A 56,291-nucleotide genomic window follows, 5' to 3' on the forward strand; every position below is an offset into this window, starting at 1 on the left:
AGCATGGCCGAGGGCATGGTCCTGGCCGGGCTGATCAAGAACCCCGAGGGCAGCGGCAAGGGCAGTCCGTTCGACCCGAACATCGACAAGAAGCAGGCAACGGGCCGGTTCGACTACATCAAGGATCAGATGCTGAAGCTCAACTTCTGCTCTGAGGCCGACGCGCCGGTCAAGATGAAGTACCCGGACAAGGTCATCACGCCGGCCGAGGCGCGGGCCAACGCCGTCGGGTCGCAGAACCTCAAGAGGCCCGAGGGTCTGATCATCCACCACGTGCTGGGTGAGGTCGCGGCGCTGACCGACCCGAAGACCGGCGCGCTGCTGTACGAGGACACCGACGCGGACGGCAAGAAGAACTTCGACAAGATCCGCAACGGCGGCCTGAAGATCGTCACCACGATCGACAAGGACATCCAGCCGATCGCGGTGCGCGAGGCCAGCCGCAACAAGGACTCGCTGATGAACCCCATGCCGCCGAACCTGCAGGCCGCGCTGGTCGCGGTCGAGCCGGGCACGGGCGGTGTGAAGGCCTACTACGGCGGCGACGACGGCAGCGGCGGCGACTACGCCGGGTACTACAAGGACCCGGTGCTGGGCGACGGCAAGGAGAGCTGCTGCGGCGGCCACCCGCCGGGCTCGACGTTCAAGGTCTATACCCTCGCCACCGCGCTCATGGCCGGTTACCGCACCGACTCCTACTGGGACGGCATGCCGCAGGACTTCCCGGGCCGGACCAAGGCACTGGGAAACCAGGTCAAGAACGCGACCGAGGGCCTGGAGCCCAAGTGCGATTCCGGCTCGGGCAAGTGGTGCAGGCTCGACGAAATCACCGTCCAGTCGCTCAACGTGCCGTTCTACGCGATCACCATGGAGGTGACTCCGGCGCGCGTCATCAACACCGCGCGGGCGGCCGGGATCACCGACATGTGGGCCACAATCCAGGGCCAGCAGCTGCCGCAGCGCATCGACCTGGTCAAGAACGATGGGGCCGCGGTCTCGAAGTACTTCGGCAACGAGGTGGGCTTCGGGCAGTACCCCATCACGGTCCTCGAGCACGCCGGCGGACTGGCCACCTTCGCCGCCCGGGGCGCGGCGGTCCAGACGCACTTCCTCAAGGAGGTGTGGCAGGACGGCAAGAAGACCTACGCCGAGGTGATCAACCCGAAGCGCATCCCGGGCTTCACCGAGGAGATGGCCGACGACATGACCAACGTGCTGCGGGGCGTGCCGGACCACTACAAACTGAACTCCCCGCACGGCTACCAACTGGCGGGCAAGACCGGCACGTGGCAGCTGGGCAACACCACCTCGCAGGGCAACGCGCACGCCTGGATGGGTGGCTACGTCCCGTACGACCCGAGCAAGAACGCGCGGGGCCTGGCCGCCGCGGTGTGGATCGGCAACAAGGGCGACGAGAAGGCGATCAAGGACAGCAAGGGCGTCAACATGATCGGCGGTAAGGGGCCCGGCCCGATCTGGGCCCGGTTCCTGGACTCGGCGCTGGCCAAGGTGAACCAGCCGAAGATCTCGTTCCGGCCGGCACGGCACACCGGCAGCAAGGACGTCGGCACTGGCGTCTCGCCGATGCCGAGCACCCCGGTCGTGCCCACGGATCCGGGACAGAACCCGGGCCCGTCGAACCCGCCGCCGTCCGCCCCGGGCCCCAACCCGAGCCCGAGCCGCGGACGCCGCTGAGGTCGCAGCGACGCGGGCCGGCCCGCCCCTGAGGAGACATCCCAGGGGCGGGCTGCCTGCTCCAGGTTGGCTCCATGGCAGATGGCCTACTCCGGCCGGGGATCGACCGCGGCACGCTGAACCCCGCGACGTTCGTGGCCGGGGCGTGCTCCGGCAGGCCGTCGCGCAGGCTTAGCCGGGGTGAAGGCGGGTAGGGCAGGCGGCATGGACGACAACGAGCCGATCATCTCCGGAACGCCGGCCGCGGCCCGTACTGTGGACGCGGCCGGCCGGCACGACGCACGCACCGGGGCAGACCAGGCGTGGACCGCGGAGGACCTCGCCAAGGCGAAGGGCCGCGACCCGACGCCGAAGAACATCAAGCGGGCTCAGGCCGAACTCGACGAGCTCGGGCCGGCCGCGATCGAGAGAACCGTACCGTAGCGCGCCAGCTCACATCGCCGCCCGACGCGTTGCCGGGCGGCTCCCAGCAGGGGCCTCGCCCACGAGGATCTCCCCGGATCGTCGAACTGGTTCGACAATCCGGGAGGGGTGGTTCAGCGAACCTTGAGGACGGGGCCCAGCATCGTGGCGGAGGGCTGGACCTCGTTGTTGAGCAGCCCGGCGAGGCGCCGCACCGCGGTGCGGGCGAGTTCCTCGACGGGTAGCGACACCGAGGTGACCGGCGTCGCGAGCCGGTCGACGGCATCGTCGGGGCAGATGGCGACGATGTCGACGTCGGACCGGCCCAGCCCCGCGAGCCGGTCGGCGACCAGCGGCAGCGCCCACTCGTTGTAGACGACCATGCCGCTGATGTCCGGGTCGTGGTCGAGCAGCTCGCGCAGCGCATCGACCACCTCGCCGGCCGAGGGCAGGCAGGACGTCCAGGTGGCCACGGCGCCCTGCTCGCGCAGCGCCTCGAGCGCCCCGTCGCGGGCGTGCACGGCGTAGGCCGCGCCGCGGCGGTAGGTCTCCGGGTGCTGGCCGAGGAACCCGACGTGCCGGTGCCCCCGCTCCAGCAGGTACTCGGCGGACGCGCGCCCGCAGGCGGCGAAGTCGAAGTCCACGTACGGCAGGCCGTACGGGTTGTCCGGCGTGCCGACCAGCACGGCGGGGCACTTGAGCGAGCGCAGCAGCTTGGCCCGGGGATCCTTTTGCTGTACCTCCATGAGGATCACGCCGTCGACCAGCGAGGTGCCCACGGCGTCACGGATCGCCGACATGCCGTCGTCGTCGGTCAGCATGAGCAGCTTGAGGCCGGCGTCCTGGGCGGCGGTGAGGGTCGCCCACACGTACGGCATCTGGACCTGGTTGTGCGGACCGTGCACCAGCGGCAGCGCCATGGCGATGACGCCCGTGCGCTTGGTCCGGATCGAGCGGGCGCCGGCGTGCGGGCGGAACTGCAGCGCCGCGATGCTCGCCTCGACCCGGGCGATCGTCCCGGCGGAAATGGACCGGTTGCCGCTGAGCACATAGGAGACCGTGCTGCGCGACACCCCGGCGTGCTTGGCCACGTCCGCGATGGTCACTGCCATTGCACGAGTCTCCTCCTCCCACCTGAGAACATCCCGGTGCGGGTGCCGGCGGCCGAGGCGTCGAATCAGTTCGGCACACGGACCATGGCGCCCGGCCGCACGCCGCGGCAAGGGGTGCGTCACGGCGCCACGGCCGCACGTCGCGGCAAGGGGTGCGTCACGGGCGTCGCGGCTGGACCGGAACCAGGCAGTACAGGGCCTCGCCCTTGATGACGAACGGCTGGTTCATGTCCGGGCAGCCGTCCGCGCGAGGCACCTGCTTGGTGATCTCGAACGCGCCGCGGGCGCCGCAGTCGACCACCTTCGCGCGGTCGGCCGTCTGCGCCACGCACTCCCCCACCTCGAACTCCCGCTCGGGAAGCGACCCGGACAGCTTGAGCGCGACCAGCGTGCCGCCGCCGAGCGTGACCAGCGCGACGAACAGCGTGATCGCCGCGCCGGCCGCCGGGCTCATGCGGGCGCGCCGGTGCGGCCGCGGCGCGTTGGGCTCCGGCTTGGTACGGGTCCTGGCCCGCCGCCACCGCGACCCGCGCTGCTGCCGCTCCCGGACGGCGGACTGATGGGAGCGGTCGGCGAGGGTCAGCTTGGGCGCGGGGAACTTCGGGGCGGGCGAGACCGCCACGTCGGACAGCGGCGGCTCGGCACCCGGGTCGCCGTACGGGTCGTCCTCGTCGCCGTAGAGCTCGCGCTCGGCCACGGAGCCGCGGCGGGCGGACTGCATGTAGCGGCGCACGACCCGTACGAGCGCGCCGAAGTCCTCGACGTCCTCCGGCTCGGCCCGCCTGGGCTCTTCGCGCTGCGGCGGCTCCGCTTCGGCCTCGCCCTTCCGGGTCCGGGCCTCCTGGGATTGGCCGGTGTCCTGCTCGGACTCGATCGGGTCCTCCTCCTGCGCCGGGTCCTCCGTGATCACCCGGAGGCGGGCGAGGACGTCGGGCTCCTCCACCGCCTCGTGCTCGAACACGGCCGTCCACGGCACGAACCCGGCGCTCTCGGTCTCGGCCGACCGCGAAGGCTGTGGTTGCGGCTCGGGCTCGGGCTCGACCCCGGATTCCGGCTCAGGCTCAGGCTCGAACGCGAGCTCCGGCTCCGGCTCGGGCTCAGGCTCTGGTTCCGAAGTGGGCTGCGGCTTCGCGGCGGGTTCCGGCTCGGAAACCGTCTCCGGCTCATCCGCGACTTCCGGTTCCGCGGCAAGTTTCGGCTCCGGCACGGGTTCCGGCTGCGGGGCGGGTTCCGGCTGCGGGGCGGGTTTCGGCTGCGGGGCGGGTTCCGGCTGCGGGGCGGGTTCCGAGGCCGGTGCCGGCATCGGGGGTGCCGCCAGGACGGGCTCGGGGGCGGGCGGCGGTTCCGGGAGCGGGAGCAGGGTGCGGAACTTGGTCACCATCAGGTCGAGCTCGGCCTCGAACTCGTCCAGCTCCGCGCCCGACACCCGCAGGCCCGTCTCGGCCGCGGTCAGGTCGGTCGAGGCCAGGTCCATCTCGCTGCGCAGCTCGACGATCGCGCGCGCGGTGGCGAAGAGGTCGGCCTTCATCACGCGGTACTCGGCCTCGGCCGCCCGGCACTCCATCCGGATGGCGTTGAGCTCCTTCTCGAACCTCCACGGCTTGTCCTGCTCCAGCGTCCAGAGCTCGGCCCGTACCTCCCAGGCCTCCAGCTGTACCTGCCGGGGCTGCGCGGTCGCGACCGCGGGCGGGGGGGCCACGGGCGGCGGCGCGACCGGCGGCGGCGCCACGGGAGCCGACCCGGTGCGAACCGGCCCGCCCGGCGCCACGACCTTGGGAGCGACCGGCGCGGCGGGGGCGTTGGTCGTCCGAGGGCGGGCCGGCGACGCGGGCGAGGGCTCCGCCACCTGACGGCGCAGCGCCTCCCACGGGTCCTCCGGCTCCGGCCGTGGCTGCGCCTGGAACAGCGGCCGCCCCCGGGAGGCGGTGGGGGCCGGGCGCTCGGTCGCGGGCGGGGCCTGCAGCGCGGCCCAGAAGTCCTTCTCGGGCGCGGAGGCCGCGGGCGACGGCTCGGGGGCGTACCGGGGGCGCTTCGGCACCGGCGACGGCTCGGCCAGCAGGGCGCCCTCGGCGACGATCAGCCCGTCCAGGTGCACCGGCAGCAGGCCGAGCGTCTCGACCAGCAGCTCGATGACGAGCGGGGTGTGCGCGAGGCCGCCGGTGAGCAGCACGCCGGCCAGGTCGGACACGCCCGCGGCGGCCAGCATCGAGGCGGTGGCCTGCATGGCCCGCTGCAGCGGCGGGCGGGCGAGCTCCTCGAACTGGGTGCGGGTGAGCGCCATGCCGGAGGCCGACCAGGGCACGGGGATGACCGCCGACTTGGCGACCGTCAGCTCCTCGCGGCCCTCGCGGGCGCCCTCCAGCAGGTCCCGGTCGGGGCTCCAGCGGGAGACCTTGCGGCGGGCGAAGGTCGAGCCGAGGTGGGCCAGGATGGCCGAGTCGAGGGCCAGGCCGCCGGCGTCGGAGACGGTGGTGGTGGACAGCACGCCGCAGGTGCGGCCGGACCGCAGCACGACGGCGGCGTCGACCGAACCGGAGCCGAGGTCGACGACCACGACCGAGGCGCCGTCGCGCAGCGGCAGGGCGCCGGTCTCGTCGGCGTGCAGCGCGGCGGCGACGGGCTCCGGCACCAGGCGCAGCGGGCGGAGGCCGACGAATGCGGCCGCCTTCTCCAGCACGGCGGTCTGCGGCCGGTGCCAGCCGGCGGGGTGAGCGAGCGCGACGCTGGCGAGCGGGCCGCCGGCGACCCGCCGCGCGGCCGCCGCGACGTGCGCGAGCACCGCGGCGAACAGGCTGCGCACCGGGCACTCGACCCCGCCGAGCACGACCGCGCCCCGGTCGATGGTGCGGCGCGGGTAGGGCTCGAAGCGGTCCGGGTTGGCCGCGCCGGCCTCGACGGCGTCGAAGCCGGCGACGAAATGCGGGGCGTTGTCCAGGCACACCGCGGACGGCTCGAGCAGCAGCTGCTCGCGCCGCCCGTCGGGCCGGGCCAGCACCGCGGCGGTGCGCGCCGTGCCGAAGTCGATGCCGAGGTGGTATCCGCCCACGCGTTCAGGCTAATACGACAAAACCGACCCAAAGGCCACAGAATGGCGATGACACAGGGTTCTCGCCACGATGGCGCCGGCGACAATCGTGCCTACGGGCAGGATTTGGTACAAACACCCCAGAACCCCGCCGTCGTACTTTGGTCGGATCCGGTGCGGCGGGGCGGACCATACGATGGAGCGGATGCCCGGTCTGCTGCGCTCCGTGTGGGACGAGCCGAGCCCGGCCGACCCGCCCCGCAGGGTGTGGCGCGACTGGGTCCTCTTCGGTGGTTTCGCGGTGGCCGTCGTCTGCGAGGTGCTGACCCGGCCGGATCTGCCGTGGCGCTGGTTCGCCGGCGCCGCCGCCCTCGCCGTGGTGCCGACGCTGCTGTGGCGGCGGACCCATCCCCTCGCCGCGGTCGGGGCCGCGTTCGCGGTGTGCGGCCTCGGCCCCCTGGTCACCGGGCACGACCTGGGCCTCAACGCGTTCGTGTTCGTGGTGTTCCTCGCCTACGCGATGACGCGCTGGGGCGGTGGCCGCCAGATCGTCATCGGCAGCGCGATCATCGTCGCGAAACTGGGCTTCTCGCTGCTCATGGGCCACACCGGGTGGACCGACACGATCGGCGGGTTCGGGATCCTGTTCGCGGTCACCGCGCTCGGCCTCGCCGTGCGGTACCGGTTCAGGGCCCGGCAGCGGGAGCTGGACCAGGTGAAGCTGCTGGAGCGCGAGCGGCTCGCCCGCGACCTGCACGACACCGTCGCCCACCACGTATCGGCGATGATCATCCGGGCCCAGGCCGGCCTGGCCACCGCGCCGGTGAACCCGGACGCGGCGACCGACGCGCTGCGCCTCATCGAGGCCGAGGCGTCGCGGGCCCTGGCCGAGATGCGCGGCATCGTGCGGGTCCTGCGGGCCGACGAGCCGGCCGGGCTGACCCCGACGCCGCGCGTCACCGACCTGCACGACCTGGCCGGGCGGCAGCGGCTCGGACCGGTGGTCGACGTGGTGGTCGAGGGCGACGTCGACGACCTGCCGGCGCCCATCGGCACAGCGATCTACCGCCTGGCCCAGGAGTCGGTGACCAACGCCCGCCGGCACGCCCGCAACGCGAGCCGGATCGAGGTCAGCGTCGAGGCGGACGAGTCGTCGGTGCGGCTGCGGGTGACCGACGACGGCGAGGCCACGCCGGCCCGGGCCGCGGGCTCGGGCGGCTTCGGGCTGGTCGGCATGATCGAGCGGGCCGGGCTGGTCGGCGGCACCTGCGAGGCCGGCCCCGGCCCGGTGCGAGGCTGGACGGTCACGGCGGTCCTCCCCCGGGCCTGAAGGGCTCCCGGGACCGGCTCGGACTTTCGGCCGCCGAAGGTGCGCAATGGCTCCGGTCCTTCGGCGGAGGTTTCGCCGCCCGGGCCCGCCCACCATCGATGGCATGAAGGCGATCGTTCAGGAACGGTACGGCTCATCGGAGACGCTCCGGCTGCGTGACATCGACCGGCCCTCGCCCGCCGCGGGCGAGGTGCTGGTGCGGGTCCGCGCCGCCGCCGTCAACGCCCGCGACTGGCACATCATGCGCGGCGACCCCATGCTGGCCCGGCTCGCGATGCCGTCCGACTTCGGGTGGACCGGGCCGAAACGAACCGTCCGCGGCAGCGACTTCGCGGGGGTGGTCGAGGCCGTCGGGCCCGGCGTCACCACGTACGCGCCCGGAGACGAGGTCTACGGCGACCTCCGCGAGGACGACGGGGCGTTCGCGGAGTACGCCCGCGTGCCCCTCGGCAACCTTGCTCGCAAGCCCGCCGGGCTCACCTTCGCCCAGGCCGCCGCCGTCCCGCTCGCCGGGACCACGGCGCTGGCCGCGCTGCGCGACGCCGGAAAGGTGCGGCCGGGGCAGCACGTGCTCGTCAACGGCGCCTCCGGCGGGGTCGGCACGTTCGCGGTCCAGCTGGCAAAGGTGTTCGGCGCGACCGTGACCGGCGTGTGCAGCACCCGCAACGCCGAACTGGTCGCCGAGCTCGGCGCCGACCACGTCGTGGACTACACGCGGGAGGACTTCACCCGCTCCGGCCACCGCTACGACGTGCTGCTCGACCTCGTCGGCAACCGCTCCCTGCGGGCGTGCCGGCGGGCGCTGGCCGCGGACGGCCGCCTGGTGATCGCCGGCGGCGGGGTGTCCGGCGGCGGCCGGCCCAGCCTCGTCGGCCCGATGTCGCTCGTCATCCGGGCGAACGCGGCCCGGCTGCGCGACAAGCGCATCGTGCCGCTGTCGAACGTGCCGCCGAGCCCGCAGAGCCTGGCCACGCTGCGGGAGCACCTGGAGGCGGGCGAGATCACGCCGGCCGTCGACCGGACCTTCCCGCTGGACCGGGCGGCGGAGGCGGTGCGGTACCTCGAAATCGACCACGCCCGCGCAAAGGTTGTCATCACCCTCTGACAGCGCCGCGAGCTGATCCGGGACCGGTGGGACGGCCGAGCCGGGCCGGGTTCGGGACGCCCAGGCGGACGAACAGTGCGGCCGCGCGGCGGCGCAGCAGCGGGTCCCCGGCCACGGCGGACTGGCCATGCAGCGCGCAGGCCTGCTCGTAGCGGTCGCCGACCCGCTCGGCCAGGGCCAGCGCAGCGGCGTACGACCGCCAGGCCGCGTCGGGGCGGCCCAACGCGTGCAGCGCGTCGCCGAGCGCGTTGCGGGCCTCGACCTCCAGGGCCAGCTCGGCGGTGTCGCGGCCGATGTACAGGGCCTGGCGCAGGTACGGGATCGACTGGGCCGCCCGGCCCGACCGGCGCAGCGCCGCCCCCAGGGCGCAGCGAGCGCTGCCCTCGCCGCCCCGGTCGCCGGCGGCCAGGCAATGCTCGAGGGACCGCCGCAGATGGGCCACGGCCCGCTCGTGCCGGCCGGCCAGGCTCTCCACCGCGCCGAGGTTGCCCAAGGCGTACCCGTGCAGCCGCGCGTCGCCGAGCCCCTCGAAGAGTGCCGCCGCGCGCCGGTGGTGGGCGGCCGCGCGGGCCAGCCGGCCGCGGCGGCGCTGGACGATGCCGAGGTTGAGCAGTTGAGCGCCCTCGCCGTGCCGGTCGCCGAGCGCACGGTACAGCGCCAGGGCCGCCCGCAGCGCGGCCGCCGACGAGGGGTAATCGCCCAGCCGCTCGTGCACCAGGGCGAGCCGGGCCCGGGCGCGGGCCTCGCCACGCGGGTCGCCGGCCAGCCGGTAGCCGGCGAGGGAGCGGTCGAACCAGGCCCGGGCCTCGTCGGGGCGGCCCAGCCACCAGTGGGCGGCGCCGAGGTGGCTCAGCACCTCGGGGTCGTCGCCGTCGGCCGCGGCGGCCGCATGCACGGCGAGGGCGTCGCGGTAGTGGGCGCCGACCTCGAGGTACCGCCACAGGATGCGGGACAGGTCCACGGAGCGCAGCCCGCCGGTGGCGACGGCGACGAGCGCGGGCCTCTCCCGGTCCAGCCAGGCCAGCGCCGCGTCCGGGCCGGGCGGCGGCGGGCCCGACCCGGCCGCCGAGCCATAGGAACAAGCCGGACCGCTGGCCAAAGCCGGACCACCGGGCAACGCCGGACCACCGGCCAACGCCGGACCGTGAGGGGCAACGGGGCCGCGGGGCAGGGCCGAGTCGTGCGGGTACATGGTCCGCACCGCGGCCGACGCGGTGCGCACGTAATGGTCGGCGAGACGGGCCAATGGCGCCGCGGCCGCATCGGCACGGCTCGCGGCGTAGGCGCGGACGAGGTCGTGCATGCCGTACCAGTCGTCGTCCAGCGGCTCGACGAGGTGGGCCCGGGCGAGCTCGCGCAGCGCAGCGCGGGCGGTAGCGGCCGGGGTGCCGGCCAGCGCGGCGAGCGCGCCCGCGTCGAAGGAGCGGCCCGGGTGCCGGCCCAGCAGGCCGAACGCCCGGGCGGCCGCCGGGCCGAGGCGGCGCACCGACCAGGAGAACAGGTCGCCGGCCGACTCCTCCCACGCGCCCGGCCCGCACTCCACGGCGATCCGCAGCGCCAGCGGCAGCCCGCCGCAGCGCCCGGCCAGCGCGTCGGCGTCCGGCACGGGCCGGCCAGCGGCGACCCGGCGGACCAGGGCGACCGAGTCGGCACGGTCCAGCGGCGCGAGGCGCACCCGCCGGGCGCCCTCGCGGGCGACCAGTCCGTCGAGTGCGTCGCGGCTGGTGACCAGGGCGGCGCAGGAACGGGTGCCGGGCAGCAGCGGGCGGACCTGGTCGGCGGTGGCGGCGTTGTCCAGCACGATGAGCACGGGCCGGTCGGCGACGCGGCTGCGGAACTGGGCGGACCGTTCGGCCAGTCCGGCGCCGATCGCCGCGACCGGCTCGCCGAGGGCGCGCAGGAACGCGGCCAGCACGTCGGCCGGGTCGACCGGCGGGCCGGGGGCGAACCCGCACAGGTCGGCGTAGAGCTGCCCGGCCGGGAATTGGGCCGCCGCCCGGTGGCCCCAGTGCACCGCGAGCGCCGTCTTGCCCACGCCGGGCGGGCCGGTGACGAGCGCGAATCGCGGCGCCGTGCGGTCGCCGGCCGGGACCAGCAGCGCATCCAGGGCGGCCAGCTGGGCGGTGCGGCCGGTGAACCAGCCGACGTCCAGCGGGAGCTGCCGCGGTGCGGGCGCACGGCGCTGCTCCCGGGCGCCGGACGCCCCGGGCGGCGCGGGCCGGCGGCGCTGCTCCTCGACCCGGTCCCGGGCGGTGGCCAGCGCACCCTGCTCGGCGGGGGACGCACCGAGCATGCGCACGAGGTCGTCGAAGCGGCCGGTCGGGGGCAGCACCCGGCCGCCGAGGTACTCCCCCACGATCCCGTGCGACCACCCGGCCGCGGCGGCGATCTCGCGATAGGTCAGCTCGGTGCCGGCCCGCCGCCGGGCCTCCCGGCGCCGCAGGCCGCGCAGCAGGCGCGCCAGGTCGGCCTCGGTGCGCACCGCGGCGATCGCGTCCGGTCCCAGGCCGCCGTCGATGCGGGCACGGTAGACCCTGGCGCCAGGCCGCGGCAGCGGGCGAGACCGGCGCCGGGGAACAGGACCTGGCCGGGCGCTACTGGACGGGGCAGGGCAGGCCGTTGAGCGTGAAACTCTCAGGCGGGGCGAACGGGGTGACCGAGCCGCCGAGGCCGACGAACATCTGGTGGCCGGGCAGGATCACCGCGGACCAAGCGAGCGGGGTCAGCGTGCCGTGGTCGCCGGCGCGGGTGAGAGCGCCGTTGAACACCGTGGTGACGGTGGCCGCGGCCGGCAGCGTGAAGCCGATCGTCCAGCCGCTGGTCGGCGTGCTGGTCGTGTTGTCGATGGTCACCACGGCGGTGAAGCCGGGGCTGAACGGGATGACCTGGGCCCGGCAGGCGGGGGCGTCGGGCACGTCGGCCCGGGCGGGCAGGGCGGGCGCGACCAGCAGGGCCGGCAGCGCCAGCGCGGCGACAGCGAAGCGTCTCATGGGGTCATGGTCCGGCCGCGGGCGGCGGCGCGCGGCCGATCCTGGACACCGTTGGACGGTACGGTGTCGGCATGGTCGAGTTCGAGAACGCGGACCTGCGCGGGTCGCGCTTCAGCAATGTGCACCTCGGCGGGGCCCGGTTCCAGCACGTCGACCTCAGCGAGGCCGAGGTCAGCGGCGCGCTGATGCGCGGGGTACGCCTGCGCGGGTGCGAGCTGATCGGGGTGGAGATCACCGGCGACGTCAACGGCCTGACCGTCAACGGCGTCGAGGTCGGGGCGTACGTCGAGGCCGAGCTCGACCGGCGCCACCCCGAGCGGCGGCTGATGCGCCCGGCCGACGCGGAGGGGTTCCGCACGGCGTGGGAGACGCTGGAGCGGCTGTGGGACGGCACGCTCGAGCGGGCCCGCCGGCTGCCGCCGGAGCGGCTGCACGAGTCGGTCGGCGGCGAGTGGTCGTTCATCGAGACGCTGCGGCACCTGCTCTTCGCCACCGACGCCTGGGTGCGGCGGGCGGTGCTCGGCGATCCGGCGCCGTGGCACCCGCTGGACCTGCCGTGGGACCAGATGCCGGACGCGCCGGGCGTGCCGCGCGACCGGGAGGTCCGGCCGTCGCTGGACGAGGTGCTCGCGGTGCGGCGGGACCGCGCGGCCGGGGTGCGCGAGCTGATCTGGGCGCAGACCGACGAGTCGCTGGGCCGGCGGACCGAGCCGGTGAAGGGGCCGGGCTGGCCGGAGCCGCACGCCTTCGAGGTCCGCGAGTGCCTGTCGGTGGTCGTCAACGAGGAGTGGGAGCACCGGTTGTACGCCGAGCGCGACCTCGCCGCGCTCGAGGGCGCGGCCCCGTCCACGTAGGACAGAGCCGCGCCTTCGCACCCCGCGACGGGTGGGTTCGCGTGCCTCAGTTCACGTACACCAGCGGGCCGCCCACGACGGTGGTGTCCGCCACCGGGCCGTAGGAGGCGCTGAAGTAGCCGTTCGGGAAGCACGCCGACGGGCCGGAGAAGCGGTTGAACTTCTGGTTCGTGAACGTGATGGACTGCCCGACGTTGTTCGCCACGCCCAGCACCTGGTTGAGATCGGCGCGGTAGACGCAGGTGATGGTGCCCAGGCCCGACGTGAGCTTCATGGTCGTCTGGATCGGTAGTGCCGTGGTGCCGGTCACCGTGACCTGGTTGCTCGGCGGCGAGGTCACGGTGGTGGCGTACGGCAGGTTGTTCACCACGATGCTCTGCACCGCGGTGACGGTCGGGATGCCCGTCGGCGTACACGACGAGAAGTTCTGCAGGGTCAGCGACTCGCCGGCGGTGCCCGGCGCGGCCACGTTGTTCGTCACGGTGGCGCCGAAGTTCGACACCGTGCACGTGATGAAGCTGGTGCTGCCCGGCGTGCTGTAGAACGTGGCCGTGGCGCCGGTCTTCAGCGGCGCGGCGACCGCGTCGCCGTTGGCCACGTTGGGGCCGCCGACGCTGCCGCGGGTCAGCACGTTGACGGTCGCGGCGTGCGCCGCGGCGGGGAAGAGCCCGGCCGCCAGGACCGCGGTGAGCGCGGCGGCGGACAGGGTCCAGAACTTGCGCATGGCGGGGCCTTTCTCGTGCGGTGTTCCGCGGCCGTTCAGTGTGCGGACGCGGCGATGGCCTTCTTGAGGTCGTCGAGGCTCGAGTCGACGGCCAGCGACGTGTCCGTCTGGCTGAACACGACGGCGTTGTGTCCGGCCGCGGCGGGCAGGCCGAACACGGTGTTGATGACCCAGTCCAGCGAGCCGCCGATGCCGCAGCCGTCGGCCACCGGCACCCTGAGGCTGTTGTCCACCAGGGACGCGCCGGAGAACGACACGACGAAGGCGCCGAAGCCGTTCGGGTCCGAGGCGAGGTCGATGACGCCGGAGTCGCCGGTGATCGGGACGTTGGGCGGCGGCGGGCTGGTCGTGCCGGTGGTCGGGCCGAGCACGATCGGGCTGCTGTTCGAGCCGATGTAGCAGTGCAGCCCGAAGAGCGCGTTGAACAGGTGGAGCTTGATCGGCAGGCGGAACACCGGGGCGGGCTCGCCGGTGGCGAGCGGGACGAACTCGGTGATCGGCCCGGCCAGCTCGACCTGGGCGAACACGCTGGTGACGCCGGGCAGGAAGTTGGCCAGCCCGGGGATGGGGACCTGCAGCGGCGACGAGGTCAGCGTCTTGCCGTCGGCGGACGGCACGGTGCTGAACACGTTGGCCACGGTGCCGTCCGGGAACTCCACCGTCGGCCCGCTCGCCGGCCAGTACACGCCGAACTGCAGCGTGATCGGCTGGGTGAGCGCGACCGTGGTGGAGCCGATGGTGACGCTGCCGCCGCGGGTCACCGAGACGACGCAGCCGACCTGCTGGTTGCCCGGGTCGGCGAGGACCGGGCTGGACAGCGGGCAGTTGCCCATCCCGGCGTAGAGGCCGGTCGGCTTCGCGGCCGCCACCGGATGGGCACTTGCGGGGGTGCCGAAGACCGCGAGGACGCCGGCGGCCATCACCGCGGCCGCGGCGGACACACGTCTGGAGCGCATGGAACCTCCTGCTGGATTTCGGCGGGTTGTGACGAGTTGTAAACCCGTCGAGTATCTAACGTCAAGAAAACATTCTCGGCGATCTATTGAGATAGATCGGAAACCGCCGGAGTTTTCAATTGGTGAAATACGGGCGGCCGGGGTTGACCTGATCAATACCCGCGAGTAACTTCCGGGGGGCCGCCGTCCGTAGAGCGCGTGGAGGTCTCGCCATGACCCAGGCCGAAGATCAGGAAGAACAGCCGCAGGGAAAGACCCGCTGGCGCCGATTCGCATTGACGATGGGCATTTCCACGGCGGTCACCGCCGGCCTCGTGGCGCTCACCGCGCAGGGCGTCATCGCCGCCTCCTTCTCGGTGTCCGGGCTGCCGTTCGTGGTGACCGCGGACGAGCTGCAGGGCACGGGCTTCGAGCAGTACGCGGTGCTCGACCAGATGGAGCCCGGCAGCCCCAACGAGGGCGACACCGGGGGCCAGCTGATCCTCATCGTCTCGGCGATCGACAATGCCAAGCTGAGCAACCTGTGCCAGAGCATCAGCCTCGGCGGGACGAACCTGAAGCTGACCGCGGGCGACGCCGATCACCCCGTCACCGCCACCAAGCTGATCGTCGACTCCGACCTCATCACCGGCGACGCCAGCTTCACCTCGATCGACATCGGCCAGGACGCCAGCACGCTCACCCGGGTGCCCGGCGCCACCGGCGGGATCGGCATCTTCGGCCAGCAGGCCGAGACCGTGAACATCAAGCACCTGCGGCAGAACAACTACGCCACCACGGCCGCCACCTTCAACCTGCCCGGCCTGCACATGAGCTTCAGCGACGAGGGCTGCTGAGTTGCGCCGCTCCTTCCGACGCTGGCGGCGCAGCCGGCCCTTCTGGGGCGGGCTGTTCATCGTCGTCGCGGCCGTGGAGATCTTCCTGACGGTCAAGGCCCCGCTGCCGGTGGTGGTGCACGTCGGCATGCAGGGCCTGGCCGGCTTCCTCGTGCCCATCATCATGCTGCTGTGCGGGGTCCTGCTGTGGTTCAGCCCGGAGAACCGCACGTTCTACTCGATCCTGGCCCTGCTCATGGCCTTTGCCTCCTGGGTCACGTCCAACCTCGGCGGCTTCCTGATCGGGCTGCTCCTCGGCATGCTCGGCGGCTCCCTGGCCTTCTCCTGGCAGCCGGCACCGCCACGAAAGCCCGCCGCCGCCCCGCCGCCCGACGCGGACACCGCCGCACTGACCGAGCCCGCCGAGTGGTAGCCCGCGAGCTGTCCGGACACACCGCGTCCGGACAGCGCCTATGCCGTCGGTACCGCGAAAGGCTACGCAATCGGCGTGTCGCGGTGGGTGAACCCGTCCGGGGCGGCCAGCTCGAAGCGGGCCAGGTTCTCCGGCGTGCGCGGCAGCCACTCGTAGTCGACGGTGAGCGCCCCCGTCTGGCGGACGGGCAGGTAGGTCGCACCGTCCACCCAGAGGTCCGTTGATCCGTCGGTGGCGCTGAGGTGGAGCGTCTCGTGCCCGCCCACCGCCTCCGGCCCGACGAGCCGCAGCCTCTTGGCGTCCAGCAGCACAAGGATGTGCCGCGGGTCCTCGTACGGGTTGGGCCACATCAGCTGCCGCACGACGCCCGCGTCGGCGGACCGGCCGGTCGGCGGGGTCGCCGTGTCCCACCAGGCCCGGTGCTGGTAGTCCACCACGAGGAGGTACGCGCCGGTGGCGAGCGTCCCCCTCGCCAGCATCGAGCGCATCGGCCCGGCCGCGCCGCTGACGTCCTTGCGCTCGCGGTGGGTCCCGCCGTCGACGCTGCTGCGCCACGTCTCCCCGGCACCGGCCTTCCAGGTGACGACCCTGACGTAGTCGTCGGCGCGGGCCAGCGCCGCCCCGGTCTGGGCGGTCACGAAGGCGACGTCGCGCAGGGCGCCGCCCTGCGGGGCGCCGGAGCCGGCCCCGGCGGCGGGCGGGGCATGGTCGCCGCCCGTCGTGGCCAGCGCGCCGGCGGTGGCGACGACCGCGGCGAGCGGCAGGGCGATCGCCGCGCGCAGGGCAAGGGTCTGGCGGGCGTGCCGGCGGCGGACCGCGCCGGCCAGGGCCGGACCGGCCTCGACCCCGGCGGTGGCGGCGCGCATCCGGCCGCGCAGCCGGTCGGCGAACTCCTCATCGGTGTACACAGGAAACCTCCTCGGACTCGTCGGCTGCGAGCAGTTCGCGCAGCCGGGACAGCGCGCGGGACGCGTGCGACTTGACGGTCCCGGGGGTGCACCGCAGCAACTCGGCGGTCTGGTCGACGGAGAGATCCTCGAAGTACCGCAGGACGATCACCTGCCGCTGGCGCACGGGCAGCGCGGCGAGGGCCGCGACCACGCTGTCGCGCTCGGCGACCCGCTCCAGCCCGGCGTCGGCCCCGCGGACGAGGTCGGGATCGGGCGGCAGCGGGGCCTCGCGGGGCCGGCGGAACAGCAGCCGCCGCCGGTCGTGCGAAAGGTTGACGAGGATCCGCCGCACGTACGCCTCGGGCGCGTCCTGCACCGAGCGCCACCGCCGGGCCGCGCGCAGCAGGGCCGTCTGCAGCAGGTCCTCGGCGTGCCCGCGGTCGCCGGTCAGCAGGTAGGCGGTCCGCAGCAGCGCCGTCGACCTCGCGGTGACGAAGTCGGTGAAGCTGGCATCAACTCTCACGCTCTTCAGGACTCCGGCCGGGGCCGCCGGGATGACACGGCGGCCAGTTCAACGTCCGTTTCCCCGCCGTTGGCCGCACGGCAATGTCCGGTGGGACCACATGGGGGCACGCGACGCGAAAGGACGGTGCCAGCATGACCGGTCACGATGGGGTCGCCCACCTCGGCGACATCGACACGGCGCTGCGGCGGGAGACGCAGATCCTGTGCGAGCGGTTCCCGGGCGCCCCGGCGGCCGAGGTCGACGAGCTGGTCCGGGAGACCTACGCGCAGCTGCTGCGCGACGCCGAGATCGAGACGCACGTGCTCTCGCTGACCCGGCCAAGGGTGATCGAGCGGCTCCGGGAGCGCGGCCACGAGCCGCACGAGCCCGACGCCGAGTAGGCGAATGCCCGGATGCCGGCGCATCCGGGCATTCCCACGGGACCGATGATCAGATGCGGAACCGCCCCACCGCCTGCTGCAGATCCGAGGCCAGCCGGCTCAGCTCGCCCACCGTCTGGTCCACCTCGACCAGCGTCGACGTGGTGCTCTGCGCCGCCTCCGCCACCCCGGCGATGTTCCCCGCGATGTTGGTCGCCCCGTGGGCCGCGTCGCTCACGCTGCGGGTCATCTCGCTCGTCGTGGCCGTCTGCTCCTCCACCGCCGAGGCGATGGTGAGCTGGTAGTCGTTGATGCGGGCGATGATCCGGGAGATCTCGCCGATGGCGTCCACCGCGTTGGCCGTGTCCGACTGGATGGCCTCGACGCGGCGGGAGATGTCCTCGGTAGCCCGGGCCGTCTCCTGGGCCAGGTCCTTCACCTCGCTCGCCACGACCGCGAAGCCCTTGCCCGCGGCGCCGGCCCGGGCGGCCTCGATGGTGGCGTTGAGGGCCAGGAGGTTGGTCTGCTCGGCGATCGAGGTGATCACCTTGACGACGTTGCCGATCTCGGTGGAGGAGTCGCCGAGCTTGGAGACGGTCTGGTTGGTGTTCTCGGCCACGCCGACCGCCTCCGAGGCCACCTGGGCGGCGGCGTTGGCGTTCTGGGCGATCTCGCGGATCGACGCGCCCATCTCCTCGGCGCCGGCGGCGACCGTCTGGACGTTGTGCGAGACCGTGCCCGCGTCGCCGGCGACGACGTTGGCGCGGGCGGCGGCCGTCTGGGCGCTGTCGCCGATGCGGGACGTCACGCCGGTCAGGCGGCCGGTGCTCTGGCCGAGGGTGCTCGCGGCGGAGGCCAGGGTTTCGACGGTACGTCCAATGCCCTCGTTGGCCCGGTTCACCGCCACCGCCATGGCGCCCAGCTCGTCGCGGGCCAGCACCTCGGCCCGGCGGGTGAGGTCACCGGAGGCGGCGGCGTCCAGCGTGTCCACGACGACGCGCAGCTGGCGGCCCATCCGCCGGGACATGGCCCAGCCCAGGCCGAGCGCCAGGAACAGGCCCACGGCCAGCGAGCCGATCGTCCAGTTGCGGGCGGTGCGGTACGCGCCGAGCGAGTCGGCCGCCATCGTCGCCGCCTCCGCGGACTCCAGCGTCTGCAGGGTGGCCAGCTGGGTGTTCATCTGGGCCTCGAGCTTCTGCCAGGCCGCGGACGTGTCGGACGGGATGGTGGTGCCCGCCTTCGGCTGCTCCCGCCACACGACGACGTTGCGCAGGTTGGCGTACGCGTCCCAGCTGTCGGAGAACGCCCGGATGGCGCTCTCCCGGGCCGACGAGCCGGTGGCGCGCTGGCGGTACTCGGTGATCCCCTGCGCGACGAGCTGGTCGCCGCCGTTGCGGGCCTGCAGCGCGCGAGGGCCGAGGGTCGGGTCGTAGCTCGACCACGCCGACAGCGACTGGGCGCGGTAGTTCTCGCTGACGCCCTGCCGGATGATCACCAGCTGCGCGACGCTCTCGAGGTGCTGCTTCTGCAGTTCCTCGAGGCGGTCGTTGATGCGCGACATGCTGACGATCGACAGGATCGCCACCCCGATCGCGACCAGCGCCACCAGCGCGACGCCGATGAGGTTCTTCACGCCCACGGGGCGGTCGGCGACCCAGCCGATGATCGGGGGCCGCCGCACGGTCACGTCGAAGGTATGCACATCGGCCCATCGGCGCCGGCGGGCCGGCGGTTTAGGAAAACCGGCGCGGACGGCCGCCGCCGCGCGGACGCCGCTGCGGTCGGCCGTTCGGCGCCCACGGGTGGCCGTGTCGCGCATGACATGCATTGACGGGCGCCTTTAGCCTGAATGCGTGGCGTGGATCCTGCGGTGGCGGTGGGTAGCGGCGGGCGTCGGGCTCGGGCTCGTGGCGGGCGCCGGCCTCGGGCTGGCGGTGTGGACGGCCTGGCTGTTGCCGGGGCCGTGGCTGTTCGCGATGGCCGGCGGGCTCGCCGGGGCGGCCGTCGCGGGCGTGTACTTCGCGTTGCGCGACACCGCCCGGCTCGACGGGGTCAAGATCTCGGTGCCGAACTTCACCGAGCTGAGCTTCACCATCACCGGCGACCGGCGGCGCATCGCCTGGACCCTCTTCGTCGAGGTGGCCACCCGCACCTCCACGCAGCCGCTGGCCGACGGCACCGGGTCGCTGCGCGAGGCCCTGACGTCGCTCTACGGGCTCTTCGGCTGTGTGCGCGACACGCTGGAGGAGGCGCCGCCGACCCGCGTCGACACGGCCGGGCCGACGGTGGAGTACCTCGCCATCGCCCTGCTCAACGACGTGCTGCGGCCCTTCCTGTCGCGCTGGCACCCGGAGCTGCTGGCGTGGGAGCGGGCGAACCCGGCGGCCGCGGAGCGGGACTGGCCGCTCAACCAGCCGTGCCGCGCCGAGCTGGCCGCGGTGCAGCAACGGGTGGCGCAGTACGCCATGGGCTTCGCCGAACTGGCCGAGTTCACCAAGGACTACGGGCTGAAGCTGCTGCACGCGGGTGCGGCCCTCGGCCCGGCGCCGGACCCGGCGCGCGGCATCCCGGCCCAGCAGGGGCCGGACGACCTGGCCTGACCGAGAGCCGACCGACATGCTTCCTCCCGTCCTGGAGATCTACGTGGTGTGGCACCCGCGCGACGCCGCGGGCGCCGAGATCGTCGCCCAGCTCGACGCGCACTTCCATGGGGACCTGTTCACCGGGCTCATCGGCGGCGCGGTCGAGGTGTACGCGCGCTCCGACGGCTGGCTGCGGCCCGGCGGGGCGCCCCGGCGGATCCCGGTGCCCGGCGACCCGCCGCCGAACGGGGTGGCCCAGGCGCAGTACGTCGTCATCGTGCCGGTGCTGGACTTCCGGCTGGCCCAGGCAGCCGCCGACCGCGATGGCGAGTGGTACGAGTACCTGGCCGGCATCCGCGGCGCCCAGTGCGACGCCCCGGACCGGGTCACCGTCTTCCCCGTGCTGGCCGACCTGCGCGCCGACGAGGGGGCGCTCGGCGAGCTCTTCGGCGAGCTGGTGTACATCGTGGTCAACGGGGTGACCGGCGAGACCCCGCAGGACCGGCGGCGCCGGGACCTGGTGCAGAGCATCGCCCAGTTCGTCGGCGGCGATGCCGGGCGGCGGCTGACCGTCTTCATCAGCCACACCCGGCGCACCGCCGAGGGCGACGGCGGCCGGCCGCAGGCCATCACCGAGCGGGTCCGGGCGGTCATCGCCCAGACCCGGCTGGCCGACTTCTTCGACGCGCAGGCGCTGGGACCCGGTCGCGACTACTCCGAGGAGATCGCGAGTGCCGCGTCGAGCAGCGCCCTGCTGGCCCTGCGCAGCGACCACTACGCCAGCCGCGACTGGTGCCAGCGCGAGGTGGTCACCGCCAAGACGGCCGGCATGCCGGTGGTCATCCTCGACGCGCTGGTTCGCGGCGACCCGCGCGGCTCGTTCCTCATGGACCACGCGCCCCGGGTGCCGGTCACGGGCGACGACGGCGGGATCTGGGCCGGGCTCAACCTGCTCGTCGACGAGTGGCTCAAGCGCCTGCTGTGGCGGCGCCAGCACGAGCTCGCCGAGCGCGCCGCCCCCGACCTCGGCGTGGGGTGGTGGGCGCCGCACGCGCCCGAGCCGACCACCCTGGCCGCCTGGCTGGCCGGCGCCCACGCGGCCGGCGAGCGGCCCACCAGCCTGCGCATCCTGCACCCCGACCCGCCGCTGGGCGGGCCGGAGCGGGAGGTGCTGGCGCGGGTCGCCGCCCTCGGCGGGATCGCGACGCTGGAGATCCTGACCCCCCGCCAACTCGCCGCCCGTGGAGGCTGACATGACGAACGTGCGCGAGCTCCTGCCCCACGACGCCCTGCGGGGCCGGCGCATCGGGGTGTCCATCTCGGACAGCCCGGACCTCGGGCGGCTGGGGCTGCTCACCTCGCACCTGCGCCTCGCGTTGGGCGAGATCGCGCGGGCCGTGCTCGTCGCCGGCGGCTCGCTGGCCTACGGCGGGCACCTGGAGCCGACCGGGTTCACGCCCTTCCTGGCGCAGGAGCTGGAGCGGTACGGCGCCTCGGAGGGCCGCCTGCTGGTGTGCCTGGGCTGGCCGGTGCACCGCGAGGTCGCCCTGTCCGAGCTCGACCGCCGCGAGGAGGCCCTGGGCCTGGTGGCCCGGGTGGTGTACCTCGACCCGCACGGCGAGGAGATCCCGAAGGAGACCGACCGCGGGGAGGCGCCCGAGCCGACGACCGACCCGGTGGCGATGGCCGACGGGCTCACGGCGATGCGGCGGTACCTCACCGCCCACGTCGACGCCCGGGTGCTGCTCGGCGGCCGCCGCTCCGGCGCGGCCGGACGCTACCCGGGGCTGCTCGAGGAGGCGCTGCTCGCGCTGGAGTCCGGCCAGCCGCTGTACCTGGCCGGCGGCTTCGGCGGCGTGACCGCCGACATCGCCGACGCGCTCGGCGTCGGCCTGGAGTGGCTGCCGCCCGTGGACGGCGCGCCGCCGGCCGACGGGCTGCCGCTCATCCGGGAGTTCCGCGACGCCGAGGAGCCGTGGCGGGCGCTGGCCAACGGCCTGGACGGGGCGGAGAACGCCCGGCTGGCCGCGTCGCACCGGCCGAGCGACGTCGCCTCCCTGGTCACGCTCGGCCTGGGCCGCGTGGCGGCGCTGGACGGCGACGGCGGCATCTGAACACGGTGGTGCCGGGCGCACCAAGGCGCCCGGCACCGAAGGGGTTACTCAGACGTTCTCGACGTTGACGATCACTCGGCCGGTGTCGGCCGCGCTGTAGCTGTACCCGTAGACCTCCAGGTGCCCGGTGGCGTACGCGACACCGGGGATGAACGGAGCCGGGCTGGCCGGCACCGTGACCTTGACCTTCTGGGCGGTGCCGGTGCAGGCCTGGTTGTAGAGGGAGCCGGACCCGTGCGTGGTCGCGCTGGGGCTGATCGTCTGGCTGACGTCCGCGTACACGGAGAAGTGGCTGCCCAGCGGGCAGGTGACGTTCAGGGTCACGATGGTCACCGCGCCCTTCGCCTTGAGCTGGGCGTTCTTGGCGATCTTGACGGTCGCGGTGCCGTTGGACTCGGACTGCAGGTTGACGGCCGCGCCCGCCGGGACGGCGAACGCGAGCACCGCGCCGAGCGCGACCGCGCCAACGCCCAGGTGCTTCTTCTGGAGCTTCATGCTGGTACCTCCCCGTTGATGGATGGTGCGGATGGTTCTTCGCCGTGGGAGCGGGCGGCCAGGCCGATCAGCACGCCGATCAGCAGTGGCACGACCGCCAGCTCCCACAGGAAGTCGAAGGCGCTGTGCACCGCGAGGGCGGCCAGTGCCGCCACCGCGCCGGTCCACAGCAGTGGTGTCGCCCCGCCGGCGCGGCCGCGCCGCAGCAGCACGACGATGGCCACGGCGAGGGCGGCCAGCGGCACGAGGCCGACGGCGCCCAGGTCGACGAGCCATTGCAGGTACTCGTTGTGCGCCCACCGGCTCGCCACGAGCTGGCCGCTGTAGTCCTGCCAGAAGTAGCGCGCCTGCCCGGGCCCGGAGCCCAGCAGCGGATGGGCGGCGGCCTGGTCCAGCGCCGAACGCAGCGCCCCGCTGCGGCCGCGCGAGTCGAGGGTGAACCGCCGCCGCGACACCGCCTCGAGCCGGGCCGGCAACGGCCGCGTGAGCAGGAACGCCAGCCCGCCGACGGCCGCGGCGAGCACCAGCCCCCACGCCGCCGCGAGCCATCTGCCGTGCAGCCGCGGCAGGTGTACGGCCACCAGCCCGCCGACCGCGAGCCCCGCCAGGGCCAGGAGCGGATCGGGCTCGGCCGCGACCGGGAACGAGGGCACGAGGGCGGCCACGGCGATCCCGGCGCCCAGCAGGGCCGGGGCGAGATGGCGGAGCACCTGCCGTACCGGAGCGAAGATGAGGAACAGCAGGACTCCCGCGGCGAAGGCCAGCCCGCCGGCCCGGCTCAGCGTCGCCCCGAGCCCGGCCAGGATCAGGTACAGCACCCAGGCCCGCCCGAGCGATCGCGGCTCGGCCAGCAGCAGCGCGAGCGCCAGCAGCCCCGCCACGGCGAGAACCGCGGCCGCCGCGTTCGGATAGGTGAGCGTCGAGGCGGCCCGCCAGATCGTCGACTCGACGAGCACCGACCAGCGCTCGATCCGCCAGGCCACCCCGGCCCACCCGGTGACCGCGACCAGCGCCCCGATCCCGGTCAGCCCGGTGGCCAGGTCCGCCGCCGACGCCCGGCGGGCCACGACCACGCCCGCCAGCAGCACCAGCAGCGACAGCGCGATCCCGCCGGCCGTGCCCCACCCGCCGGTCATCGCGGCCCGGACCCCGGCCCACAGCACGATCGCCGCCCCCGTGACGGCGATCCACCGCAGGCCCCGGTCGAACCGGGCTCCCTCGCGCACGGCCAGCCCGAGACTCACGAGCGCCAATACGCTGGCCACGATCCGGCCCGGCAGATAGAACCCGCCCTGCGCGACCACACCGGCCGTGACCGCCGCGAGAAGCGCGAGCGTCGACGCCGAAAACCGTTGTTGAACAAGCGGATCCACCAGACTCACCCTCCCCGTTAGAGCGTCTGTCCTCGATGACTATAGCGATCAGAGGCGATGCCAGGGGGTTGGCAATTCGACACGAACCTTTGCGCGGCCTGAAGCGTTACGCATCGGCCGGGCCCACTCCGGCGCACGACAACGAAAGGGCCGCGCCCCGGCGATGGTGCTGCCAATGACGCGGCCCTGCGCTGATTTGCTATTTGTGTCGACGGCGCCTCGCGCCCTGATTCAGTGGTAGTAACGCTCCCCCGCGTAGGTCTCCAGCGCCTGGCGCACCAGCTGCTCGCCGAAGCCGCTCGTGCTGGTCAGAAAGAACACGCTGTGCGGCCGGGACCAGAAGCGGGCCGTGCCATGGTCGCTGCCGAGCGGGGTGTTGCTGCCCGGCGTGCAGACCAGCCAGGTGCTGAAGCGGTGCCGGTGGAGGTACACCGTGGCCATCTGCGCCCACGGGAACGTCGTGTCCTGCCCGCCCAGCGTCACCGTGATCCCGTTGCCGTCGATGCGGGTCGGGCGGGTGTCGCGCGAGCACAGGCCCCACTGGAACAGCTTGTAGCCGACCAGTCCCAGCCCGGCCAGGATGAGCAGCCAGCTCAGCGCGGTCCACAGCGCACCGTCGAACGCGCCCAGGATGAGGCCGGCCACCAGGATCAGCGTGAAGCGGAAGGTGGCCCCGCCGTGCTGGCTGAACGGGTTGGAGATGAGCTTGTACTTGTCCTGCGACCGCGACACCACCGGCGGAGACATGACCGGCGGCGGGCCGGCCGGGACCGATGTCGGGCGCGGCAGCGCCACCGGCGGGGGCATGACGACGGTGACGGACTCCTTGATCGTGTTGCCGTCCCGGGAGACGGGCGGCGGCGCCATGGCCGGCTCGGACAGGGGCGTGGTCGTGGAACCCGAGGCGGGAAGGGGCCCGGTGACGGGCATCGGCACGGTGCGGGGGCGCGGCGTGGGCTCGTTGCCGGCCATCGCGAGGTAGTGCAGCGCGCCCTCGGCCACGACCAGCTCCGGGTGGCGCACCCGCCGCGGCGAGCGGCCGGTGGCCTGGGTGAGCAGGGTGGCCACGAGCGGGGTGCGGGTCGCCCCGCCGACCATGAACAGCTCGGCCCGTCCGTCGCGGCCGATGCGGGCCCGGCGCAGCACCTCGTCGGTCATCATCACGGTGCGCTGGACCAGGTCGCGGGCGTCGCGCTCGAAGTCGCCGCGGGTCACCGAGACGTCCTCGTTGATGAGCGGCACCGGCACCCGGGCCAGGCGCTCGGTGCTCAGCTGCTCCTTCGCGCCGCGGCAGTCCTCCCACAGCATGCGGGCGTAGCGGCGGTCCGGCCCCTCGGGCTCGATGAGCCGGGCCCACTCGTCGGGGTGGCGGTCGCTGACCGAGCGGCCGACCCGGCGCAGCACCACCTCGTCGAGGTCGAGGCCGCCGACGTCGTCGAGGCCGGCCCTGGCCCGCAGGTCGAAGCCCGGGCCGTTGCGCTGCACGGCGGTCACGTCGCAGGTGCCGGCGCCGAGGTCGTAGACGACCAGCGGCTCCCCGCCGGCCCCGGCCGCCCCGGTGGCCAGCAGGTAGGCGGCGGCCGCCTCGGGCTCGCTGAGCAGGGTCGGCTCGGGCAGGCCGGCGCGCTCGGCGGCGGCGCGCAGCACGGCCTGCCGCTCGGCGTTCCAGGCGGCCGGGTGGGTGAGCACGACCCGCAGCCGGTCGGTGCGGGCCAGCCGCTGCGCCTCGGCGTAGACCTGGGCCAGGGTGGCGCCGATGACCTCGGCGATGGCGTACTCGGCGCCGCCCAGCAGCAGCCGTCCCTCGGCGATGCGCCGCTTCGGGTTGGGCTCGTAGGCGCCCGGGTCGCGGCCGGCCGAGTGCACGGCGGCGTTGCCGGTGATGAGGTTGCGGTGCTCGTCGGCCCACACGGCGGAGGGCAGCAGGGGGCGGCCGCCCTCGAACTGCAGCGGGAACGGCGCCTCCTTGGGCGGCTGCAGGTACGCCACCGTGTTCGTGGTGCCGTAGTCGATGCTCAGCCGGTACTCGCTCACTGGGAACCTCCCTGCAGGCTGAAGATGACGACGGCGACGAGGGCGACGACCACGAGCGCGATCGCGCCGACGGCGACGAGGGTGCGCGGCTGGAAGCGGCGCACCGCGGCGCCCGGGAGCCGCGACACCGGGGCCGATCCCGAGGCCGCCACCGCGGGACCCGGGTCGGGCGGCAGCGCGCGGGTCTTGGTCCGGCGCTCGGCGAGCACGAGCTGGCCCCGCTCCGGCCAGATGTCGGCCAGCCCGGCGGCCAGGTAGCGGTCCCGGGCGGCCAGCTGGTCGACGCGGGCCTTGCCGGCGAGGGTCGGCTGGAAGCGCCGCAGGGCGAAGAGCAGCGCCGGCGGTACCTCGGAGATGGCATCGCGGGCGAGGAACTGCAGCACCTCCTGGAGGGTCCGCCCGTTCTCGGCCCGCAGGTGCGGCCCGAACACGGCGTCGAGCACCCGGAACCAGCGGTCCTGGGCCAGCTTCGCGTCGCCGGGCAGGAACGGGATGCAGTGCACCAGGAACTCGGCCCGGTCCAGGGCGGTGTGGTTGATCTGCAGCTGCTCGGGGTCGAAGGAGCGGTCCTCGGCGGCGCTGAGCAGCAGCTCGGTGATGTGCACGTCGGAGCCGGTGTGCCGGTTGGCCAGCTCGATGAGGTCGGCCAGGCTCAAGCGGTCCATGAGGGCGCGCATGCCGGGGCGGCCCAGCGCCGGCGGCACCCCGAAGGTGACCGCCCGCTGGGCCAGCTCCACGACCGCGGCCGGGGTGGCGGTGGCGTTGCGCCCGTGCGCCGCCCAGCCACGCAGGTAGTCCTCGACGAGCGCCGGGTCGAAGGCGGAGCCGCGCAGGGCCTCGCGCAGCGCGTTGCTGGCGCTGGAGCGCATGCAGCGCTGCACGGTGCAGCGGGCCACGAGCTTGGCCGCGGCCGGGTGCCGGGCGGCCAGGGCCCCGCTGGGCTGCCAGGCGAGGTACACGGTGCGCAGGTTGCTGTCGTTGAGCTTGCTCAGCTCGGACTCGATCTGGCGCAGCCCGTCCTCGGTGCGCACCAGCTCGAGGTGCTCGGGGGCGGCCTGGCCGGAGGTGACCGCGTCGATGAGCGTGGTCTGCAGGATGCGCCCGCCGACGAGCACCTCGTCCTGCCACTGCCGCACCTCGGCCGCCCCGCCCAGGCGGCGGGCGCCGCGAAGGGGGGCGACGGCGGCCGCCCCGCCGCGCCGCCAGACGTCGGCCAGCTGGACGGCGAAGTCGGCCGGCCGGGCCCCGGCCGAGCCCGGATAGAGCCGCAGCCGGGTGGCGGCGTAGCCGGTGCCGGAGCCGACCGTGTCCAGGAAGACCAGGCGGGGCAGGTCCGGGCCGGTGTCGTCGTCCTCGTTGGTGGCGAAGGTGAGCTCGCGGGCGTCGCCGAGCACGTCGACCAGGCCGCGCAGCAGGGCGGTGGCCGGGGCGTCGGGCAGGACCACGGTGAGCGGGGCCTCGGGGTTGTCCAGGACCCGGCCGAGCAGTTCGTCGAAGACCGGTCCGGGGTCGGTCACCGGGCGGGCCAGCGCGGCCACGGCGTGCTCGCGCAGCGCGTGGTAGTCCACCGGGTCGAGGCGGCCCGGCGGGTACGCCTCGGGCCGGTTGCGCCCGGCCCACTGCGGCCACTCCTCCAGCCCGAGCGCGAGCTGCGCGGTGACCAGGTCCTCGGGGCCGATGAGGGCATGCGCGATCGCCGCGCCGGGCCGGTTCTTGTCGTCGCGGGCCGGCACCTTGTGCAGCACGACCCCGGCGCCCTCGATGCGCAGGTAGGCCAGCGACGGCCGGTCGTTGCGGCCGCTGGCCCGGGTGATGCGCAGCGCGAGCCGGTCGTCCCACCAGGTCACCGGCGCGGGCGCCAGTGAGGTGGCGTCCGGCCCGACGCCGTCGTGGCCGTCGTCCTGCGAGCGGGCCCGCCAGCGGAAGACGATCTGGTCGATACGCTCCATCGCGGCCCTCTCTACGAGCCCAGCAGCGACCGGTCGAGCACGCCGGTCATGGCGAACAGGGACAGCAGCGGGCGCAGCACCCGGCGGGGGCCGAAGCCCTCGGCCGGGAAGTGCCCGTTCACCGGGGCGACGCCGGCCGCCGAGGCGTAGTGCAGGCTCACGTCGCTGACCCGGTTGACCGGCGGCAGGAAGCGCTCGGCGCCGTTGGTGGCGAGGAACTCGTACACCTCCTCGCTCTCCTCGGCGACGGTCTGCAGCTGGCGGTTGTCGTCGCGGGACAGCCACCGGGCCACCTCCGGCCGCAGCGGGGCCAGCAGGTCGGACTTGGCCACCACCATGGCCGCCGGGATCGGCAGGAACTGGGTGGCGGACTCGGCGCGGCTCTCCACCAGCCGGTCCAGCACGGCGTTGAACGCCGGGTCGCCGTACACGGTGGCCGGCTCGCCGAGCACGGTCGGCAGCGCCTTCTCCGGGTCGACGACGAAGAGTAGCGCGTTGACCGCGGACAGAAACGAGGTGTCCCGGAACCGGTCGCCGGTGCGGCGGCGGCGCAGCTGCTCGCCGGCCACGTCGAAGAACGCGACGGCGAAGTCGCGCCCGGCGTGGCGGCTGTAGACCTTGGCTACGTAGCTGAACTCGATCGGGCTCTCCTGGGTCAGCGGCAGCAGCTCCCGCCGGTGGCAGAAGGGCTCGACGAACTCGGTGGTGTAGCGGTGCTCGATGGCCTCGTCGAGCCGCTCGACCCGCAGCCCCAGGTCGGCCATCTCCAGGTTGTTGCGCAGCGCCTCGACCATCGCGGCCAGCAGCAGGGTCTTGCCGGCGGCGCGGTGGCCGACCAGGCCGATGACGATCGGGTCGCCGTAGTCGCCGTAGCGGTCGGGCAGGTAGTGCGTGGTGGCGATGCCGTCGCGCATGAGGGTGCAGGCCCGCTGGGCGCCGAGACGGCGCTCGTTGAACGCCTCCATGGTCTCGTCGGCGCCGCGGGGCCGGAAGGGCCGGTGCTGCTTGGTCTCCACGTCGACCTCGACCCGCTGGGCCTTGCTCCAGTGGATCCACTGCAGGCAGATCGGGCACAGCACGCGGCCGAGCAGGCGGGCCGGGCTCCGCTTGATCATTTCGAGCCTCCCAGTTGGGTCACGATGAGGATGATCAGCAGCGCCGGCAGGCCGATGACGACGACCCCGGCGACGCCGAGCCAGACCTTGCTGGACAGGTCGTCGCGGCTGTGCCACAGCACGTCGAGGAGGCCGCGGGCGTACCGCCACGCCACCGCCCGCGGCGCCGCCCGCTCGTCGCGGTAGCGCCGCTTGGCCTCGACCAGGCGCCGGAACTCGTCGCGGGCCGGGCTGAGCGGGACCGTCGCCCGGGCCACCGCCGGGGGCAGGGGCGCCGGGGAGTACTGCTGCGGGATCTTGATGGTGGCCGTGGTCGCGTCGGCCGGGTCGGCGCTCTGCCATACCGGCTCGTAGCGGGCCTCCTCGACCCGCCGCAGCAGCGTGTGCGGGTCGGGCCGGTCCCGGGGGTCGTCGGCGAACACGCCCTCGAGCAGGGCCGAGAGCGCGGAGCCGCCGCCCCGGGCGAGCTCGGCGCGGGCCTCGGCGGCCGTGGCCGGGCCGGCCTGCAGGGCGATGCAGTACACCACCATCCCGGCCTGGTAGACGTCGTGCGCCTCGGCGGCCAGCCGCAGCCCGTCGGGGCCGGCCGGGGGCAGCCAGCGCGGGTCGAGCACGGCCCGGGCGGGCTCGCCGACGGCGACGGCCTGGCCGAGGTTGACCAGCTGGGCGTGGGCGCCGTCCCACAGCACGTACTCGGGCAGGATCGCCCCGTGCGTGAGCCCGGCCTTGGCCAGCGTCCGGATCGCCACGAGCAGGTCGGCGAAGATGGTCAGCAGGGTCTCCGGCAGCGGTGCGCCGGGCTGCCCGGCCACCGGCACGCCGCGGTAGGTGGTGGTCACGTGCGGCCGCTCGGCGGTGAGGTCGTGCTCGACGACCCGGCACAGCTGCAGCGGGTACATCGTGTCGCCGAGCGCCCAGACGAGGTTGCCGGCGTTGACCTCGGCGTGCACGAGCCGGTTGGCCTCGGGTGTGCGGGCGGTGCGGCGCAGCACCCGCTCGCCGGAGACGAGCCGGCCCCACTGCATCTCGAACAGGTCGGTGAACCGCCGGTCCGGGTCGAACTCGATGTGGACCGTCATGTGGGCAGTCGCTCCCCGTCGTCGGCGTTGATGGCGAACAGTGTGTAGCCGTTGTCGAGGTACACGACCCCGTCGCCGAGCACCGGGGCCCGGGTCACCTGAATGTCCGGGGCGGACCAGCGCAGGGTGCCGTCGGCCCGGGAGTAGGCGTGCAGGACACCGGCGTCGACCACGTAGACCAGTGTCGGACCCACGCGCACCTCCGGCCACACGGCGAGTCCCGGCACCCGCCAGCGCACCCGCCCGGCGGTGTCCAGCGCGGTGAGCCCGCCGGGCTCGGCCACGAACACGCCCCCGGGCACCGCGTGCGGGGTGCCGGCGCCGGGCAGCCGCCAGCGCAGCGCCCCGTCGGCCGGGTCGAGCCCGAGCAGCTCGGCGCCGGCCGGCTGGAGCACGATCTCGGCGGTGGCCGACGGCGCGGCCCGCGGCGGCAGCCCGGCCCGGCGCAACCGCAGCCCGCCGTCGTGCGCGTCGAGGCCGAGCCGCTCGTCGCCGGCCCGGGCCAGCAGCAGGTCGCCGGCCGCGGACAGCGCGCCGGCCGGGGCGCGCAGGTCGCCGTGGCGCCAGCCGTCGCCGCCCTCGCGCAGCCGCTGGCGGACCACCAGCCCGTGCGCCAGCGCCACCCCGCCGGGCACCGGCACCGGCCGCAGCCCGGCCGAGGTGGTGCGCCACTTCGGCGCGCCGCTGGCGGCGTCGACGGCGTGCAGGTTGCGGTGCCCCGGCCCGAGCACGTGGACCAGGCCGTGCGCGAAGAGCGGCTCCCCGTGCGGCGCGACCGGCAGCTCCCAGCGGGGCGCCCCGGTGCGCAGGTCGAGCGCGGTGACGCCGGTGCGGGTCGGGCTGACCACGACGTCGTCCGCGACGAGCGGCCGGTAGCCGGGGGCGACCACGGACGGGTGCCGCCAGCGGGGGCGGCCGTCGGCGGCCTCCAGCGCGTGCACCCCGTCGTCGGCCCCGACCAGCAGCGCGTCGCCGGCCACCACGATCTCGCTGCGGGCCATCGCCGGGCGCACCACCCGCCAGGGCCGGGGCGCGCCGGCCCCCTGCAGTAGGCGGCGCACCGTGCGGGCCCGCTCGTCGATCTCGGCCAGCACCGGCGCGGGCAGCCACGGCCCGGCGGCCTCGGGCAGCCCCGCGGCGAGCCGCTCGCGCACGAACCGGGCCGTCGGGCGGTCCTCCGGGGCCGCCTCCAGGCACTTGCGCAGCGTCCAGGTCATGCCGACGGGCACGCCGGTGAGGTCGGGCGCGCTGTACTTGACCGAGTAGTTGTACTGCTCCATGGACCGGCCTTCGAAGGGCAGCCGCCCGGTGGCCGCCCGGACCAGGATCGCGGCGAGCGCGAACACGTCCGACGCCCCGGTGCCGGGCAGCCCGGCGAAGCGCTCCGGCGCGACGTAGCCGACCGTGCCGTGGAAGTGGTACGACGCGGTGAGCCGGGCCCCGTCGTGGGGCCGGGAGATGCCGAAGTCGATGATCTTGAGCCCGCCGGGCAGCACCATGACGTTGCTCGGCTTGAGGTCGCGGTGCACGATCTCGGCGGCGTGGATGTCGGCCAGCCCCGCGGCCAGGCCCTGCCCGAGCCGGCGGACCAGCTCCTCGGGCAGCGCCCCGGCGAGCTCCTCCAGCTCGGCCAGGGTCACCCCGGGCAGGTACTCGGTGGCCAGCCACGGCGGCGAGCCGGCGGCGTCGGCGCCGAGCAGCCGGGCCGTGTAGACCGAGTCGAGCTTGGCGACCAGCTCCACCTCGCGGCCGAACCGGGCGAGGGTCTCGTCGTCGTAGCCGGAACCCGTGGCCAGGTGCAGCGTCTTGACCGCGGCCACGGTGCCCCGGTCGTCGCGGCCGAGGAAGACCTGCCCCATCCCGCCCATCCCGAGGCGGGCGAGGATGCGGTACGGCCCGAGATGGCGCGGATCCTCGCGTCGTAACGGGTCAACCACCGCTGCTCACGCCGCCCATAGTGCTACCACCGCGCAACCAGGCACGCCTGCGGCAGGTCGAGCCGGCGCAGCGCCTCCACCGCCGGGGAGCCGGGCGCCGCCGTGCGGAGCCGCCGGGCCTCGTCGGGCAAGACCCGTGGATCCCGCATCGGTACGTCGCGCGGCCCGCCTCCGTGATGCACCAGCGCGGCGCGGTGCGACCACAGCCCGCAGTGCCCATCGAAGCGGTATTCCCCCTGCGGGCGGGCTCCGTAGGTGGCAATCAGGTGAACCGCCGCCGCGGTGGCGTCCACCTCGGCCTCGCACGGGTGATAGGCGAAGCTCACCCGGGCCCACCTCGGCCTCACCCCGGGCCACCCGGCGACGGCGCGCTCGTCCCCGCCCCCAGGGGCGCGCTCGTCCCCGCCCCCAGGGGCGCGCTCGTCCCCGCCCCCAGGGGCGCGCTCGTCCCCGCCGCCGGCGGCGCGCTCGTCCCCGCCCCCGGCGGCGTGCTCGTCCCCTCCTCCGACGGCGTGCTCGTCGTGGAGCCGTCGCGCCTCTTCCCGCGGGCCGGCCGGGTCCCCGATGACGGCATCCCGTGCCCGCCGCACCAGCGGCGGCTCGAACAGCTCCATGGCGGCCTCCCCCACCGGGCGCGTATGACTGCCGTCACGCACGCCCGCCGGATTCTGGCCGCCCGGGTTCGCACACCCGACCGCCGCCCTGCAGGACACCCGGCCACCGTAGTTTTCGCGTTCCCGGACCTGAATGCCCGAACGTCCCGATCAATCCGTCACCCGGCCGGTTCGGGGCCTCCGCGGGTCAGGGGACGAGGATCTCCTGCCAGTCGCGGATCTCGTAGGCGCGCACCACGCCGTTGAGGACGAACGGGTCGCCGGCGACGAAGGACTCGGCGGACTCCCTCGTGCGGAAGACGGCCATCGAGCCGTCCTTCTGCGGGTCGGCGAAGGTGCCGACCATGAGCAGGTCGCCGCGGGCCGCGTACTCGTCCAGCCGCGCCTTGTGCGCCGGGAAGTGGGCCGGGGCCTTCGCGGCGACGTCGTCGGCGGAGGCGTAGAGGACGACGGCCTTCACGCGGCCGCCTCCACTCCGGCCGCGTAGGCCGCCAGGGTGCCGTCCCAGGCACCCGGCTGCTCGAAGGTCTCGCGCATCCTGGCCGCGTCGGCGCCGAAGGCCTCGAGGTCGCGGTGCTCCAGGCGGACCCGGGTGCGACCGGGACCCTCCTCGTCGAAGCGCACCTCGACGGTCGTCACCAGGCCGGTGTGGTACTTCCAGTCGCTGCCGATCTGCCACGTCACCACGAGCCGCGCGGGCGGCTCCCAGGCCCGGACGAAGCCCGTGCTGGTCTGCGAGCCGTCCTGGTGCACGGTGTACCACCGGCCGCCCTCCCACGGCTCGACGACGACCCGCTCGATCGGCGCCGAGCCGATGTGGTGCGCGCTGGGCCACCACGAGGTCATGTCGGCGGTGAAGATCTCGAAGGCCCGCTCCCGGCCGATGCCGACGACGACCTCGCGCCGGATGGCCTCAACTGTCTGCGTCATCGTGCTCATCCTCGCCTTCCTGAGCGTGCTGGTGCTGGGCGTGCTGGTGCTCGGCGTGCAGGGCGAACGACTGCAGTGAGCGCGCCCACATCGCGTCGAGGTGCGCCCGCAGGGCCGCCACGCCGTCCGGGTCGACCTGGTAGAGGCGGCGGGTCCCCTCCTGCCGGTCCGTGACCAGCCCGACGTCCTTGAGCACCCGCAGGTGCTGCGAGACGGCGGGCCGGCTGATCGGCAGCCCGTCGGCCAGGCGGCCCACGGGCAGCGGACCGTCGGACAGCCAGTCCAGGATCGACTGCCGCATCGGGTCCCCGAGCGCGACCAGCATCGCGGTTATGTTCGTCATGGCTAACCGTAAGCTATCACTTACCGATGCCGTGCGACAACCCCTCTCAGCTCGGGCGTTCTCCGGCCGATAGGCGTTCGTGTCCCGTTTCGCTGCCCTCGCTGCCGTCGGCGCACGGCTGCTCGGGTCGGCGTACGACGAGGATCGGCTGGTCGAGTACCTCGCGGCCCAGCTCGACGCCGAGGTGGCGAACCGGTGTGTCGTGGCCGCGCTGATGCCCGAGGACGGCGCCGCGCCGCTGGTGCGGGCCGGCGGCGCCGGCGGCGGGTCGCCCACGGGCATGGCGCTGCGCCGGGCCACCGTCGCGGCCCTGGACGACCAGGCCCGGCGCGCCGACGCGAGAGCGGCCGGCGTGGTCGTCGCGCCGATCGTGGTGCGCGGGCGGACCGTGGGCTCGCTCGGGGTACAGGCGCCGGGCAACGGCCCGATCCCGGCGGCGGACGCCGACTTCGTCGAGGCGCTCGCGGCGCTGGCGGCCGCCACCCTGGAGCACGGCCGGGCGCTGATGGCCACGCTCGCCCTGCTCGACGACGCGCGCCGGCAGTCCGACCTGCTCGACGCGATCTCCGACGCGGTGATCTCGTGCAGCGCGGACAACGTGATCGACTCCTGGAACGCCGGCGCCGAGCGCCTCTACGGCTACCCGGCCGGCGAGGCGGTCGGCTGCGACCTCTTCGCGCTGCTGGCCACCACGTGCTGCACGGACGACGGCGAGAAGATCGGCGTGCGCCAGGTCCTCGAGGACCTCGAGGACACCGGCCGGTGGAGCGGCGAGCTGCGGGAACGCCGCTTCGACGGGGCCCCGCTGACCGTGCTGTCCTCGGTGTCCACGCTGACCGCGCCGGACGGCGGCCGGGCCGGCTTCGTCTACGTCAACCGCGACGTGACCGAGCAGCGCCGCCAGGAGCACGCCGCCTCCCACGACCCGCTGACCGGGCTGGCCAACCGCCGGCGCGTGGTCAACCGGATCCACGACGCGGCGGGGCGCGTGCACCGCGGCGGCGGCCCGATGGCGGTGCTGTTCCTGGACCTCAACGGCTTCAAGCCGGTCAACGACCGCCACGGGCACGCGGCCGGGGACGAGCTGCTGATCGGGGTGGCCGGGCGGCTGGTGAGCACGGTGCGGGGCAGCGACTTCGTGGCCCGCGTCGGCGGCGACGAGTTCGTGGTACTGCTGGAGCAGATCGGCGCCACCGAGCGCATCCCCGCCGTGCTGCGCCGCATCCTCGACGCCGTCGCCGAGCCCGTCGCCCTCTCCACCGGGGACATGGTGCAGGTCACGACCAGCATCGGCGTCGTCGTGGTGGAGACCCCCGAGGACGCCGCCGTCGAGCCCGAGCGGCTGGTGCAGCTGGCCGACAAGGCGATGTACCGCGCCAAGCAGCGCCCCGGCCACGTCTCCTTCGCCGACAAGGAGCGCGACGAGCGCTGGCTGGACGACGAGAGCTAGACCCCCGCCGTCGCCAGCTCCCGCAGCCGTTCCTCGGCGTGGTCCGGCACCTCCGGCCCGAGCTCGCCGAGCACCCCGTTGGTCCAGCGCAGCGCCGAGAGGTAGGCGGCGACGATCGCGCCCTCCTCGGGGAAGGTGGGCGCCCACGGGTCGGTGTAGGCGCGGGCCGCGGCCAGCACCGCGGCGAGCGGGCTGTCGTCGCCGTGCAGCGCGCTCAGCAGCTGCGGGCCGAGCGGCAGGCCGGCCACGATCCGGTCGATCGGCGCGGCGAAGTGGTCGGCGACCGCGGAGAGCAGGCCGCCGAGGTACGCCGCGTCGGTCCGCTCCGCGGCCTCCGGGTAGTCGGCCGAGCCGGCCAGCAGCTGGCACAGCCGGGCCCGGACCAGGATCCGCACCAGCTGCTCGTGGTCGGCCGTGGTCAGGTCGGAGACCAGCATGAGTGTGACCCACTGGCGCAGCCGGTTGAGCCCCATGGCGACGATCGCCTCACGGACCGAGGAGACGGTGCGGTTCAGGCCGAACGTGGCCGCGTTGGTCGCCCGCAGCAGCCGCAGGCTCAGCCCGGCGTCCTGGCTGACCTGGGCCACCACCTCGTCGAGGTCGACGTCGTCGGCGGACAGCGCGGCCAGCACCCGCAGCCGGGCCAGCCGCCCCGGGGTCAGCGCCACCGTCGAGTCGACGTGCGGCCGGCCCAGGATGTGCCCCTGGAAGAGGTCGAAGCCGAGCTCGAAGGCCAGCCGCAGGGCCTCGGCGCTCTCCAGCCGCACGGCGACGAGCTGCACGTGCTTGTACCGCCGGCAGATCTCCACGCAGGCGCGCACGTCGGCCTCGGCGGCGTCGAGCATGTCGATCTTCACGTAGCTCACCAGCGGCAGCAGCACCTCCCGCGGCCCGCGGGCCCGGAAGTGGTCCAGGGCGATGGTGAACCCGCGCTCGGACAGCACGCTGAGCCCGGCCATCAGCTCGTCGTCGACCTCGGGCAGGCTCGGCACCTCGAGCACGGCCTGGCTGTAGTCGAAGGGCAGCGGCAGCCGCCCGGTCAGGAACGAGCGCGTGACGTTGAGGAAGCAGACCCGGCCGCCGGTCAGCTCGTCGAGGCCGATCTCGGTGAACGCGGCGACGAGCACCCGCGCGGTGGCGTGGTCGTCGACCCGGGTGGCGCTGCTGGCCCCGGTCCCGGCCCGGAACAGCAGCTCGTAGCCGACCACCGCGCCGTCCCGGTCGTAGATCGGCTGCCGCCCCACGTGCGCCGTCGTGCTGCCACCCGGCCGCTGTTCGGTTCGCTCCACCAAGGTATTGTCCCGTAAATCCGTCCAAAACGGACCAGATCGCCCGAAGTCCCGGGACAAACGGCAGGCCGGACGGATGATTGCCGGCCGCCGCCGAGCGCTGCCGCCTGCTCGTCCTGCAGGCCCAGCGCGCCTTCGGCCCGCGCCACCCCGCGACCGCCCGGCCCCGCCGCTCGCTGGCCCGCTGGCTCGGCATGTCCCGCGCGGTCCCCGACGCCGTGGCGGTCCTCGACGAGCTGCACCGCGACCTGCTGGCCGCCCTGGGCCCCGACGACCCGCAGACCGCCGCGGTTTCGCGCGATCTGTCGTACTGGAGCCAGCACGCCCTGCGGTGAGACCCGGCGCCGCCCGTTCCCTAGGGTTGGCCGCATGACACTGGATCAGGCACGACAGGCCTACGAGGCCTCGGTCTTCGGCGGCGACCCGACCGGCCTGCCGGCCGCCGCGCGCGGCCTCGACGCGATCGAGGCGCAGCTGTGCCTGGAGCGCGGGAAGCTCATCCACGCCGCGTTCCTCAACGAGCGCGGCGACGAGGACCCGGCCGAGCTGGCGCTGTTCGAGCGGGCCCGCGAGCTCTGGGCGGCCCTCGGCGACCCGCGCGGCGAGGGCGAGGCGACCTTCTGGGCCGGCTGCTTCCACCAGGTGGTGCGCGACGACGACGCGACCGCCCGGCCGCTGTTCGAGCGGGCTCGCGAGCTGTCGCAGTCCGCGGGCGACCGGCTCATGCTGTCGTACACCCTGCGCCACCTCGGCTTCTCCGAGCACCTGGCCGGCCGGCTCGACGCGGCCCGGGCGTACTTCGAGGAGTCCTCGGCGCTGCGCCGCGCGCTCGGCTTCGACGCGGGCGTGGCGGCCAACCTGGTGGGCCTGGCCTACATCGCGGCCGAGCAGGGGCGCCCGGGCGATGCCGCGGCCACCCTCGACGAGGCCGGCGAACTGGCCGCCGCCGTGGGCGCCCACGGCATCGCCCGGCTCATCGCCCAGGCGCGCCTGGAACTGGCTCAGGACCCGTCGACCTCCAATTCGTAGATGCGGGTGGCGCCGTCCACGTTCTGGGTCGGGGTGGTGACCGTCAGCCGCACGTACCGCGCGGTGGTCGCATTGATGCTGTGCGTGGTCACGCCGTCGGCGTTGGCGGTGACGGTCACCGCCGTGGCCCACGTGGCGCCGTCGGTGCTCGTCTGGATGGTGAAGGCCCGCGAGTTGAGCCCGAGCGCCTCCCCGCCGGACGCGGCGTGGCGGACCACGAACCGGCGCAGGGTGTGCGACGCGCCGAGGTCCAGCTGCAGGACGGCGCCGGCCACGCCGCTGCACCATTTGCTGTTGCCGGTGACCACGCCGTCGGCCGCCTTGGCCGGCGCCTCGGCGGCGACGCAGGAGGCCGAGCCGGTGGCGGCCGCGCCGCGGGCCAGGTTGACGCCCGGGTAGGCGCCCGACTCGTCGGCGATGGTGAGGTCGTCGACGTAGCCGCGGAAGGGGCCCGTGCCGGTGGGCCGGTCGAAGCCGACGTCGACGCGGGAGACGGTCCTGCCGGCCAGCCCGGCCAGGCTCACCCGCACGAGGTTCCACTGGTTGACCGCCAGGTGTCCACCCTCGCCCTGGTACTGCGGATGCGCCCGCACCCCGAACTGGTCCACCGCCCCGGAGTCGCGCAGCGTCGCGCCGTCGGTGAACTGCAGGTCGACGGCGACGAAGGTGCCGGCCGCCTGCTGCGGGTAGATCCAGTACGACAGCACGGTGCTCGCCGTCACGGGCAGGTCGGCGGCGAAGATGCGCTGGTAGGAGTACGACTGCGTGGCCGAGTTGTCGGAGCCGGAGTACATCAGCGCGCTGGTGCCGCTGTGCGCGATCTCGGCCCGCGGGGAGGACTCGGCGGCGGTGAGGCCGCAGCAGTACCCGCCGACGTTCACCGCCGCGCCGGCGCTGTCCAGCCAGGTCGGGGCCGGGTCGCTCGACTCGAAGGCGGTGCTCAGCAGCGGGTGGTCGCGGCCGTCGCCGAGCACCGGCTCCAGGGCGGAGTACCAGCGCACGGCCATCTTCGCGTAGCCGGCGTCGTTGGGGTGCAGCGTGTCGTTGAGGTCGGCCGCGGCCAGGCCGGTGAGGTCGACGACCCTGGTCCGGGCCCTGCCGGCCAGCGCGCTGGGGATCGCGGCGTTGAACGTGTTGATCCGGGCCTGGATGCCGGCGTCGAGGGCCGGCACGATCTTCGCGACGAGCACGCTGGCAGTGGGCCGGTCGGCGAGGATGCGGTCGACGAGCGCGGCGAGGCGCTGCGGCGCGGTGTCGACCTGATAGTTCTGGTTCATGTCGTTGGTGCCGATGTGCAGCAGCACCACGTCGGGCTGGTACGTGGCCAGCCAGCCGTCGATGTTGGCGGCGATCTGGTCGATGCGCCAGCCGGAGTGGCCCTCGTTGTCGGTGTCGGGCAGGGCGCCGGACTGCTGGGAGCCGACGAAGTCGATGGCGTAGCCGGCCTGGACGGCCAGCCGGTTCCACAGGGCGGCCCGGTAGCTGGAGCTGGACGAGCTGCCGACGCCGTAGGTGATGGAGTCGCCGAGCGGCATGATCTTGATCGGCCGGGTGGCCACGGCGGCACCGGCCGGTGCGGACGGCAGGGCGAGTATCGGCAGGAGCAGGGCGAGGACGGCGAGCAGTCGGCGCATGGGTTGCAACCCCCCATTGGCGGATGGCAGGCACGATATCGACAAGGGTCGCTGTCATGCACGGAAACTGTCAAGCATTGACAAAACCCGGCCGGATTCACAGCGGGTTCATAGCCCGTTCATCGACTTGACCGTGACGTACGCCGCATTGCCCGGCGTAATGTGCCCGAGGTCCCGGGTGGTTGTGCGGGTCGTGCTACCGTCCGGCGACAGATACCCCGACTCGGCAGCACTGTGCCGCCTTGACCTGGTGTGATGGGCGTTGGTGATGGGTGTGGAACATTCCGCGGAGGACCCCGGACCGGCACGCGAGCCGTTGATGGTGGTGAGCGTCCACGACGTGGCGCCCGCGACCGCCGATGAGACCGCCCGCTGGTGCGCCGACGCCGACGCGCTCGGCATCCCGGTGTCGCTGCTGGTGATCCCCGGCCCCTGGCGCGGCATGGACCTCGCCGGCCACGAGGACTACGCCGGGGTGCTGCGCGAGCGCGCGGCCGGCGGCGACGAGCTGGTGCTGCACGGCTGGTGCCACATGGCCGGCCCGGAGGGCACCGTGGTGCGCCGGGCGGTCGGACGGGCCGTGGCCCGCGGCGCCGCCGAGTTCGCCGCGCTCGACGAGCAGCAGGCGGCCGGGCGCCTCGACCGGGCCAAGGCCGTGATGGACCGCCTCGGGCTGCACACCACCGGCTTCACGCCGCCCGGCTGGCTCGCCTCGCCGGCCGCGGTGCGGGCCCTTGCGGGTGCGGGATTCCGGTACACCACGGATCATTTCGGGGTGAAGGACCTTCGATCCGGGCGGGCCCGCCGCGGCTTCGCCCTGTCACACCGTCCCGGCGGCACCGGCGAGCGGCTCGGCTCGCGCATCCTGCAGACCGGCGCGGCCTGGGCGGCCCGCCGCCGCGGGCTGGTCCGCGTCGCGCTGCACCCCGACGACCTGCACCGCCCCGGCCTGCGCGACGACACGCTGCGGGCCATCGAGGGGGCGCTGAAGGCCGGCGCGCGGGCCACCACCTACGGCGCAGTCGTCGACGCGGCGGCATCGTGAGGATCGTCCAGCTCGCCAACTTCTACACGCCGGTGTCGGGCGGCCTTCGCACCTGCGTCGAGCAGACCGGCCGCGGCTACATCGCCGCCGGTCACGAGCGCGTCACGCTGGTGCCCGGCACCGAGGACCGCGACATCACGCTGCCCGACGGCCGGCACCTCACGGTCCGCAGCCCGCTGCTGCCCGGCACGGGCGGCTACCGGGTGCTCACCGCCCGCACCAAGGTGTGCGAGCTGCTCGACAAGGTCGAGCCGGACGTGCTGGAGGCCAACGACAAGCTCAGCATCGGCTGGCTGTCGCCGTGGGCCCGCAGCCGCAAGGTGCCGCTGGTCCTCGTCTCGCACGAGCGCATCAACGCCATCCTGCGCACCCGGGTGCCGCGCTGGTTCCCGCTGGACTCGGCCGCCGTCGCCATCAACCGCCGCCTGCACCGCCTCGTCGACGACATCGTGGGCGCCTCCGCCTTCTCGGTCGACGAGTTCAGCGCCTTCGAGCCGGTGAAGACCCACCGCGTGCCGCTCGGCGTCGACTTCGAGACCTTCCGGCCCGCCCCGCGCAACGGCGGCGACCAGGTCCGTCTCGTCACCGTGACCCGCCTGTCCACGGAGAAGCACCCCGACCTGTCCGTCGAGGCCCTGCGCGAGCTGCGCCGCCGGGGTGTGCCCGCCACCCTCGACGTCATCGGCACCGGCCCCAACCTGCGCCGGCTGGAGAAGCTCGCCGCGGGGCTGCCGGTCCGGTTCGTCGGCCACGTGGCCGAGCGGCAGCGCCTGGCCGACCTCGTCGCCGGGGCCGACGTGTCGCTGTCCCCGTCGCCGGCCGAGACCTTCGGGCTGGCCACGCTCGAGTCGATGGCCTGCGGCGTGCCCGTGGTGGTGCCGGCCAAGGGCGCGGCCGGCGAGCTGCTGCTGCGCCCCGAGTCGGGCCGGGTCACCGACGGCACGCCGGTCGGCCTGGCCGACGGGGTGGAGTCGCTGCTGGCCGTGCCGCGCGAGCGCCGCCAGGCCGACGCCCGCGCGGTCGCCGAGCAGTTCCCGTGGTCGGCCACGATCTCCGGACTGCTGGAGGTCTTCGAGCAGGCGACCGCGCGGCTGGGCAACCCTGTGCCGCACAGCGCCTGAGCCGCGTCACGGCGCCGGGGAGCGTGACGCCCGGCGCCTGAGGCGCGTTACGGCGGCCCGCGAGCATGGCGCCCGGCGCCTGAGCCCCGTTACGGCGCCGGGGAGTGCGACGCCCGGCGCCTGAGGCGCGTTACGGCGGCCCGCGAGCATGGCGCCCGGCGCCTGAGCCCCGTTACGGCGCCGGGGAGTGTGACGCCCGGCGCCTGAGGCGCGTTACGGCGGCCCGGGAGCATGGCGCCCGGCGCCTCAGGCGCGTTACGGCGCCTGGGAGACGGTCAGCTGGGCGGCCTGCGCGGTCTGGGCCGCCCGCTGGGCGACCCGGGCCGCCGCCAGCAGGGTCACGCCCAGGATCAGCAGGGCCACCACGCCCACGGCGCTCCACGGCCACCAGGTGGCATCGCGCCAGCCGACGTGGAAGACGGTGGCGTCGAAGATCGCGCTGCAGAGCGGGTCGGTGATGCTGATCGCGGTGAGCGCGGTCGGCAGCGAGCCGGCCGCGAAGGCGTCCTGGGTCAGCAGGGCGCTCGCCGTCGTCGACGCGATCAGCCCGAGGAGCGACCAGTCCTGGGCCAGGCCGAGCACGCCGTCGCGGGCCAGGGTGTCGGTGACGAGCACGACGAAGACCGCGGTCAGGCAGGTGCACACGCCGGCCGCCACGCCGGCCAGGGCGCCGCGCAGCCGGGCCTCGGTGCGCTTGGGCAGCAGGTGCGCGAGCGCCACGAACAGGACCATGATGGCCGCCCCGAGGGCCACCGCCGGGACCACGGCGTGGCGGTCGAGGTGTTGCGGTACCGCGGGCCGCGCCACCACCAGCAGCGCCAGCCCCGCGCAGACGGCCACGGTGCCGAGCCAGGCCCGCAACGGCGGCCGGCGCACGGTGAGCATCGCGAACAGCAGCTGCGAGACGAGCAGCGCCTGCACGACGGTCAGCGACCCCACGTGCAGCGCGACGGCGTGGGCGGCGAACGCGGCGATGTTGAACAGCCAGCCGGCCAGCCACCACTTGTCCTTCGCCAGCCGCCGGACCAGCAGCACGACCCGCACGGGCAGCGCCCGGTGGGCGAAGTCCGGCGCGGCCCGCTGCGCGGCGCGTTGCTGCATCGCCGCCGAGGTGGTGAACATGGCCGCGGCGAACACGGCGAGGACGACGGCAAGCATGATCCGGGTTTGTACCGGAACCGCGCGGCGCCGCGGCGACCGGGGGAATGGCCCAACGGTGTTGAATGGTCCGGATGGGTACCGGTTCGCGCATTCTGGAGCTACTCGCCTCGCCGGGCCACCGCTTCGAGGGGCGCCCGCAGGACGGTCCCTCCCCCGCCCCGCCCGGTGAACTGGTCCGGGAGGTACGTGTCCGGGCCGGCCTGGGCATCGTCGGTGACCGGTACTTCGGCCACCCGGCCCACCGCGACGCGTCCGTCACCGTCATCGCGGCCGAGTCCCTGCCCCCTGGCGCGGGCCTCGCCCAGGTGCGGCGCAACATCCTGGTCGCCGGCGTCCCGGTGGACGACCTCGTCGGCTCGGTACTGACCCTGGACTCCGGCGACGGCCCGGTCCGCCTGCACGCGAAGCGCCCGGCCAACCCGTGCGCGTGGATGGACGTGACGATCGGCCCCGGCGCCTGGCGGGCCCTGCGCGGCCACGGCGGCATCCGCTGCGTCCCGCTGGACGACGGGTTGCTCCGTGTGGGCTGCGTCACCTTCGCCGTATCGCAGCCCGACTGACATATCCCGCCGCCACAACTGGGTCTAATATTTGAACTCAGGCTGCCCCGGGGGAGGTTCGCGTGCTGATCAGACCGTGGCAGGAGGGCGACCGGGCGCTGGTGGTGGCCGCGCAGGAGCACCTGTCCCCGCGCACCATCGAGCGCCGCTTCCTGGTCGGCAGCGCCGGCCGCCTGCCCACCGCCTACCTGGCCCACGTGGCCGCCGGCCCCCGCCCGGAGTGGGACGCCCAGGTCGCCGTGGACGACGGCGTGCTGTGCGGGTGGGCCGAGTACGGCCGCTACCCCGCCGACGCCCCGGCCGCCGACCTGGCCGTGCTCGTCGCCGACCCGTGGCAGCGCACCGGCCTGGCCTCGGCCCTGATCCGCGCCCTGGTCCAGCGGATGATCGCCGCCGGCATCCGCAGCATCCACGCCGACGTGGCCGGCTCCAACGCCGCGACCAGGGGGCTGGTGCGCGCGCTGGCCGGCTCGGACCCGGGCCCGACCTACGTCGACGGCCTGCTGCACTTCGCCTTCGATCTCGCGGCGGTACCGCTGGAAGCCCCACCCGTTGCGCTGGTTGCCGGGCCGGCCTTCCCCTGACTCCGGTCCTCCTGCCAGACACCGCCCGGCGCCGCGCGACTCGCTGCCGGGCCCGAGGATGACCGGCCCGCCGCGGCAGTGAGGAAGCTACGCGGCGCCGAAGGCGCTCCAGTCGACCAGGCGCTCGTCGAAGTCGGCGCCGTCCTTCAGGATGGCGGCCACGCCGTCGCGCAGGGGGGCGGTCATGTCCCGCAGCTGGGCGGCGATGAGCGGCTCGAACATCGTCGGCTGCAGGTGCCACCACCAGGCGACCAGGTCCTCCGGGCCGTAGCGGGCAGGCTCGGCGAGCAGGGCGCGCCACTCCTCGCGCAGCACCCGGTACTCGGCCGGCAGGCGCTCCAGGACGCCGAACCAGTTGCCGAGGCTCACCACCATGAAGAGGCGGAGGCGGTCGCGGGCCCAGCGCATGGCCGCCGGATCGCCCGGGGCGCCCGCGTCGCCCAGGATGCCCTCCAGGTACTCCGTGACGACGATCGCGGCGCCCTCGACGTCCGCCTCTCCCCGGTGGTGGATGGAGTCGCGTAGCGCGGCGAGTTCGGGATCGGGCACGCCGCCATTGTGTCCACGGGCGGTCCCGGCATCCCATCGACGAAGGGTCGCCTCATTCCGGGTCTTCGAAGCGGTTCGACTTGTACATTTCATCGGCATTTAGGCGGGTTTCCGCAGCTCAAGACCGATGTTCCGCGGCCGGGTCCACGCCCGCACTTGAGCGGTCAAGGGGGCGGCGGTGACGATCACCGACCGTACCTCGCTCCCGCCCTTCGGAGGAACATCCATGAGCCTGCGCACACGTCTGCCGCGGGGCCGTACCCTCGGCGTCGTCGGCGCCGTCGGGGCCCTCGTGGCCGGCGGCCTGATCCTGGCCCCGATGGTCAGCGCCTCGGCCTCGGCCGGCTGCCGCGTCAACTACACCATCGCCAACCAGTGGCCCGGCGGCTTCACGGCCAACGTCGCGATCACCAACCTCGGCGACCCGGTGACCGCCTGGACGCTCGGCTTCACCTTCCCCGACGCCGGGCAGAAGGTCGGGCAGGGCTGGTCGGCCACCTTCAGCCAGAGCGGATCCGCGGTCACCGCCAAGAGCCTGGACTACAACGGCAGCCTGGCGACCGGGGCCTCGACGTCGATCGGCTTCAACGGGACGTGGACGAGCGCCGACCCGGTGCCGGGCGCGTTCACGCTCAACGGCGTCGCCTGCACCGGCGGGGTGACGACGAGCCCGTCGCCGTCGAAGTCCGCCTCGTCGTCGCCCTCACCGTCGCCGTCCACGTCGACCCCGCCGCCGCCCACGACGGGTACGCCGCTGGGCATCAACGGGCAGCTGCACGTGTGCGGGGTGAACCTCTGCAACCAGTACAACAAGGCAATCCAGCTGCGCGGCATGAGCACGCACGGCATCCAGTGGTTCGCGTCGTGCTACAACGGGGCGTCCCTCGACGCGCTGGCCAACGACTGGAAGGCCGACCTGCTGCGGATCGCCATGTACGTGCAGGAGCAGGGCTACGAGACCAACCCGGCCGCGTTCACCGCGCAGGTGAACAGCTACGTCGACCTGGCCGAGGCCCGCGGCATGTACGCCATCATCGACTTCCACACCCTGACCCCGGGTGACCCGAACTACAACCTCGACCGGGCCAAGACCTTCTTCGCCTCCGTCGCCGCCCGCAACGCGGCCAAGAAGAACGTCATCTACGAGATCGCCAACGAGCCCAACGGGGTGAGCTGGCAGGGCATCAAGAGCTACGCCGAGCAGGTCATCCCGGTGATCCGCGCGGCCGACCCGGACGCCGTGGTCATCGTCGGCACCCGTGGCTGGTCCTCGCTGGGCGTGTCCGACGGGTCGAGCGAGACCGAGATCGTCAACAGCCCGGTCAACGCCACGAACATCATGTACGCGTTCCACTTCTACGCGGCGTCGCACAAGGACAACTACCGCACCACCGTGGCCCGCGCGGCCAAGCTGCTGCCCCTGTTCGTCACCGAGTTCGGCACGGTCAGCGCCACCGGCGGCGGCGCCACCGACCTGTCCAGCACCGGCGCGTGGCTCGACCTGCTCGACCAGAACAAGATCAGCTACGCGAACTGGACCTACTCCGACGCGAACGAGAGCAGCGCCGCGTTCAAGCCCGGCACCTGCGCGGCCGGCTCCTACACCAACACCGCACAGCTGACCGAGTCTGGGGCGTACGTGCGCAACCGGATCCGCACCGCGGACAACTTCCCCACGTCCTGATTACGCGGGCTCCAGCGCCGGTTCCGCCGACCGGCGCTGGGGCCCCTCGCGGCGCGAGATGCGCAGCCAGACGGCGAAGCCCCACAGCACGAACCCGGCGTACACCGCGTACAGCAGCGCCGACGGGTAGTAGTGGAAGTGCAGCAGCTCCGGGACGCCGACGAGGTCCACGGCGATCCAGCAGAGCCAGAAGTCGACCCAGCCCCGCGCCATGGCGTAGGTGGCGGCGATGGAGCCGACGAAGATCCAGGAGTCGGCCAGGTAGTACCACCACGGGACCGGGAACCCCGCGCCGACCGCGCGGAACACGAAGAAGCAGGCCACGACGGCGGCCAGGCCCGCGGGAACCAGCCAGGCCCGTTCCCGTGCCGTCGCCCACCTGGGGCGTACGGCAGGAGCTCCCCCGCCCCCGCGGTTGCGCCGCCAGCGCCACCATCCGTACACGCTCGTGGCGACGAAGAAGACCTGCCGGGCCGCCTGCCCGTACAGCGGCGTGGTCTGCTGGCTGACGAACACGGTGAACAGCAGCACGTTGCCGACGATCCCGACCGGCCACGCCCAGACGAGCCGCCGCAGCCCGAACAGCGCCGACGCCAGACCGAATGCGTTGCCGACGATCTCCCGGTAACTGATCGCCTGATCCCGGGTGACCTGCCAGTGTGCGTCGTAGAACGCGTCGAGCCAATGCACGGCCGGACCTTACACCAGGGTGCCGGCCGGATCGCCGGCCCAGACGCCGCTAGTGATGCCCGTCCGGGCCGAAACAGAACGCGTCCAGCAGCAGCTCGATCGCGCGTCCCACGCTCTGCTCGTCCGAGGCCGTCAGCATCGCGAACAGCAGCGTCAGGTCCGCGGTCGTGCGGTCCGGGCGAACCTCACCGGCGGACTGGGCGCGGCGCAATGGAACGGCCAGGGTCGTCACGACGCGCGCGGTCAGGCGGCGGCGCGTCTCGGCGTCCAGGCCGCGCATCGCGGCCTCGGTGTGCAGGCCCTCGGCCAGCAGCGCGCGGAACGGGGCGGCCGCACGGGCCTCGAGACCGGCCAGCCGGTCGGCCACCACGGCGGCGACGAGCGCACCCCGGTCGGGGAAATGGCGGTACAGCGTGGCCTGGCCGACGCCCGCCCGCCGGGCCACCTCCGGCATGCCGGCGAAGGCGCCGCCGGTCAGCAGCAGCTCGCTCGCGGCGCGCAGGATGGCCGAGCGGTTGCGCTGGGCGTCGCGGCGCCGCGGCGTCGGGACACCGTACAGCACATCGACGTATGTTACCGATCGGTAATGATAATGTCACGAGCTTCTCATTCTCGGAACGGGCTCCTACGCTGCCGCCACCAACGGGCACCCCCATCCCCGCCAGGAGGAGTGCGCATGCGCCGTTCCCTGCTGTTCCTGCTCACCTTGGTCCTCGCGGTCGCCGTGTTCCCGGCGCCGGCCCGGGCCGCCACGACCGGGGTGCGCTTCGTCGACATCCCCGGCGCCGGGGTCACGCTCAAGGGCAACGTGATCGCGCCCGCCGACACCGGCAGGCATCCCGCGATCGTGTTCCCGTCCAGCTGGGGCCTCAACGACCTCGAGTACCTCGCTCAGGCCAACGCGCTCGCCGGCCGCGGCTACGTCGTCGTGTCCTACACCCCGCGCGGCTGGTGGGCCTCCGGCGGCGAGATCGACACCGCCGGGCCGCAGGACATGGCCGACCTGTCCAAGGTGATCGACTGGACGATCGCCAACACCGCCGCCGACCCGGCCCGCATCGGCGCCGCCGGGGTCTCCTACGGGGCCGGGATCAGCCTGCTCGGCTCCGCCTTCGACCCGCGGATCCGGGCCGTGGTCATGATGAGCGGCTGGACCGACCTCGTCTACTCCCTCTACGGCGACAACACCCGGCACCTGCAGTCCTCGGGGCTGCTGAGCCTGGCCGCGAGCCTGGTCGGGCACCCCGGCGCGGACCTCAGCGGCAAGCTCGCCGACTTCAACGCCAACCGCAACGTCGATGAGGTCAAGGCGTGGGCCCGGGTGCGCTCGCCGGCCACGTACCTCGACGCCATCAATGCCAACCGTCCGGCCGTGCTCATCGCCAACGCGTGGGGCGACTCGTTCTTCCCGCCCGACCAGCTGGTCGACCTGTTCGGCCGGCTGAGCACGCCGAAGCGCCTCGAACTGCGCCCTGGCGACCACGCGATCGCGGAGCTCACCGGGATCGCCGGGCTTCCCAACGACGCCTGGACCAGCCTGTACCGCTGGTTCGACCAGTACCTCGCCGGGGTGGACACCGGCATCGGCGCCGAGCCGCCCGTGGTCCTCAAGCCGCTCAACGCCGGCTACGAGCAGTACCCGTCGTGGGGCGCGCTGAACACGTCGACCAAGCGGTACGGCCTCGGCGCGATCCGCTGGATCGACGGCACCGGGCTGCTCGGCGGCGAGCCGAGCACCGGCTGGAGCAAGACCCTCCCGTCCGACCTGGACACCACGGCCAACGGCGGCGTGGTGCTGCTGACCAACGGCGTGTCGGCGTTCACCGGCCAGCAGCCGCAGATCTGGCTGCCCACGGTGGACCGGCTGCGGGCCGGGGTGTGGGCGTCGGACCGGCCCGGCAGCGCCCTGCGCATCCGCGGCATCCCGAAGGTGCACCTCAGCCTGACCGGCACGGCCGCGCAGGGCACCGTGGTCGCGTACCTGTACGACCTCGACGCGCTCGGCAACGCCAAGCTCATCACCCACGCCCCGGTGACGTGGCTGGGCACCTCGGCCGGCAGCCGCAGCGTGGACGTGGCGTTGTCGGCCACCGCGTACGACGTGCCGGCCGGGCACTCCCTCACCCTGGTCGTCGACACCACGGATCCGCTGTACTACGACGCCAACACCCTCGGCGGCACGGTCACCGTCGCCGGCGGGTCCTATGTGGACGTCCCGATCCGTTAGCGGCGGGGCTTCTGCGGCTGCCGCGGCTGGACCATGGGCGGTCCGGCCGCGGCCAGGTCGCCCTGGACCGTGCGCAGCGCCTTCTTCGGCTGGTAGCCGGCGTCCCACAGGCAACCCGCGCCCTCGGGCGGGTTCTTGAACCAGCCCGGAATCCAGGAGTGCCGGTCGGTGAAGCCCCACACCGTGAACGACAGGCAGTGCGGGTTCATCAGGCAGGCCTGCAGGAGCACATGATAGTTGTACGCCGACGCCTGGTCCCGCGCGTTGACGTCCTGGCCGGCCGCGTCGAGGGCCGGGTCCTTGGCGTCCTTGGTGAGGCTGCGGGCGTCCACCTCGGTGAACGCCACGGCCACGCCGAGCCCGGTGAAGCGGTCCAGGGCGTCGGCCACGGCGAGGACGTCGTAGTTGCCGTACTGCGTGCTGAGGTGCCCCTGGCTGCCGACGCCGTCGATCGGCACGCCGGCCGCGCGCAGCCGCTTGACCATGTCGTAGACGAACTGGGTCTTGTCGCCGGGGCCGCCGTCGCCGAAGGCCTCGATGTTGTAGTCGTTGTAGAACAGCAGGGCCTTCGGGTCGGCCGCCCGGGCCCAGCGGAAGGCGTCCGCGACGTAGTCCGGGCCGAGCAGGTCGGCGAACTTCTGCTTGAGCGAGCCCGCGTTGCCGCCGAGGTGGATCGCCGACGGGGTCTCCCACGGGTCGGAGACGGCCTCGTTGACCACGTCCCACTGCCAGATCCGGCCCCGGAAGTGGGCGACCACGTCGGTGATGTGCTTGTGCAGCAGGTCGCGCAGCTGCGGGCCGTCGATGGAGCCGTCCTGGATGCCGGCCGTCAGCCAGCCGGGCAGCTGGCTGTACCAGGCCAGCACGTGGCCGCGGACCAACTGGTGGTTGCGCGCGGCCGCGGCGACGAAGGCGTCGGCGGCGGCCCAGTCGTAGGTGCCGCGGGTGGGCTCGAGGCTCTCCCACTTCATCGCGTTCTCGGCGGTGACGGTGGAGAACTGACCGTCCACCGTGGATTTGTACTGCGGGTCGGCCGCGTCGGCGTAGGCGCCGGCGTCGACGGCGGTGCCGAAGTACAGGCCGTTGCGGGCGGCCAGCCCGCGCAGGCTCTGGTCCCGGGGCGCCGGTGGGCGGGGGCCGCCGGCGGAGGCCGTGACGGCGCCGAGGGATGCGGCGGCCAGGGCGGCGAGCACGCCGGCCGTGGCCAGTCTGCGTAGCTTCATGAGGTCTCCGTCTTCGCGAGCCGCTTGCTCACGATGTCGAAGGCGACCGCGGCGATGAGCACGAGGCCCTTGATGGCCTGCTGCCAGGCCGCGTCCGCGCCGAGAATGGACAGGCCCATGTTCAGCACGCCCATGATGAGCGCGCCGATCACGGCGCCGGTGATCTTGCCGATGCCGCCGGTGACGGCGGTGCCGCCGATGAACGCGGCGGCGATCGCGTCGAGCTCGTAGTTGGTGCCGGCGCCGGCCACACCGGCCCCGGCCCGGGAGGTGGTGACGACCGCCGCGATGGCGGCGAGCACCCCCATGTTGACGAAGATGAGGAACGTGACCCGCCGCGTCTTGACGCCCGACAGCTTGGCCGCGGCGAGGTTGCCGCCCATCGCGTAGATGTGCCGGCCGAACACGGTGTTGCCCATGACGTACGTGTAGAGGACCACGAGCGCCCCGACGATCACGAGGACGTTGGGGGTGCCGTCCGTGCTCCCGGCGAGCAGGTACGTGATGTAGGCGGTGAGCGCCGAGAACACCCCGAGCCGGCCCACGAACGCCGCCGTGGGCTCCAGGCGCAGGTCGTAGCGGATCAGCTCGCGCCGGGTCCGCACCTGCGACAGCACCAGGCCCGCGATCGCCACGCCGCCGACGAGCAGCGTCATGCCGTCGAGGTCGCCGACGAAGCCCAGCGCGTTCGGCAGCGACTTGGCCGCGATGGCCCCGAAGCCCTTGTCCTGCACCGGCACGGTCTGGCTGACCGCGAGCACGGCCAGGCCGCGGAAGAGCAGCATGCCGCCGAGGGTGACGATGAAGGCGGGTATGCCGACGTAGGCGATCCAGAAGCCCTGCCAGCAGCCGATGACCACGCCGACGCCGACGGCCGCGGCGACGGCGAGCGGCCAGGGCCAGTGCCACTCGGTGATCATCAGGGCGGTGTAGCCGCCGATGCAGGCCACGATCGAGCCGACCGACAGGTCGATGTGCTGGGCGACGATGACCATCACCATGCCGATGGCGAGGATCAGCACGTACGCGTTCTGCTGGACCAGCGCGGCGACGTTGTCGGGGTAGAGCAGGCGGCCGCCGGTGAGGACCTGGAAGGTGACGACGATCGCGACGAGGATCGTCAGCATGCCGTACTGCCGCACGCCGCCGCTACCGCTTCGCTTCGGACCGCTCGCGCCCCCGCCCCCAGTTCGCTCCGGCGACGGCGCGACCAACTGAGCCCCCTGGTGAGCGGCCCCTTCGCTGTGCTGCGGACCGGTCATGCGGCGGCCCCGTTACGTTCGATCGTCATGAGCCGCATCAGGCCCTCCTGGGTCGCCTCGGCGCGGGGCACCTCGCCGGTGATCCGGCCCTGGCTCATCGCGTAGATCCGGTCGCAGATGCCGAGCAGCTCCGGCAGCTCGGAGGAGATCACCAGAACCGCCTTGCCGGCGTCGGCGAGGGCGTTGACGATCTCGTAGATCTCGTACTTCGCGCCGACGTCGATGCCGCGGGTCGGCTCGTCGAGGATGAGCACCTCGGGCGCGGTGAAGAGCCACTTGCTGAGCACGACCTTCTGCTGGTTGCCGCCGGAGAGCTTGCCGGTGAGCACGGCCACGCTGTCGGCCTTCACCCGCATCTCCAGGCGCAGCCGCTCGGCCCGGTGCACCTCGAGGCCGGCGTCGACCACGCCGAAGCGGGCCACCGCCTCGAGCTTGGCCGCGGTGACGTTGCGCTTGATGTCCTCGATGAGGTTGAGGCCGTAGCGTTTGCGGTCCTCGGTGGCGTAGGCGATCCCGTGCGCGATCGCGTCGGGGACGGAGCGGACGCGGACCTCCTGCCCGTGCAGGTACAGCCGGCCGGAGATGGCGGCGCCGTAGCTGTGGCCGAAGACGCTCATCGCGAGCTCGGTGCGGCCGGCGCCCATGAGCCCGGCGAGGCCGACGATCTCCCCGCCACGCACGCTCAGGGCGGCCCGGTCGACCACCACCCGGCCGCGGTCGACCGGGTGGTGGACGGTCCAGTCCTCGATGCGCAGCACCTCCGCGCCGACGCTCGGCGTGTGCCGCGGAAACCGGTGGGCCAGGTCCCGCCCGACCATGGCCCGGATGATCCGGTCCTCCGGCACCGGCTCGGCGCCGCGCATGTCGAACGTGGCCACCGTCTGCCCGTCGCGCAGCACGGTGGTGGTGTCGGCGATGGCGGCGATCTCGTTGAGCTTGTGCGAGATGATGATCGAGGTGATCCCCTGGCCCTGCAGTTGGCGGATCAGGTCGAGCAGGTGCGCCGAGTCGGCGTCGTTGAGCGCCGCCGTCGGCTCGTCGAGGATGAGCAGCCGGACCTCCTTGGCCAGCGCCTTGGCGATCTCGATCAGCTGCTGCTGGCCCACGCCGAGGCCGAGGACCGGGGTGTCCGGCGCCTCGCGCAGCCCGACCCGGGCCAGCAGCTCCGCGGCCCGCCGGTTGGTCCGGGGCCAGTTCACGACCCCCCGGCGGGCCTGCTCGTTGCCGAGGAAGATGTTCTCGGCGATCGACAGGTGCGGGCTCAGCGCCAGTTCCTGGTGGATGATGACGATCCCGCGGTGCTCGGAGTCGCGGATGGAGCGGAAACGGCACGGCTCGCCGTCGAAGACGATCTCGCCGTCGTAGCTGCCGTGGGGGTACACCCCGGAAAGGATCTTCATCAGGGTGGACTTGCCGGCACCGTTCTCGCCGCACACGGCGTGCACCTCGCCGCGCGCGACGCTCATCGTGACGTCCCGCAGCGCCTGCACCCCCGGGAACGTCTTGGTGATGCCGGCCATTTCGAGCAGGCTCATCGGCGCGGCCCCTACAGGCCCAGGTCGGAGGCCTTGAGGAAGCCGGAGTCGACGAGCTTCGACTTCACGTCGTCCTTCGTGACCACGACCGGCGGCAGCAGGTACGAGGGAACGACCTTCACGCCGTTGTTGTACGTCTTCGTGTCGTTGGTCTCGACGGCCGTGCCCTTGGTGATCGCGTCGACCATCTTGGCCACCTGGTCGCCCAGGGTCCGGGTGTCCTTCCAGACCGTCATCGACTGCTTGCCGGCCAGGATGTTCTTGGTGTTGGCCAGGTCGCCGTCCTGCCCGGTCAGGATCGGCCAGTCGGCGCCGGGCTTGTACCCGTGCGAGTCCAGCGACTGCGCGATGCCCAGGGCAAGCGAGTCGTTGGGCGAGAGCACGACGTCGACCTTCTTGCCCCCGGTGTAGAACGAGTTGAGCCGGTTGTCCATCTCGGCCTGGGCGCCCTCAGACTTCCAGCCGTTGATGGAGACGGTCTTCCACGCGTCGTCGTTCGGCAGCTTCTTGCCGGAGGGGATCACCAGCTTGCCGGAGTCGACGTACTGCTTGAGCACGTCCCAGGCCCCGGCGAAGAAGAACTTGGCGTTGTTGTCGTCGGACGAGCCGGCGAAGGGTTCGAGGTTGAACGGCCCCTTGCCCTGGTCGAGCCCGAGCTTGGAGACGATGAACTGCCCCTGCAGCTGCCCGACCTTGTAGTTGTCGAACGTGGCGTAGTAGTCCACGTTCGGGGTGGAGTTGATGAGCCGGTCGTACGCGATGACCTTGATCTTCTTGTCGGCCGCGGTCTGCAGCACGGGGGCGAGCGCCGTGCCGTCGATCGAGGCGATGACCAGGATCTTCGCCTTGTCGTTGATCATGTTCTGGAGCTGGGTGATCTGCTGGTCGACCTTGTTGTCGGCATACTGCAGCGACGTCTTGTAGCCAGCCTTCTTCAGCAGGTCCTCGAGGTGCGCGCCGTCGTTGTTCCAGCGCTCGAGGCTGCGCGTCGGCATGGCGATGCCGACCAGAGCAGGGCCGCTGTCGGCGGGCGCGTTATCGGTGGAGCGGGTCTTGCTGCATGCGGCGGTAGTAGTGGTGAGCAGGGCGGCCATGGCGGCGGCCGCCAGCACCCGGAGTGTCTTGGACATCCTCGACGCCTTCCGTCGGGGCAGGGGTTTGTTATCGGCGCGAACATACCCCCGGAGATTGAAGATCGGAAGGATTCCGTTGCGGGAAAAGGGTTTCGAAACATCTTGGCGATCCTAACAACATTAGTAGTAATGTAAGTTTCGTGACGGAGCTGAGGCGCGTCTTCGACGACCTGGTGCGGTTCGAGACCGATCTCCGCAATGGGTTGGACGCCCGGCTGCGGCGCGCCGGCGCGGTGCCGCTCGGCGGCCTCAACGTGCTGCAGGTCGTGCGGCGCACCCCGGGCTGCCGGATCAACGACGTCGCCGACGCCCTCGGGATCACCATCGGCGGGGCGAGCCAGGCGGTGGACCGGATGGTGGCCCAGCGGCTGTGCGCGCGCCGCCCCAACCCGGACGACCGGCGATCGTCCATTGTGGAACTGACGTCGGCCGGCGCGGCGGCGGTCGCGGAGGCCGACGAGGTCTTCGACGCCGCGCTGGCCGAGTACTTCGCCGCCGCCTCCCCGTCCGCCCTGCGGACCCTCAGCCGCACGCTGTCCACCCTGCGCGCGGCCGCGCGCCGCCTGAACGGAGCCCCCGACAGCTGAACCGAGGCGCCGCTCCGGCCACGCGGTCCGCATCCACAGTAGACACTGGCCCCAACGGCCGAGTTGATGGCCGCGGCCACCTACCTACGCGACGCCGCCGTCACACCCGCGGCGAGATCGCGCTGCTGCCGTAGTTCGCGCGGCGCACGCTCGTGATACCGAGCCACAGCCAGGGACTGGCGAAGATGGCCGCGTAGATGAGCGTGATCCACGGCTGATAGTCCACATAGAACTGGTGCGGCGTCAGCGACCACGGGTTCTTGATCAGCACGAAGCCCACGAAGTCGACCACCATCGCCGAGACGATCCACAGCACCGACAGCAGCAGCGTCTCGCGAACCCGGTCAGCGCGGGCCCCCTTCCGCCAGTAGAGCGCCGCGAAGGGCGTGAAGACCAGCACCATGATGAGCACGTGGAAGGGCACGGTCGCGGTGAACGACGGCGACAGCACGGGGCTCACGGCGGCGGCGTCGGCCGCCTCGGTGTGGTTGACGCCGGCATAGACGAGCGTGCTCGTCCCGGCCAGCACGGTGACGATCGCATAGGCAGCGAAGAAGCATCCGACGGCGCGGCCAACCCGCATGACTCGGTCCCCCATTTCGATTTTGTGTAAGCCTTACACTAAACGGGATGGCAGACTGAGTCAATGCTTGATCGCACGCCCGGACTGCTCGCCTCCTGGACGCCCGACGTCTCCGGCGGGGCCCGCTCCGCCGCGCCCGCCCGTGGGCGGCGCCCCACCATCGACCTCGCCGGCATCGTCGCCGCCGGCGTCGCGCTGGCCGACGCCGAGGGCCTGGCCGGACTCTCCATGCCACGGGTGGCGCGCGAGGTGGGGGTGACGCAGAACGCGCTGTACCGCCACGTCGCCTCGAAGGAAGAGCTCCTCGTGCTCGTCTACGACGCCGGCTGCGGCGACCCGGCGCCGCTCGCCGGGGACTGGCGCACCGCCGCCCGCGCATGGGCGGACGCGCTCATCCACCGCTACGCCACCCGACCGTGGCTGCTGGACGTGCAGATCCGCGCGCCCTTCACCCGCAACGTGGTCCGCTGGACCGAGGCCTTCCTGCAGGCCACCCGCCCCACCGGCCTGCCGGTGGCCGCCCGCATGGAGTTCGCGATGCTGCTGGACGGCCACACCCGCCACGTGGCCACCGTCATGCGCGACATGGCCGCCGTCCCGGTCGACTCGGGCGAGCTGGCCGGCTCGCTCGCGCCGCTGCTGGAGTCGGCCGGCTGCCCCGACTACGCGTCCTTCCTGAGCGACCCCTCACCCATGCCGGCGGGCTTCGGCATCGAGCGGATCCTCGACGCGATGGCCGCCTACGCCGCCTGACGCGCGGCCCGGCGCAGCGCCTCGAGCGACGCCGCCACGTCACCGTCCGATGTGGACCAGTTGCTGACCGACACCCGCAGCACGCTGCGCCCGCGCCAGCGCGAGCCCGACATCCACGCGGTGCCGTCCCGCAGCAGTGCCTCGGTCACCGCCGCCGTGCGCGCGTCGTCCCCGAAGCTCGCGCACACCTGGGTGAACACGACGTCGTTGAGCACCTCGGCCCCGTCGATCGCCGCGATCCCCTCCGCCAGCGCCCGGGCATGCCCCGCCAGCCGGTCGACCAGATCCACCACCCCGTTGCGCCCGAGCGAGCGCAGCGCCGCCCAGACCGGCACCCCGCGCGCCCGGCGGGAGAGCTCCGGCACCTTCTCCAGCGGGTCGGCCGGCCCGCCGGGCCCGGCTGGCTCGATG

54 protein-coding genes (1 of these 54 running past the window's edge) are annotated in these 56,291 nt (G+C 73.6%); 22 read left to right on the forward strand and 32 right to left on the reverse strand.

Translation table 11 applies throughout. From position 1 onward, the window contains the following. Together ABD352_RS49990 and ABD352_RS49995 are read left to right on the forward strand one after the other, a co-directional pair. Window positions 1-1,695 (forward strand): penicillin-binding transpeptidase domain-containing protein (locus ABD352_RS49990; protein WP_344619716.1); only part of this gene is annotated, 1,695 nt, incomplete at its 5' end. A 204-nt stretch (window positions 1,696-1,899) separates the two neighbouring features. Continuing rightward, window positions 1,900-2,118, forward strand: coding sequence for a hypothetical protein (locus ABD352_RS49995; protein ID WP_344619717.1), 219 nt, complete (start codon window positions 1,900-1,902; stop codon window positions 2,116-2,118). Window positions 2,119-2,231: 113 nt separating this feature from the next. Here ABD352_RS49995 and ABD352_RS50000 read toward each other — a convergent pair whose 3' ends face one another. Both ABD352_RS50000 and ABD352_RS50005 read right to left on the reverse strand, forming a co-directional pair. Beyond that, entirely contained in the window at window positions 2,232-3,209 is a 978-nt protein-coding gene (locus tag ABD352_RS50000; RefSeq protein ID WP_344619718.1) for a LacI family DNA-binding transcriptional regulator, read from the reverse strand. A 157-nt stretch (window positions 3,210-3,366) separates the two neighbouring features. After that, window positions 3,367-6,255: an Hsp70 family protein gene (locus ABD352_RS50005; protein WP_344619719.1), complete on the reverse strand. Its 2,889-nt coding sequence runs from the start codon at window positions 6,253-6,255 to the stop codon at window positions 3,367-3,369. A gap of 184 nt (window positions 6,256-6,439) precedes the next feature. Here ABD352_RS50005 and ABD352_RS50010 point away from each other — a divergent pair, with 184 nt between their 5' ends. Together ABD352_RS50010 and ABD352_RS50015 are read left to right on the forward strand one after the other, a co-directional pair. Further along, entirely contained in the window at window positions 6,440-7,564 is a 1,125-nt protein-coding gene (locus ABD352_RS50010) for a sensor histidine kinase (protein ID WP_344619720.1), read from the forward strand. A 103-nt stretch (window positions 7,565-7,667) separates the two neighbouring features. Next, the gene (locus ABD352_RS50015) at window positions 7,668-8,669 is read left to right on the forward strand and encodes an NAD(P)-dependent alcohol dehydrogenase (RefSeq protein WP_344619721.1); all 1,002 of its coding nucleotides are present in this window, start codon (window positions 7,668-7,670) and stop codon (window positions 8,667-8,669) included. On the opposite strand, the gene ABD352_RS50020 is transcribed toward ABD352_RS50015, so the two are convergent. Both ABD352_RS50020 and ABD352_RS50025 read right to left on the reverse strand, forming a co-directional pair. Continuing rightward, window positions 8,659-11,151: an ATP-binding protein gene (locus ABD352_RS50020; RefSeq protein WP_344619722.1), complete on the reverse strand. Its 2,493-nt coding sequence runs from the start codon at window positions 11,149-11,151 to the stop codon at window positions 8,659-8,661. The genes ABD352_RS50015 and ABD352_RS50020 overlap by 11 nt on opposite strands. A gap of 112 nt (window positions 11,152-11,263) precedes the next feature. Continuing rightward, window positions 11,264-11,659: a cellulose binding domain-containing protein gene (locus tag ABD352_RS50025; RefSeq protein WP_344619723.1), complete on the reverse strand. Its 396-nt coding sequence runs from the start codon at window positions 11,657-11,659 to the stop codon at window positions 11,264-11,266. 71 nt (window positions 11,660-11,730) lie between these two features. Between ABD352_RS50025 and ABD352_RS50030 the strand changes: the two genes are divergently transcribed. Further along, window positions 11,731-12,513 (forward strand): DinB family protein, encoded by a 783-nt coding sequence (locus tag ABD352_RS50030; protein ID WP_344619724.1) that lies wholly within the window; start codon window positions 11,731-11,733, stop codon window positions 12,511-12,513. Between the two features lie 46 nt (window positions 12,514-12,559). Here ABD352_RS50030 and ABD352_RS50035 read toward each other — a convergent pair whose 3' ends face one another. Together ABD352_RS50035 and ABD352_RS50040 are read right to left on the reverse strand one after the other, a co-directional pair. Continuing rightward, window positions 12,560-13,237, reverse strand: coding sequence for a Tat pathway signal sequence domain protein (locus tag ABD352_RS50035; protein ID WP_344619725.1), 678 nt, complete (start codon window positions 13,235-13,237; stop codon window positions 12,560-12,562). Between the two features lie 35 nt (window positions 13,238-13,272). Beyond that, window positions 13,273-14,193, reverse strand: a complete 921-nt coding sequence (locus ABD352_RS50040) for a hypothetical protein (protein ID WP_344619726.1) — start codon at window positions 14,191-14,193, stop codon at window positions 13,273-13,275. Window positions 14,194-14,405: 212 nt separating this feature from the next. Here ABD352_RS50040 and ABD352_RS50045 point away from each other — a divergent pair, with 212 nt between their 5' ends. Continuing rightward, a complete protein-coding gene (locus tag ABD352_RS50045; protein WP_344619727.1) occupies window positions 14,406-15,029 on the forward strand; it encodes a DUF6230 family protein in 624 nt (207 codons plus the stop codon). Window position 15,030: 1 nt separating this feature from the next. Then, complete coding sequence (locus tag ABD352_RS50050) at window positions 15,031-15,441, forward strand: DUF6114 domain-containing protein (protein WP_344619728.1); 411 nt, start codon at window positions 15,031-15,033, stop codon at window positions 15,439-15,441. Window positions 15,442-15,503: 62 nt separating this feature from the next. Here the strand turns inward: ABD352_RS50050 and ABD352_RS50055 are convergent, their stop codons facing one another. Then, window positions 15,504-16,349, reverse strand: coding sequence for a hypothetical protein (locus ABD352_RS50055; protein WP_344619729.1), 846 nt, complete (start codon window positions 16,347-16,349; stop codon window positions 15,504-15,506). Next, window positions 16,336-16,863: a SigE family RNA polymerase sigma factor gene (locus ABD352_RS50060; RefSeq protein WP_344619772.1), complete on the reverse strand. Its 528-nt coding sequence runs from the start codon at window positions 16,861-16,863 to the stop codon at window positions 16,336-16,338. Before ABD352_RS50060 ends, ABD352_RS50055 begins: the two co-directional genes overlap by 14 nt. A gap of 125 nt (window positions 16,864-16,988) precedes the next feature. Between ABD352_RS50060 and ABD352_RS50065 the strand changes: the two genes are divergently transcribed. After that, window positions 16,989-17,237: a three-helix bundle dimerization domain-containing protein gene (locus ABD352_RS50065; protein ID WP_344619730.1), complete on the forward strand. Its 249-nt coding sequence runs from the start codon at window positions 16,989-16,991 to the stop codon at window positions 17,235-17,237. Between the two features lie 49 nt (window positions 17,238-17,286). Here the strand turns inward: ABD352_RS50065 and ABD352_RS50070 are convergent, their stop codons facing one another. Further along, entirely contained in the window at window positions 17,287-18,903 is a 1,617-nt protein-coding gene (locus ABD352_RS50070) for a methyl-accepting chemotaxis protein (RefSeq protein WP_344619731.1), read from the reverse strand. A 166-nt stretch (window positions 18,904-19,069) separates the two neighbouring features. Between ABD352_RS50070 and ABD352_RS50075 the strand changes: the two genes are divergently transcribed. The 3 genes from ABD352_RS50075 to ABD352_RS50085 are packed head-to-tail and all read left to right on the forward strand — an operon-like array spanning window position 19,070 to window position 21,912. Next, entirely contained in the window at window positions 19,070-19,816 is a 747-nt protein-coding gene (locus ABD352_RS50075; RefSeq protein ID WP_344619732.1) for a hypothetical protein, read from the forward strand. Window positions 19,817-19,832: 16 nt separating this feature from the next. Beyond that, the gene (locus ABD352_RS50080) at window positions 19,833-21,050 is read left to right on the forward strand and encodes a hypothetical protein (protein WP_344619733.1); all 1,218 of its coding nucleotides are present in this window, start codon (window positions 19,833-19,835) and stop codon (window positions 21,048-21,050) included. Window position 21,051: 1 nt separating this feature from the next. Then, window positions 21,052-21,912, forward strand: coding sequence for a hypothetical protein (locus tag ABD352_RS50085; protein WP_344619734.1), 861 nt, complete (start codon window positions 21,052-21,054; stop codon window positions 21,910-21,912). A gap of 48 nt (window positions 21,913-21,960) precedes the next feature. On the opposite strand, the gene ABD352_RS50090 is transcribed toward ABD352_RS50085, so the two are convergent. The 11 genes from ABD352_RS50090 to ABD352_RS50140 all read right to left on the reverse strand — a co-directional run bounded on the left by ABD352_RS50090 (window position 21,961) and on the right by ABD352_RS50140 (window position 33,781). Beyond that, a complete protein-coding gene (locus ABD352_RS50090) occupies window positions 21,961-22,407 on the reverse strand; it encodes a hypothetical protein (RefSeq protein WP_344619735.1) in 447 nt (148 codons plus the stop codon). Next, window positions 22,404-23,780 carry an O-antigen ligase family protein gene (locus ABD352_RS50095; RefSeq protein ID WP_344619736.1) on the reverse strand — a complete coding sequence of 459 codons (1,377 nt, stop codon included), beginning with the start codon at window positions 23,778-23,780 and terminating at the stop codon, window positions 22,404-22,406. Before ABD352_RS50095 ends, ABD352_RS50090 begins: the two co-directional genes overlap by 4 nt. A 231-nt stretch (window positions 23,781-24,011) precedes the next feature. After that, a complete protein-coding gene (locus tag ABD352_RS50100) occupies window positions 24,012-25,814 on the reverse strand; it encodes an Hsp70 family protein (protein ID WP_344619737.1) in 1,803 nt (600 codons plus the stop codon). Further along, entirely contained in the window at window positions 25,811-27,763 is a 1,953-nt protein-coding gene (locus tag ABD352_RS50105; protein ID WP_344619738.1) for a hypothetical protein, read from the reverse strand. Before ABD352_RS50105 ends, ABD352_RS50100 begins: the two co-directional genes overlap by 4 nt. Before the next feature lie 11 nt (window positions 27,764-27,774). After that, on the reverse strand, window positions 27,775-28,878 hold the full coding sequence (locus ABD352_RS50110) for a hypothetical protein (protein ID WP_344619739.1): 1,104 nt from the start codon (window positions 28,876-28,878) through the stop codon (window positions 27,775-27,777). After that, window positions 28,875-29,957 carry a hypothetical protein gene (locus ABD352_RS50115; protein ID WP_344619740.1) on the reverse strand — a complete coding sequence of 361 codons (1,083 nt, stop codon included), beginning with the start codon at window positions 29,955-29,957 and terminating at the stop codon, window positions 28,875-28,877. Before ABD352_RS50115 ends, ABD352_RS50110 begins: the two co-directional genes overlap by 4 nt. Continuing rightward, window positions 29,954-31,894 carry a protein kinase domain-containing protein gene (locus ABD352_RS50120; RefSeq protein WP_344619741.1) on the reverse strand — a complete coding sequence of 647 codons (1,941 nt, stop codon included), beginning with the start codon at window positions 31,892-31,894 and terminating at the stop codon, window positions 29,954-29,956. The genes ABD352_RS50115 and ABD352_RS50120 overlap by 4 nt, the downstream gene beginning before the upstream one ends. A gap of 23 nt (window positions 31,895-31,917) precedes the next feature. Beyond that, the gene (locus ABD352_RS50125) at window positions 31,918-32,508 is read right to left on the reverse strand and encodes a hypothetical protein (protein ID WP_344619742.1); all 591 of its coding nucleotides are present in this window, start codon (window positions 32,506-32,508) and stop codon (window positions 31,918-31,920) included. Window positions 32,509-32,695: 187 nt separating this feature from the next. Beyond that, the gene (locus tag ABD352_RS50130) at window positions 32,696-32,968 is read right to left on the reverse strand and encodes a YciI family protein (RefSeq protein WP_344619743.1); all 273 of its coding nucleotides are present in this window, start codon (window positions 32,966-32,968) and stop codon (window positions 32,696-32,698) included. Continuing rightward, a complete protein-coding gene (locus tag ABD352_RS50135; protein WP_344619744.1) occupies window positions 32,965-33,438 on the reverse strand; it encodes an SRPBCC family protein in 474 nt (157 codons plus the stop codon). Before ABD352_RS50135 ends, ABD352_RS50130 begins: the two co-directional genes overlap by 4 nt. Next, a complete protein-coding gene (locus ABD352_RS50140; RefSeq protein ID WP_344619745.1) occupies window positions 33,422-33,781 on the reverse strand; it encodes an ArsR/SmtB family transcription factor in 360 nt (119 codons plus the stop codon). Before ABD352_RS50140 ends, ABD352_RS50135 begins: the two co-directional genes overlap by 17 nt. Window positions 33,782-33,860: 79 nt before the next feature. Here ABD352_RS50140 and ABD352_RS50145 point away from each other — a divergent pair, with 79 nt between their 5' ends. Beyond that, on the forward strand, window positions 33,861-35,231 hold the full coding sequence (locus ABD352_RS50145) for a diguanylate cyclase domain-containing protein (protein ID WP_344619746.1): 1,371 nt from the start codon (window positions 33,861-33,863) through the stop codon (window positions 35,229-35,231). Here the strand turns inward: ABD352_RS50145 and ABD352_RS50150 are convergent. Continuing rightward, entirely contained in the window at window positions 35,228-36,520 is a 1,293-nt protein-coding gene (locus tag ABD352_RS50150; protein WP_344619747.1) for an EAL and HDOD domain-containing protein, read from the reverse strand. The genes ABD352_RS50145 and ABD352_RS50150 overlap by 4 nt on opposite strands. 80 nt (window positions 36,521-36,600) lie before the next feature. Here ABD352_RS50150 and ABD352_RS50155 point away from each other — a divergent pair, with 80 nt between their 5' ends. Further along, a complete protein-coding gene (locus tag ABD352_RS50155; RefSeq protein ID WP_344619748.1) occupies window positions 36,601-36,855 on the forward strand; it encodes a hypothetical protein in 255 nt (84 codons plus the stop codon). A 34-nt stretch (window positions 36,856-36,889) separates the two neighbouring features. Further along, the gene (locus ABD352_RS50160; protein WP_344619749.1) at window positions 36,890-37,549 is read left to right on the forward strand and encodes a tetratricopeptide repeat protein; all 660 of its coding nucleotides are present in this window, start codon (window positions 36,890-36,892) and stop codon (window positions 37,547-37,549) included. Here the strand turns inward: ABD352_RS50160 and ABD352_RS50165 are convergent. Beyond that, window positions 37,522-39,183, reverse strand: coding sequence for a GDSL-type esterase/lipase family protein (locus ABD352_RS50165; protein ID WP_344619750.1), 1,662 nt, complete (start codon window positions 39,181-39,183; stop codon window positions 37,522-37,524). The genes ABD352_RS50160 and ABD352_RS50165 overlap by 28 nt on opposite strands. Before the next feature lie 274 nt (window positions 39,184-39,457). Between ABD352_RS50165 and ABD352_RS50170 the strand changes: the two genes are divergently transcribed. Continuing rightward, on the forward strand, window positions 39,458-40,228 hold the full coding sequence (locus ABD352_RS50170; RefSeq protein ID WP_344619751.1) for a DUF2334 domain-containing protein: 771 nt from the start codon (window positions 39,458-39,460) through the stop codon (window positions 40,226-40,228). Then, window positions 40,225-41,349: a glycosyltransferase gene (locus ABD352_RS50175; RefSeq protein WP_344619752.1), complete on the forward strand. Its 1,125-nt coding sequence runs from the start codon at window positions 40,225-40,227 to the stop codon at window positions 41,347-41,349. Before ABD352_RS50170 ends, ABD352_RS50175 begins: the two co-directional genes overlap by 4 nt. A 255-nt stretch (window positions 41,350-41,604) precedes the next feature. Here ABD352_RS50175 and ABD352_RS50180 read toward each other — a convergent pair whose 3' ends face one another. Continuing rightward, a complete protein-coding gene (locus ABD352_RS50180; RefSeq protein WP_344619753.1) occupies window positions 41,605-42,507 on the reverse strand; it encodes a DMT family transporter in 903 nt (300 codons plus the stop codon). A gap of 74 nt (window positions 42,508-42,581) precedes the next feature. Between ABD352_RS50180 and ABD352_RS50185 the strand changes: the two genes are divergently transcribed. Together ABD352_RS50185 and ABD352_RS50190 are read left to right on the forward strand one after the other, a co-directional pair. Beyond that, complete coding sequence (locus tag ABD352_RS50185; protein WP_344619754.1) at window positions 42,582-43,070, forward strand: molybdenum cofactor biosysynthesis protein; 489 nt, start codon at window positions 42,582-42,584, stop codon at window positions 43,068-43,070. A 62-nt stretch (window positions 43,071-43,132) separates the two neighbouring features. Next, on the forward strand, window positions 43,133-43,654 hold the full coding sequence (locus tag ABD352_RS50190) for a GNAT family N-acetyltransferase (RefSeq protein WP_344619755.1): 522 nt from the start codon (window positions 43,133-43,135) through the stop codon (window positions 43,652-43,654). A gap of 87 nt (window positions 43,655-43,741) precedes the next feature. Here the strand turns inward: ABD352_RS50190 and ABD352_RS50195 are convergent, their stop codons facing one another. Then, window positions 43,742-44,203: a hypothetical protein gene (locus ABD352_RS50195; protein ID WP_344619756.1), complete on the reverse strand. Its 462-nt coding sequence runs from the start codon at window positions 44,201-44,203 to the stop codon at window positions 43,742-43,744. 226 nt (window positions 44,204-44,429) lie between these two features. On the opposite strand from ABD352_RS50195, the gene ABD352_RS50200 reads away from it, so the two are divergent. Beyond that, a complete protein-coding gene (locus ABD352_RS50200) occupies window positions 44,430-45,887 on the forward strand; it encodes a cellulase family glycosylhydrolase (RefSeq protein WP_425553962.1) in 1,458 nt (485 codons plus the stop codon). On the opposite strand, the gene pnuC is transcribed toward ABD352_RS50200, so the two are convergent. Then, window positions 45,888-46,520: a nicotinamide riboside transporter PnuC gene (gene pnuC, locus ABD352_RS50205; protein WP_344619774.1), complete on the reverse strand. Its 633-nt coding sequence runs from the start codon at window positions 46,518-46,520 to the stop codon at window positions 45,888-45,890. It lies immediately after the preceding gene. Window positions 46,521-46,626: 106 nt separating this feature from the next. Beyond that, a complete protein-coding gene (locus ABD352_RS50210) occupies window positions 46,627-47,139 on the reverse strand; it encodes a TetR/AcrR family transcriptional regulator (RefSeq protein ID WP_344619757.1) in 513 nt (170 codons plus the stop codon). A 114-nt stretch (window positions 47,140-47,253) separates the two neighbouring features. On the opposite strand from ABD352_RS50210, the gene ABD352_RS50215 reads away from it, so the two are divergent. Further along, window positions 47,254-48,804: a CocE/NonD family hydrolase gene (locus tag ABD352_RS50215; protein ID WP_344619758.1), complete on the forward strand. Its 1,551-nt coding sequence runs from the start codon at window positions 47,254-47,256 to the stop codon at window positions 48,802-48,804. Here the strand turns inward: ABD352_RS50215 and ABD352_RS50220 are convergent. The 4 genes from ABD352_RS50220 to chvE form a co-directional block, all read right to left on the reverse strand. Then, entirely contained in the window at window positions 48,801-50,027 is a 1,227-nt protein-coding gene (locus tag ABD352_RS50220) for an endo-1,4-beta-xylanase (protein ID WP_344619759.1), read from the reverse strand. The genes ABD352_RS50215 and ABD352_RS50220 overlap by 4 nt on opposite strands. Further along, window positions 50,024-51,169, reverse strand: coding sequence for a multiple monosaccharide ABC transporter permease (mmsB, locus tag ABD352_RS50225; protein WP_344619760.1), 1,146 nt, complete (start codon window positions 51,167-51,169; stop codon window positions 50,024-50,026). The genes ABD352_RS50220 and mmsB overlap by 4 nt, the downstream gene beginning before the upstream one ends. Before the next feature lie 116 nt (window positions 51,170-51,285). Beyond that, on the reverse strand, window positions 51,286-52,824 hold the full coding sequence (gene mmsA, locus ABD352_RS50230) for a multiple monosaccharide ABC transporter ATP-binding protein (protein WP_344619761.1): 1,539 nt from the start codon (window positions 52,822-52,824) through the stop codon (window positions 51,286-51,288). Between the two features lie 11 nt (window positions 52,825-52,835). Further along, window positions 52,836-53,954 carry a multiple monosaccharide ABC transporter substrate-binding protein gene (gene chvE, locus ABD352_RS50235; protein WP_344619762.1) on the reverse strand — a complete coding sequence of 373 codons (1,119 nt, stop codon included), beginning with the start codon at window positions 53,952-53,954 and terminating at the stop codon, window positions 52,836-52,838. Window positions 53,955-54,097: 143 nt separating this feature from the next. On the opposite strand from chvE, the gene ABD352_RS50240 reads away from it, so the two are divergent. Further along, window positions 54,098-54,544 (forward strand): MarR family winged helix-turn-helix transcriptional regulator, encoded by a 447-nt coding sequence (locus ABD352_RS50240; protein WP_344619763.1) that lies wholly within the window; start codon window positions 54,098-54,100, stop codon window positions 54,542-54,544. A 100-nt stretch (window positions 54,545-54,644) separates the two neighbouring features. Here ABD352_RS50240 and ABD352_RS50245 read toward each other — a convergent pair whose 3' ends face one another. Continuing rightward, window positions 54,645-55,127, reverse strand: coding sequence for a hypothetical protein (locus ABD352_RS50245; protein ID WP_344619764.1), 483 nt, complete (start codon window positions 55,125-55,127; stop codon window positions 54,645-54,647). Between the two features lie 63 nt (window positions 55,128-55,190). Here ABD352_RS50245 and ABD352_RS50250 point away from each other — a divergent pair, with 63 nt between their 5' ends. Continuing rightward, on the forward strand, window positions 55,191-55,880 hold the full coding sequence (locus ABD352_RS50250; protein WP_344619765.1) for a TetR/AcrR family transcriptional regulator: 690 nt from the start codon (window positions 55,191-55,193) through the stop codon (window positions 55,878-55,880). Here the strand turns inward: ABD352_RS50250 and ABD352_RS50255 are convergent. After that, a protein-coding gene (locus tag ABD352_RS50255) for a pyridoxal phosphate-dependent decarboxylase family protein (RefSeq protein ID WP_344619766.1) crosses the window boundary here: on the reverse strand, window positions 55,868-56,291 show its 3' end. It continues 956 nt past the right edge of the window; the window shows 424 of its 1,380 coding nt (coding positions 957-1,380); the start codon falls outside the window, past its right edge — the gene reads right to left on this strand; it ends in the stop codon at window positions 55,868-55,870. The two genes, ABD352_RS50250 and ABD352_RS50255, sit on opposite strands and share 13 nt — an antisense overlap.

Origin of the sequence: Dactylosporangium salmoneum, from assembly GCF_039532525.1 — a bacterium.
GTDB lineage: Bacteria > Actinomycetota > Actinomycetes > Mycobacteriales > Micromonosporaceae > Dactylosporangium > Dactylosporangium salmoneum.

Excerpts from the sequence above, each read along its gene's own strand:
- ABD352_RS50110 (WP_344619739.1), bottom strand. The coding sequence starts at position 28,878 with ATGATCAAGCGGAGCCCGGCCCGCCTGCTCGGCCGCGTGCTGTGCCCG.
- ABD352_RS50045 (WP_344619727.1), top strand. The coding sequence starts at position 14,406 with ATGACCCAGGCCGAAGATCAGGAAGAACAGCCGCAGGGAAAGACCCGC.
- ABD352_RS50025 (WP_344619723.1), bottom strand. The coding sequence starts at position 11,659 with ATGAGACGCTTCGCTGTCGCCGCGCTGGCGCTGCCGGCCCTGCTGGTC.
- ABD352_RS50105 (WP_344619738.1), bottom strand. The coding sequence starts at position 27,763 with ATGGAGCGTATCGACCAGATCGTCTTCCGCTGGCGGGCCCGCTCGCAG.
- ABD352_RS50035 (WP_344619725.1), bottom strand. The coding sequence starts at position 13,237 with ATGCGCAAGTTCTGGACCCTGTCCGCCGCCGCGCTCACCGCGGTCCTG.
- mmsA (WP_344619761.1), bottom strand. The coding sequence starts at position 52,824 with ATGAGCCTGCTCGAAATGGCCGGCATCACCAAGACGTTCCCGGGGGTG.
- ABD352_RS50080 (WP_344619733.1), top strand. The coding sequence starts at position 19,833 with ATGCTTCCTCCCGTCCTGGAGATCTACGTGGTGTGGCACCCGCGCGAC.
- ABD352_RS50160 (WP_344619749.1), top strand. The coding sequence starts at position 36,890 with ATGACACTGGATCAGGCACGACAGGCCTACGAGGCCTCGGTCTTCGGC.
- ABD352_RS50215 (WP_344619758.1), top strand. The coding sequence starts at position 47,254 with ATGCGCCGTTCCCTGCTGTTCCTGCTCACCTTGGTCCTCGCGGTCGCC.
- ABD352_RS50180 (WP_344619753.1), bottom strand. The coding sequence starts at position 42,507 with ATGCTTGCCGTCGTCCTCGCCGTGTTCGCCGCGGCCATGTTCACCACC.
- chvE (WP_344619762.1), bottom strand. The coding sequence starts at position 53,954 with ATGTCCAAGACACTCCGGGTGCTGGCGGCCGCCGCCATGGCCGCCCTG.
- ABD352_RS50245 (WP_344619764.1), bottom strand. The coding sequence starts at position 55,127 with ATGCGGGTTGGCCGCGCCGTCGGATGCTTCTTCGCTGCCTATGCGATC.
- ABD352_RS50220 (WP_344619759.1), bottom strand. The coding sequence starts at position 50,027 with ATGAAGCTACGCAGACTGGCCACGGCCGGCGTGCTCGCCGCCCTGGCC.
- ABD352_RS50250 (WP_344619765.1), top strand. The coding sequence starts at position 55,191 with ATGCTTGATCGCACGCCCGGACTGCTCGCCTCCTGGACGCCCGACGTC.
- ABD352_RS50010 (WP_344619720.1), top strand. The coding sequence starts at position 6,440 with ATGCCCGGTCTGCTGCGCTCCGTGTGGGACGAGCCGAGCCCGGCCGAC.
- ABD352_RS50040 (WP_344619726.1), bottom strand. The coding sequence starts at position 14,193 with ATGCGCTCCAGACGTGTGTCCGCCGCGGCCGCGGTGATGGCCGCCGGC.
- ABD352_RS50115 (WP_344619740.1), bottom strand. The coding sequence starts at position 29,957 with ATGACGGTCCACATCGAGTTCGACCCGGACCGGCGGTTCACCGACCTG.
- ABD352_RS50140 (WP_344619745.1), bottom strand. The coding sequence starts at position 33,781 with ATGACGAACATAACCGCGATGCTGGTCGCGCTCGGGGACCCGATGCGG.
- ABD352_RS50125 (WP_344619742.1), bottom strand. The coding sequence starts at position 32,508 with ATGGAGCTGTTCGAGCCGCCGCTGGTGCGGCGGGCACGGGATGCCGTC.
- ABD352_RS50000 (WP_344619718.1), bottom strand. The coding sequence starts at position 3,209 with ATGGCAGTGACCATCGCGGACGTGGCCAAGCACGCCGGGGTGTCGCGC.
- ABD352_RS49995 (WP_344619717.1), top strand. The coding sequence starts at position 1,900 with ATGGACGACAACGAGCCGATCATCTCCGGAACGCCGGCCGCGGCCCGT.
- ABD352_RS50090 (WP_344619735.1), bottom strand. The coding sequence starts at position 22,407 with ATGAAGCTCCAGAAGAAGCACCTGGGCGTTGGCGCGGTCGCGCTCGGC.
- ABD352_RS50135 (WP_344619744.1), bottom strand. The coding sequence starts at position 33,438 with ATGACGCAGACAGTTGAGGCCATCCGGCGCGAGGTCGTCGTCGGCATC.
- ABD352_RS50185 (WP_344619754.1), top strand. The coding sequence starts at position 42,582 with ATGGGTACCGGTTCGCGCATTCTGGAGCTACTCGCCTCGCCGGGCCAC.
- ABD352_RS50015 (WP_344619721.1), top strand. The coding sequence starts at position 7,668 with ATGAAGGCGATCGTTCAGGAACGGTACGGCTCATCGGAGACGCTCCGG.
- ABD352_RS50085 (WP_344619734.1), top strand. The coding sequence starts at position 21,052 with ATGACGAACGTGCGCGAGCTCCTGCCCCACGACGCCCTGCGGGGCCGG.
- ABD352_RS50030 (WP_344619724.1), top strand. The coding sequence starts at position 11,731 with ATGGTCGAGTTCGAGAACGCGGACCTGCGCGGGTCGCGCTTCAGCAAT.
- ABD352_RS50165 (WP_344619750.1), bottom strand. The coding sequence starts at position 39,183 with ATGCGCCGACTGCTCGCCGTCCTCGCCCTGCTCCTGCCGATACTCGCC.
- ABD352_RS50200 (WP_425553962.1), top strand. The coding sequence starts at position 44,430 with ATGAGCCTGCGCACACGTCTGCCGCGGGGCCGTACCCTCGGCGTCGTC.
- ABD352_RS50065 (WP_344619730.1), top strand. The coding sequence starts at position 16,989 with ATGACCGGTCACGATGGGGTCGCCCACCTCGGCGACATCGACACGGCG.